The following is a 42,827-nucleotide window of genomic DNA, read 5'->3' as shown; positions in this document are numbered from 1 at the left end:
GTTATTATACTTTTTTAGATTAAAAATCTTTAACGGCTCTCTTATATTTTTCTGGATCACACCAAAAAGTATAACATTCTGCTATTAATCCATTCTCCCAAGATTTGTTTTTCTTTAAATCTTCCCAATTTTCATCAAATAGTTCTTCACAAAGTTTATAAAAGCCATCGCCTTGTTCTCTTTTTCCATTTTTATGAGTAATTAAACTGCTGAGTAGCGGTCTTCCTTTGCTATATTCGTAGACAGATATTTCTCCTAACCATTCCCCAATTAATTTTCTATGATAATCATTATTAAAGTTTAAACCTAATTCTAAATGTTCATTTAGTTGAGTATAAGTCCATGTAGTTCTCAATTTTGCAAGTTCAATGAGTTGTAATCTAATGCCTTTTACCATTATTTTTCTAGTTAATTTTTCTAAAATTCTATAAATGTAATAATTCGAATTTGCTATCGCTTCCGGTTTCCCGTAAAATTAATTTTAAAATAGTAATCAGGATATTCATTATAAAGTAACGTAACTTAAGGTCGAAATGCTAACCCTGCTGGAACCAGGTGAAAATGATAAATACTAATTGCGATGAATGTACCATTGACAATCGAGATCTTGAAGGACTTAAAGCATAAGGGATACAATATTCTGAAGTCCGACAATAGTGTGGATGATGTTATACAGCATTTTGTCCCTACAAAAGTAAACGACCTATGGGCGTTTATGAGTGAATTTAAGGAAGAGTCTGCTACAGTTGTTATCGAGCAGATCCTGGATGTGCCAGAGGAAGTGTTGGAAGGGAAATTCTTAAGGGTTTTCTAATTGATCTTTTAATTTTTAAAATCTATACAGATGAATTTAAAGCAAATACAGCAAGAATATGTCCTCAATTATCTTAAAGCTGTAAGAACAGGTAAAAGCGTTACAAATTAGTATCTAATGACTTGTCCTTAATTTTATTTTCAACATGCCTATCGATAACTAGATAAAGTATTGTTGCAAATATGCTTCCAAAAAGCAATGAGAACGCTACGTACCTAAAATTATTGTACCAAGGAACATCCCAAATATTACTAAAAGTTCCAACAATGATGATCGATATAGCCATTAAACATGATAATATAAGTATCTTTTTTAAGAGACTCAAAGGCGATTTATTATTTAAATAATAATCTTTTAATAATTGGAAGGGTAAAAAAATCACAATTATTGCAAATAAGTATTCATATATAAAGGTTTCAAAATAAACGTATTTCAGGAATATCCCAAGGGAATCAATTTTAAAGTCATAATATTTATATTTACCATAAATGATTGCATCAATAACAGCTGGTAACCAACCTATTTTAAATATTATTGGGGCTAACAACCCAACCAACATAGTTCCGACTATTTTTCTAAACATGATCAATATAACTTAATTACTTGCAATCAGTACTCAATGAGCTCAGAGGGGCTTTTCCATCAATTACAGCTTCAACTTGATCCCAATTTGGTCTGTAAATTTCTTGCTTACTAGCATCTGCAATAACAATAGGCCTCACGAAGGACTTGATAATCTTACACCAACGGAATTATCAAAAAATATTAGACATAAACAACAAATAAATCAATTAGTAACGTAAATTAGAAAAGTCCAATTCTAGCTGTAGAAAAAATGGGGTACTTAGATAACCATTTCACTTGAAAGAGTCTTTGTTTAAATAACACTGTAAATATGGAATTACCACAATTTATCAAAATATGTTTTATCGATTTTTTCAGAACTATCTAGAAAAGTACTTTTGTATCCCTTTTTTAACATCATGATATCTTTTTTTCCTAGTAGTCTTGAAAGTAATGCTATTGGAGTTAGAATAATGAAGAATACACTAATGAGAATGGCTTTCTGTACGATTTCGCCAATTATATGAGTAATTTTTAATAAAACTAAATGTATTATGGCAGTAAATTTACCAGATACTAAGCTTAGTAAAGATATTATTAGAGCAATCCACAACAATATGAAATGGTTGTTAAATAAAAAGATTAAAATTAACATTGCTATAACTACAATAACAGAATCTTTTTTGTTTCTAGTCATTGCTAATTAAAATATGGTGTAAATGAAAGGAGCTAATGCACTATTCCCACCTACAACTATAATCAATCCAATTATTAGTAATATAATGATCATTGGTAAAAGCCAGTATTTTTTTCTTTCCTTAATATAATCAAATAAGTCTTTTAAAAATTCCATAATATCAATCGAGTTTAAATTTTGAATTCATTTTATGCGAGCTGGTACGTTGTTTATCTCTAAAGTAAACATAATTTTGTATTACCAATATATCCATATCTGTAGTCATAAAACAGTTATATGCGTCCTCTGCAGAACATACGATTGGTTCACCACGTACATTAAAGCTAGTGTTTAATACAATTGGATATCCAGTATGCTTTTTAATATTTTGCAACAATTCCCAAAATTTCGGGTTTAATTTCTTCGATACAGTTTGGATCCGCGAACTGTAATCTACATGTGTAATTGCTGGAAATATACTGGTTCTTACTTTAAGTTTTTGATTAATTAATAATTCATGAAAGTTTTCAGGAAGCGGAACTCTGAATTCGGATCTAATTTTACTTGTGTAAAGCATGTATGGTGAGGGATCTTTCATTTCGAAAAAATCTTGTAACTCCTCTTGAATTATAGCAGGGGCAAAGGGTCTAAATTGTTCCCTCAATTTTATTTTTTGATTTATTAACTCTTGCATATTCGGATTTTTTGGATCCGCAAGTATACTTCTATTGCCTAATGCCCGTGGTCCAAACTCCATATTATCTTGAAACCAACCGACGACATTTCCTTCACTAATTAGCTCTGCTATTTTAGCAGATAGATCGTTGAAATCTTCATATCTAGTATATTCTGTTTTTAGTTTACGATTTAACTTCAGAATATCATCCTCACTTATTTTTGGTCCTAAATAAATATTTGAGTTTTCTGGAATCACTATTTTATTATTACAAAAATACATGTGGTAAACAGCCATAGCTGCACCTACTGAACCCCCACAATCCCCAGCGGCCGGTTGAATATAAATTTGATTAAAAAGACCAGATTGCTTGATTTTTGTATTGCAAACACAATTTAATGCTACTCCACCAGCTAAACAAAGATTTTCAGAATTTGTTAACCTTTTTGTCTCCTTAACCATTTTTAAAACAATCTCTTCCAAGACTTGTTGGACTGCACAAGCGAAATTACAATGATGTTGACTAATATCACTTTCAGGTTTTCGTCTCTCTATTCCAAAGAGATCTTTCCATTTATGTTCTCGGATCATTTTAAGGCCGGTAGCATAATGAAAATAGCTCTGATTCAACCATATTGAGCCATCTTCGTTTATAGAAAGCATCTCCTGTTTAATTTTTTCTATAAAAGCCTTTGTTTCTTTATCGTCTATATTTCCAAAAGGAGATAGACCCATTACTTTATACTCCCCCGAGTTTACAGTAAAACCTAGGAAATATGTAAATGCGCTGTATAATAAGCCTACAGAATGAGGAAATGGCATTTCTTTAACTACATTTATTATTCCTTCTTTAGCATGAAATATTGAAGCTGTTGTCCATTCTCCAACACCATCAATTGTTAAAATAGCAGCGTCTAAAAAAGGAGATGGGTAGTAAGCACTTGCAGCATGAGAAAGATGATGGCCTGAAAATAACAGTTTCAATTTTTTTTTATCGTAAGGTCCAATTTCTTGAAGACCTTTTTTTATTTTTTGCTTCAAGAATAGCTTTTCATGTAGCCAAATAGGTATAGCTTTAAGAAATGATGCAATTCCCATTGGTGCAAATGAATAATATGTCTGTAATAACCGTTCAAATTTTAGAAAAGGTTTTTCATAAAAAACGACTGCATCAATATCATCAATAGTCAGGTTTTCTTCGCTAAGACAAAATTTAATAGCATTAATAGGAAATGATGCAGAATTTTTAATTCGAGTAAAACGTTCTTCTTGAGCAGCTGCTCTAATTTTCCCATTTATTAATAAGCAAGCTGATGCATCATGATAAAAAGCTGAAATTCCTAAGATATACGACATGGCAATTAAAAATTAAAATATAAGAAGTGTTGCTGTCCTATATCCCCAAATAAAATGATAAATAATAAGCAAGTAATTAAGAATGCTGAGTCCAGTATCTTTTCTGTATTTGTAATTGGTATCAAATTCATTCGGTTGTATAAAAATTTAGAATTGACCAATAATACTATTAAAAGACAGGTAATTAAATAGAATAAATTTACGTTAGACGTGAAATACGAAGTTGAGGATGTTAGTGACCATTCGTCAGTTAAGAAAAAAATCTTTTTTAATATATTAGATAACTCTTCAAGATTACTAGTTCGAAATATTAACCATGTAAAGGGGATAGTTGCTAAGAAAAATAATCTCCTAAAATATTTATTTTTAGAGTTCCCTGAGTGTTTTTTTAAAATATCGTCAATGATAAACAATAACATATGGATTAGACCCCATATTATGAAGTTAAGAGATATTCCATGCCAAATTCCACTCAAGAGAAATGTAGCAAAAAGTGCAAACAAAAAGTTTAAATAACCTTTTCTGTTACCACCTAATGAGATATAAATATAATCTCTCATCCATTGAGATAAAGAAATGTGCCACCTATGCCAAAAATCTTTAATTGAGGACGCTAGATATGGATTTCTAAAATTAATCTTTATATCATATCCAAGGCATTTCCCTATACCGATTGCCATTAGTGAATATCCCCAAAAATCAAAATAAATTTGAATAGAATATAAGATTATCGAAGTATAAAGAAGTAATCCATCATGTTTATGCTGATTACTTAAAATAGGTTCAATAAGTAGTGCTAACTTATCAGCTACAATTAACTTACAAAAAAGACCAAATAATAATGTTTTAAATCCGATGGCAAGCGAAGTTATCTCAATAGGACTATTCTTATTAAATTGAGGTATAAGCTCGGATGCTCGATGTATTGGGCCAGCTAATGATTGTGGGAAAAAGCTAACAAATAGTGTTACGTCTTTCAAAGATACTCTTGAAGTATATTTATTGTTTTTTATATCAACTAGTAGAGCAATAGCTTGTAATGAATAGAAAGATATACCTATAGGAATAATATAGGAAGCTTGTTCAAATGTGTATGGAGTAAGGCGATTTATGTATTCCGGTAGATATGTATATTTGGATGATAAAAGTAAAAGTAGAATAACAAGAATAGCAAAATAGCAGATTTTGTTTTTGTCATAGTTCTTCATACTCATTGCGGCAAAGTAGGTGAAAAGTGATATCACAATAAGATAAATGAAACTTGATAAGCCTGCCCAGGCATAAAAACAACAACTGGCACAAACCATTATATATGACCTAAATTGATCTTTTGTAACCAATATGATCAGAGTAACAAAACAAAAAAATATCAAAAATGGTATAGAGGCAAAAGGCATGTTTCTAATTTAATGACATTTTAAAAATACCATTTCTCAATCCATAGGTGGCAGCATAGTTGATTGAATCGCCTGTAGGTGAGAAGTTTGGATCCCATTCATTTCCTTTTGAATCTGTTAATTGAGCTTTTTTTCCACTTTGTAAATCTAAGAGGAAAAGATCCCAATTGTCTTTTTTGCGAGCCGCATAGACCATTTTAGTTCCATCTCTAGAGATACATGGATCCCATTCGTCATAATCAGATTTTGTGAGATTTGTTATTGTTTTATTTTCAAAAGAGTATTGATAAATATCGAATTGATTGTTTTTATCCTTTGCAATATAATATAACTTCGTTTCATCAGGTGAAAAAATAGGGCGCCAATTTTCGAATTCATCTGATGTTATAATTGTTTTTTCGTTATTCAGTAAGTTTTGTACAACGATGTAAGGATTCGTATATTTTCCATCTAGATGATGCCATGCTGCATATGCGATTTTATCACCTCTATAGTTATAACTTGGTATTGCTCCGTAAGTCGATGGATCATCTGTCAGGTATTTCCTATTACTACCATCACTGTTCATGATGACCACTTTTGTATTGTTTAATGATTGATCACCTTCAGTAAAAACAACTTCTTCTCCATTAGGGGAAGGCCAAGGGTGTAATTCATCTGTCTTATTCCATGTAATCCTTCTATTTTCTTTTAGGTTACTATCTGATAGGAAAAGCTCCATATTTCCATCTCGCCAAGATTGAAAGAAAATGCTATGACCACTTGTTGTATACACCGGGTACCGATCGCCAACATTTAATTTACTTAATACTGTGCTGCGCACTTTCTGATTTTTATTATTAATATGTTTGGAAATACTAGTTGCTATTTGCTGATGCCCTGCTATATTGAGGTGTTCATCAAAATCAAAGAATAAAGGTATTTCCGAATTTTCAAAATCATCTAATAGATCGATATGTACAATTTTGTTTTCTTTAGAAAGCGTAGATAACCACTTATTTGGAAATTGCATATCAAGATCATCTATATCAATATCAAAATCACTTAAAACCTCGTTAAGATATTTATATGATACCTGTTCTTTAGTTGGAATTTGCAATATAACAAGCTCTGCACCATTTTCTTTGACTGCTTTTGCAAATTTATTCAAGTAAAGGCGAAAGTTTTCGAGGTCTTTTAATTTTTTATCCGATTGTTCTTTGTAAAAGATATTGAAGTCTCTGTTTGATTTTTGGTCTGGGTAAAAAGGTTCTGTCCATCTGCCCAAGGGCAATGCCGCGGGGTTAGCATACTTAAAATCATAAAGTATGAAACGTGCAAAATTAGAGTAATGCATGAGATAATCTGAGAATCCAGATGTCCTCTTTTCGACTTTCATAAAATCATTAAAATTGCATATTTGTAAGAATACTTTGTCGGCCTTAAGGTTTTTACCCTCATTGATATAGTAATAATATTCATCTATTATACCTAAGCCACTTATTCCAGCATTAACGATTATTTTATTGGAATAATCATTGAAGAGTTTACTTGTAAATAACTCTTCATACTCAACCTGAGCGCCCTGCGTATATGAGTCACCAATAAACAACCAATCACACAGTTCAACTCGAGTGTCCGGATCATCTTCTTCCCCAATTCTGAAGCCCTGCGCATTTGTCTTATATTTTACTAGAAATTCTTTGTCTTGAAATGTTTTGTTTAAATATGGTTTATTGAAATAATAATTTTGTTTTATACTGTATAAATCTTCGATAATATAATCAGAGAATTTATAACTAAAGATCACTTCTGCATGCAAGAAAAATGATAGCACAAACATAAAATTTAACCATATTGTCGATAATACGTTAAAGCGTTGACTTTCATTAATGAAAGCAGTAACAAGAATAGCTGATATAGAAATAGTTAAACTTACCCATATTGAGCTAGAAATTAGATAAATGATTATTGGATTAATCAGTAGTAATATACCTACTGTTAAAAATAATCTTTTATGGATTTTAATTTCTTTATTCTCTTTCATTTACTTAATTGCTTGAATCAACTGGCTATGTTTTTTTGATGTTGCAAAAACTCCACCGCACCTTTCTGTCTCAGAGCAGGATTCACATTCTTTTAAATAATTTTGCTTCCAATCTGATATCGACCTTTGTGCAAATTTCCAAAGGGAAGGTTTCAATAGACATAATTGTAAATTATAAATAGAAACATTCATCCCCATTGCATTGAGGTATAAAACTGCATCTTCCAGTTCGTCTGAATATTCGGTTGGCTCCATCCATAATAAATCTTTGTTTGCAATAGTATAACCAGTGTATTCCAATCCCATAAATGCTATATGTTCAACAAATGGAAAGTTCATGTAGATATATTTTGCTAATTTTGGAAGCCTTTTAAAAGATTCTTTATGCAGTACTATTCGCAATTCTATTCTATGGTTAAACTTTGCCATATTATGCAGCCCTAAAACTGTCTGGTTAAATGCATCTTTTGCTTGAACAATATAATCATGTTGTCTATAGTAATCCGAATACAGTGGAATACCGTATACCATACGCTCGTTGTTAATATTACTTAAAGCGTGAGGAATGTGCTTCCAGGCGAAACTCCTTCCATTTGTCAGAATATGAATATCAGTATTTGGTAACTCGTCTTTTATTTGGTCCAAAAGTGTAATAAACCTTTGACCTAATAAAGTTGGCTCTCCACCAGTAATTCCAAGTTCTATTGTATCCTTCGGAATTAATGGAATAAGTGATGTATTAATGTTGAAGAAGTGTGTAAGATCATCCACATTTTTAGGTGGTTGTGAACACATTAAGCAATTACTATTGCATCGATCAGTTATAAAAAGGGCATTATGATGAGAATTTTTCCTAAAAAGTGTATGAATACTACCATTTGTGTCAATATATATAATATCTCCTTCTTCTAGATATTCCAAAGTCGCTATACCAACTATCATGATTTTGTCTTGTATAGGAGGGACATTCTTAAATAGAAATACAGTTTGTCCAGATGGCGTATTTGCGACCAAATCCTTCCTCCAAGTCTGAGATATTATAGTAGCTACAGTTGGGGAGGTCAGATTTATAGGGATACCCCTTGTTTTAAGTTGAAACATAATATTGAACTAATTTTTAGGAGTATTATTAATCCAAGAATTGAAAATTTTAATGATATCGTTTCCCTCTCTGTCTATTAAGTCAAAAATATGTCGAATGATTTCCATATTCTTTGTACAGAAATCTGATGTGGGTCTGAATCCTTCTAAATCCCCTTGCGATGCGTAGTGAAATACTGGATCTGCTCCACAATAAGCTTGAAAACCGCAATCAGCACAACCTGCCAACGTTTCATTGGACCAGAATTTTGAAAAATATTGAGCTTTCTCACCATAGAAAAGAGAATGATAACTATCTTGAACATGGCCCAGCTTAAAAGTAAAATCTTGATTTTCTGCTAGCATTCTAGATTCATCAGTAGCATATACACTACCATCATAATTAAATACCACAACATTATTGATCATTCCTGCAGGAGATTGTAAATCCACATAATTAACAGGAAACGGAGTTAGAATTTTTTTTAGAACAACAGTTGTGTAATCTTCAACCATAAAATGTCCATTTTTATTTAGTTGAATAATATAGTCCAAACCTTTTTTATAAAAATCAAGATATCGCTGTGTCTGATAATGGTTTTTCTTTATATTTTTCAATGCAAATCCATAAGGACTTATGGGACGTAAAAATATATTACTAAAACCGTTTTCAATATAATTATCAATGATTTCAATAGGATAGTCTAAACTTAAAGTTGTTGTTGTCATCAGGGCAGATATTTTATCGTGTCCAAGCTTTTCTCTTGCTAGCTCAATACCCTGCATAACCATTTCATAACTTTTAGTTCCTGTCTTAGGTCTATTTGCATTGTGTAGAAATGCTGGTCCATCTAATGATGTAGATATTACAACATTGTGTTGTGCGCAAAACTCCAGTATTTCGTCCGAGAACACAGTCGCATTAGTACAAATAACAAATGTAATTTCTTTGTTGTGCACTTCGTTTAGGAGATTTGCGTATTGAATACCGTATTTTACTTTATCAAAAGCTAGTAAAGGTTCACCACCTTGAAATTCCATTGTGATTGAAGAAGACGGTGTTCTGAACATATGATCAATACCAGCTTTTAAATCTGCGATTGAAATATCAAAATCCTGTTTATTTTCAGAAACTCGTGATACTTGGCAATAATGGCAAGAGTGATTGCAGCGTAAGGATACCACAAATATATGTAACGCGGTGAACTCATCTAGAAAAGACTTTTTAGTTCGGTACCGCGTTGCTAAAATGTCGATTAAATCAGGAATTGGTTTTTCTGAAATAAAAAAATTAGCAATAAGATCAGCATAAATTTCTTCCTTGTCGTTAATTTGACGATTTGCAATTCTTGTTGACGTGCCTATTGGCACAATAAGAAAATCTCCAACTTCATTAACCAATACTTCCTTTTCATTATTGACCTGATGAAAGCGAAATGGAAGAAGGAAGTAAGTATTCGTTCCAGTATTATATCTATCGATCGATTTAAATTTCCGAAATTCTTTAATTGTTCCTACATCCATATCTTATTTTTTAAAATCAAATGGATTAAATCCAATAGGATCATCTAAAATTCCTGGAGGAGATTCGTCATATTCATCATCGTTTGCAAATGCCTTTGCAATTAATAAAGTCCTTATATCTTTAGTTTCAAGAGCTATTACCTCTCTAGTGTTGAAATCTATTAGATCTTTTTTTATCTTAGATATAAGACTGTTTTTATCCGTATCATCAGGAATATTTGACATCTTAATTATTAAATTATCGCCCACACTTTCGATATCGATATCAAACTTTCCAGAGTACCAGTAGAAACATTTATGTACAACAGATATACTATATAGAGTACTTTGGATCTTTAGTACGATTTTATTATTTTCATTAAATTCTACCTTCATTTTATTTATTTAGTAAGTGATATGCCGTTGATGCGTCACAGTTACCACTCCCAGTCAAATTGTTATCTTTTTGATATTTCTTAACCGTTGCTTCAATAGTTTCGTCGTATGTATATGTTCCATATACTTGATTTTGTCCATTTTCCAGTAGGAGATATCCTTTTTTTAATAAAATATTAATAAGTTCGGTCACATCGCTTCCAGACATATCACGTTTTAGATTTCGATCTCCGAGTTTTAAAGCAGTGGCGCTTAGACCTGCTATAGTTTTAGTCGGAGAATTTTTATTAGTAGACGATGAAGTTTGTTTTGAGCTACCAGAACCACTTGATGATCCGCTACTGCTAAAGCCCAATGGACGAGTTGTCGAAGAACCGCTGGTTGAGCTTGTAGAAGATGAACTGCGAGAACTTGAACTTCCAGAGCTCGTCGAGCCAGAAGAGCTACTGCTTGAAGCACCAGAATAGTGTGATCTATGTGATGAATGCGATCGATGACTCCGATGTGATATAAGTGACCAGCCAGAATTGTTATTTAATTTTAATAATAACTTTGGGCTTAGATCTTTCTCTTTAATTATAGAGAATTCATTTTCTTTATATATTGAGCCAGGTGTATCTATTACAGCTTCTGCTTGCACTGTACTATTTGCTGCTATACCTGCAAGAGAACTAAGAAATAGCTTTTTTAATACATCAGATAATTTATTTTTCATAGATTAGATGAATCTTATATGGGTTTTGATTAGTCAAACTGGACTAAGTTAATGAAAAACATATTATTTAAACAATTTACTTGAAATAAGATGTTTTTAATGATAGATGTAGATTAGTTTTTATTTGTAATTAAGCGTTAATTAGAAATTAATCCTTCAAATCAGCATGCATTTATTGATCATTTCTTTTCAAAATGTATAAAAATTGAAAATTTCTCATCCATCAAATCTGTTATATAATAAACTTTTAATTTCAATTCAGTTTTGATAAATTATTTCCACATTTTACTCAATTAAGTCTATCTACTCTCATTTATTACTTTTTTGCGAATATATCTATAGAATTTGGGAATATTTACGGGAAACCGTATTGCAAAGGAATATAATGCTACAAATCAATTAAAAAATAATAAAACTAAAATTTATAGTAAATAAAAGCTAATATATTTAGTTTTATTATTTATCTTTGAATATTGAATAAGGATGGACACGTTATAAGATAACCGGTTGCTCAACATTCTTGCGTGTTCATCCTGTTCAATATTGAATTAAAGCAGGGGAGGGTTCTGTGAGTTCACTTTATAGTAAAGAGACTTAGGATCGAAATGTCAACCCTGTTGGAAGAAGGTAAAAACGATAAATACTAATTGCGATGAATGTACCATTGACAATCGAGATCTTGGTGGACTTAAAGCATAAGGGATATAATATCCTGAAGTCTGACAATAGTGTGGATGATGTTATTCAGCATTTTGTCCCGACAAAAGTAAACGACCTATGGGCGTTTATGAGTGAATTTAAGGAAGAGTCTGCTACAGTTGTTATCGAGCAGATCCTAGATGTACCAGAGGAAGTATTAGAAGGGAAATTCTTAAGGGTTTTCTGATTGATCTATTAATTTTTAAAAAGCTGAGAGATGAATTTAAAGCAAATACACCAAGAATATATACTTAATCATCCTGAAGCAGTAAAAACTGCAAAAAGCAGATCAGAGCTAACTTTTAGACAGATTGCCGGTATCCGAGAGTCTGCCTTTAGCATCTCACAGTTGTTCACGTTAGCTGATGGAGAAGAGATTATTAGAGAAGGCTTTGCTCGATGGCCAGATATGATAGCAGGGGAGTTGGAACTACTCAAGAAGAGAATGGTCGATTAATGTGTCGAATAATATTTTCAAACTAAATGTAACATTTTGATTAATATGCAACTACTTATAGAGGTAAGTTAATTCATATTTATTTGCAACCTTTATCGAAATGTTACAATTTAAGGATTTTAAGAAGCATTATGGTAGCCATTTAGTTTTATCCATCCCAGATTTAATACTAGAGAATGAAGTTTACTGGCTACAAGGAGCTAACGGATCAGGAAAAAGTTCATTATTAAAATGTATCTCAGGATTATTGCCCTTTGATGGCGATATTTTATTTTCGGGAAATTCATTAAAAAAGCAATCTTCAAAATACCTTTCTAAAGTAAATTATGCACCCACGGAACCTGTTTTTCCAACATTTTTATCAGGAAGAAGTATGATTGATTTTTTCGTGAGTTGCAAAAAAGATACTCTTGGTAATTATCACGAGCTAATTCAAATATTTGATATGAAAGATTATTTGGAACTGCCCCTTGCTCAATATTCAAGCGGTATGTTAAAAAAGTTATCTATTGTATTGGCATTTATAGGGGCATCAAAATTAATAATATTAGACGAACCATTTATTACTCTGGATCCTTTATCTAGCAAAATACTAGAACAATGGATCTGTTATAGCCGAAACAAAGATTTTGGAATTATTTTCTCTTCGCATCAGGTCGAGATTCCATTTGAAGCGATATCATTAAGAATTGAGAATAAACAACTTCTCATTAATTGTTAGACTTATGTTTCGAGTATTGATAAATATATTTGTTACGGCTTATTTTAAAAAATATGCAAATACGTTTTTTATTCTTTTTGGACTATTAGTAAGCTATTTTTTGTTCATTCAGACAGCAGGTGATTTTTTTGAACATAACCAAGAGTATTGGTCTTTTTTAATTCCTCTTAAAGTTGTTGAAGATCCAATATTATTAACTTTATTTATTTTACTTAGTATCATCTATATTTATTCTTGTATTCGGTTTGTGCAGCAACAATTTATTGAACCTAATACTTATTTTTTACAGGTTAGCTTAAAAGGATTAAGTCGAGAGAGGGAATTTCGAAATTGGCTAATAATTTATAGTCTGCTCTTTTTGCCAATAATTTCATATGGACTTTTTGTTATTTTAATAGGTTATGTTTTAGGACATTCTACTTTAACCTATTTAGTTTTAATTGTTACAGTTCTGCCAGTACCTATTTCATCTTACTATAGTTTAAGGTTTCATTGTTTTAAAAAGGTCGAAAGCCAGTCTCCTTTTTATTCTCATAATAATCGGACGGCAGTCACTGTACTTGGAATGAAAGCAGTTTATCTTATGCAATTCAATAAATTACTAATTGGGCTAACCAAAGGAATAAGTCTGTTATTGATTTATTTATTCCTACATCAATTTGACATTCGAGCTTGGGATCTACGCACTGTTTATTTGGCTGCTTTATGTGTAGGAATGATACATACAGTACTCATTTATAAAGAGCTTATGTATGAATCAAATATATGAACTTTGTTTTAAATTTTCCTTACCGGTCTCTGGAAAGATATGGACAACGATTTTTCTATTTTTTCATCCTATCCCTTTTAGAGTTATTACTTGTATTCTATTTAACAAATGTTCAATATACAATAATGTTTGGTGTTTTTTTATTTGCTAATATGCTCTTTTTAAATAGTTTAGTTTTGCGTATTGGTAACAACTCAATGTTAGTGATTAAAACTTTGACACTATTTTTTTTCATAAGTGTGTTTTTGATTTTGTACAACTTTTTATGGGTGCTCACAGTCTTTATTTCTCTATTGTCGATTCTTGTATACTTTAAGAATTTTCAGTACATAAGGTATAAAGTATAGGTAACATTTTGTTTCAATATTTGAATAATTGATACTACCCACTAACATCCACTAACTTTATAATTTTCCCATCTTCAGAAAACTCAAATATTGATTTGCCTTGAAGTCGCAGTTCTTGGCCTTTCTTCATGCCGTTAGGAAGATCTTTGGTTAAATTAACTTCATAGCCGATTGTGATTTCAGAGATATTTCCATTACGAAGGAATACTGCTTGTTTTATGCTTTCGATTAGTGCAAATAGACCTTTTTGTCTTTTTAATTTTAGTAAACCTTAAGTAACTGTTGACAGTACATAGCTAAATTATCTATTTTTTAAATTAATTTTAGTAAATTCCATTAGTTATTGGTTTTTCAATCTTTCTCCATTTATTTAAGCGAGGTTGTGAAGCTAATGATTGGCGCGTTGAATGTCAGTACATTAACGCAATCATTAATACCAAGAATAAGATATTCTTTTAACTCATCCTCATGACAGGCCGATAAAAATTCATCGCGTGTTTTCTCAAAATCAAACCATCCATTTTCTAAAACCTCCCATAACCATCCTTTAGGTCTTTGATCATTCCAAAATTCCAGCAGATCACCTTCATCAAGCACTCTAAATCCAAGGATACGATCAAATTTGATAGTGGCTTTGTCTTCATCCATGTCAAATGATTTCACATCAATAAATAGCGTTGGAATATCATAACTTACCCTTACAACTTCTGGTACTTTGTGTTCAAATGGCAAGCCATCAACTTTAATAGAAACAGCATCTTTCATAATTCAATTTTTTCTGCTTTTTAGTTAGTTAATACCGACTTCTAATAGTTCTTTTCATATCAGCTACATATTTTCTTTAAGAAATTTTTTAAGCGATTCTGTCGTCATATTTGTACCGATAATTTGTCCAGTTGCATCCACTAGGAAATTAGATGGATATGCCGTTATTCCAAAATAGTCTGCACTATTCTTTTTAGAGTCTATCAGACTGATCCATGGTATTTGATATTTTTCAACTGCTTTCAACCATTTTTTTGGATCCTGATCTACTGAAATACCTACAATAGAGAATCCATTTGCTTTATGCGCACGAAATAGTTCCGCCAGCACAGGAAATTGCGCGATACATGGTCCACAGTTACTATACCAATAGTCTATTAATGTAAATTTATTTTTGTTAATTAGGGTATTAAGATCAGTAATTACATTATTTCTGTCTGTCAAAGAAAACTGTGGAAACTCATTTCCTATAGATCCCTGTTCAGCTTTCTTTAATTCTAAATCCAATATTCGCCCAATATTGCTATTTCTTAGGTTAGCGTCTAATCCGTTATATATTTCACGAAAAATTGGTCGATTACCAAATGGTAAAAGGTGGGCTATTTTATAAAGGGGAACATAAGAGCTTGGGTAGTCCTTGGCTAAAATACTCACAACTGTATCGGTATTATTATAACTTAAATTTAAAAGCGAATCTTTCATCTGCATATTACCTAACTGATGATCTCTAAGGTATTTATAGATGTCATAGTTATTAGCAAAAAGATTATTATAGGCTCCCATAGTGTTTTCTTCCAAATATTTATCTCGTCTTATTAATTGATACTTATTTTGAAAGAGCCTTGCTTGAACTATATTTACTCCAGGATGCAATACAACAGGATTGGTTCGATAATTGGAATCAATAACAAAACTCACGTATGCTGGATTTCGAATAACAGCATTAAATAGAATATCTTTACTATTTATTACTTCCTCAGGCAAGGAGTCAAGATAATATTGATTTCCCAGAACTTTTTCAATTTTAACACCGTGCTGTTTCCCATCAGTAAATAGTATACTTAAAGTAGTTTTTTCCTGACCAAAAGCGATACTCCCAATTGAAGACATTAAAATGCCAAGTATTATAATTAGTTTCATTGTAATATCTGTTTTCGTTGTTTATAATGTTAAATCCCACATTTAGTCTGATTACCACTCATGGTTTCGAAATCTAAATTTAAGTATGTCTGTGCGGATATTACGGATGTGCTGCAGGATAGTAGGAGTAATAGCGCTAGTTTTTGTAATGGTTGCATCTTTATTTGGTCGTAGTCTATAATATGGTAAGCACAAGATAGCTATTTTAGCAAAGTAATCTAAACTTTTAAAACCAATTTTTTTAGCAACATCTGTAATTATTCCGTCCCAAATAGTTTTCCATTAAAAGTATGGGTACAGCAAGAGCAAAAAGGTTTCATATCTTTTGCTTTTAGATTAGGATTAGATAATTGTAAAATATTGTTATTATCAACATATAGACCTGAAAAATAGGATGACTCTCCAATCCTTACAAAGTCTTGCTTTTCGTTTTCTTTTAAAGCTACTATTGCAAATATTGGTTCATCTTTATCTAACCTAGATTTTGCTTCACTAAAAACGTCGTTCCAATCAGATCCAACTTTGGATATTAAAAATCTGTAAAGTGGTGTGTAATCTAAACCGCGCTCTTTTTTAGCAGACATCTTTCCCTTTGCTTGCTCTAATATTTCTTTTTTGCTATTACGAGTGTCTTTATAATCTCCACCAAATTTATGATGAACATTAAATGTCTTAGTATTTACTTTTCTAAATAATTTGGATTTATCTTTGTTCATTTTCAGGATTTACAAATATCTTATACACGTCAAGCGGTTATTCCGCAAATTTCTTTATACTTTCGATTTCTTACGTTCATAAATAAATTATATTTGTTTACACCTTTAGGTAAAGATTGAGTTAGTTTTTATCAAATATTTTTAAACAGAACCTTTTCACTACTTCCAATCTGTCAAATGCCACTTTGCCAATTCCCAATTATCGTCAGGATCTATACGATAGTCAAACTGTCTAGGGGAGGAGTTGGCTGTAATAATCTCTTGCAGAAAGATATTTGCGATTTCAGGATCATAGACTCGCCAAATTAATTCTCGCGTTTTATTCCAGGTTATTCTTGCAAGAAATAAGGCATTAGGCTTTTCCTTATCCGGACCTTTTATTTCATTATCCAAATAATCGCCATAGTTGTCAATTACTTCCACTTCACTTCTTGAAGGCATTCCATTGTCGATTAAATCTTCTAGGTCTATCATAATTGATAAATGCCATGCGAAAACTATTTTTGGTTCAAATTCCCTTAATGCAGTGTTGACTACTGCTATTCCTGGTAAATCATCTTGTTCAAAATTAAGCAAGGAATAGAATTCATCTGGTATCAATACTTTATAATCTGTCATATATCTCACAATCTTAAAATTCTCTCAATGCTCATTACCTTTATAGATCCACATCGGTTCTGTATGGCCTGCACGCGAGAATCCCATTTTTTTTAGAATTCTGTCGCATCACCATCAGCAGTTAGCATCTGCATATGAAATGAACCATATTTTTCCTGCATCTTATCCATGATCATTTTACCGATCCCTTTACCTTGATAATCCGGATGTACGAGTAGGTGAGGATAATATACGACCAGATGGCCATCAGAAATAGCATTGCCTAAACCTACCAATCGTTCATTGTCCCACGCAGTGATCAACGAGTGAGAGTTACTTAGGGCATTACAAAGCTCCACAGGCTTATCAGCTGCACTCCATTCGTTAGCCTGGTATAAGTTAATTATTTCTTCAGGTTCAATTCCTCTACGTTCAGAAAGGGTGATGTCCATATCGGTGATTGCTGTATTATAAATTGTAATTGAAAAATTTGAATGAACTTTCTTTGAATCCTAGTTTTTCATATAAAAATTGTGCAGGATTATTACGAGCGGTGCTTAAGGAAACTCTTGCACAGTTGTTTTCTTTTGCAAATTCAATGACTTGATGTATTAAAAGTTTTGCTATGCCTTGATTTCTATAATTTTCAAGTACAAACAAATCATTCAAAATATACACCTTCTTAAGAGAGGCAGATGAAAAAGATGGAAACAGTTGCGTAAAGCCAACGATTTCATCATCTTTTTTAGCTGTAAATATTACAGATTCATTATTTTGCACTCTTTCCTTTAAGAAAGTAATGTTATCATCTCTGATACTTTCTACTTTATAAAATTTGAGATAAAGAGAGAAGATCACTTCTAAATCTTCAATATCATTAATATTAGCTTGATGGATTTTAATCATTATTATATTTTAACTCCATATTATTATTGACTATTTTATATAGTCTAGTTTTTTTATCTGGATGTCTTATCTCAATGCTTTCCATATCACCATTTGGATATACTAATATGCAGTGTGGTATTCCATTGACAAAGTACTTCTCCTTGATTTTTTTATTATCCTCATATGCTAATAAAGATCTCCATGCAATGTTATGTTCAGTAATCACCTTCTTAAAAGCCGGAATATTCTTTTGCTCGTCAATTGAGATATAGGTTATAATCAAATTTTGATCTAAATCATTGTGTATATCTTTTAACAAAGGAATCTCTTCTAAACATGGCGCACACCATGACGCTGTGAAAACGATTAAATTAAATTTTGACTGATCCTGTATTACTTCCTCATGTCCCTTTTGATCCAAAGTTGATAATGAAGAGTTCTCAAATTTTCTACTAATAAACGATTCAATCTTTTTAGCCCATTGTGTGTGTTTATGTTTTTCAGAAAATAGAGAGTAGAGGATTTTAATATCTTCTACTGACCTGTAATTATTGAGATTGGAAGCAAGACCTGAGATTAGATATCTCGAGTCGGGATAAGTTTTTACAAAGCTTTTATAAGATGTTAAATATTGCTCGTAAGATTTTTTTTCATTATAGTAGTTATTGAACCAACTGAAATAAGGATCTTTTGCACGGATTGTTATATCCGAATTATCATTTTGTAGCATTAAGTCAAAATCTTCACAGATAAGATCCCCCATAATGGATGTATCCTTGTTGTTGATCTTAGTTGAAATTATATCCCCTGTAAAAACTGTTTTTTCCTTATAACGTGCATGAATATAGTTAACTCTATCCTCTACACCAATGTTTGCGATAGGAATTATTCTTTTATTCTGGGAGGTAATAAAACGTATATTCGTTGTTGTATTATTAATTGGGTCATAGTCCCTTACTTTTAGGATCATGTTCTCAGAGTTGTTGACGATACTATCAGGGATTATAATTTCCCAAGTAAATGGACCTTTTTTCTTTCCTGGTAACTGAATATTCCGATTATCCGTATAATCAAATAAGTAAAGCGTATCAAAAGGTGCATTCTCCAAAGTGACTAGCAGCTTATAATCTTTTAATGTTTTTTGCTGTGCATTGATGTTAATTGAACACCCTATGGTTGTTATTATTAAGATAATCGTCTTAAAATACTTCATTCGTCAAAAGGAGGTTGGATTTTACTTGTAATCTAATCTTTCTCAAGTATACTGTTTTTATTTATTATCTGAATAATTGAGACGACTATATTTTGCTCTAGGGGTAACCTAAATAAATTTTGGGTAATTTCATGGTTCTACACGCACAATGATATCCTCATTTATAGAATTACTATTTTTTTTCAATACTAGAGTTTTAAATGGAAACTCATCTATATTGATTAAAATACCTGTTTTAATTAATTCTTCAAATAATTCGTTGTAATAATTTTCAGAGTTAATTATTGTATGAATAGATTTTAAAAATTCGCTAGTTTGTAAAAATTTGTATAAATAGAAATGATCAATTGCACCAAAATTTCCTTTTCTATTAATCTTCACATGCAAGTATTGCTTTGTTTTTTTATTTTCAAAATCACAGGCATCCCCATGGAAACAATACGTCCAACTGTTTTTTAGATTACCTTTCCACAGATTATTTTCTCTATTTATTAGCTTTTGAAATGATTGATCTGACTTTAAATCAAGATTAAATTCATGAGCTAAAATTTTTATCATTTCGTTTGCTTTGTTTTCAAAAGCTTGAATTACTTCAATAAGCAGGTCTAATTCTTTCATATAAATGTTCGAAAGGCTTTAGTTTTTAAAACTCTTTTATAATAATCTAATAGACCGTATTTTTGGTAACTATTTATTTGTTGTCAAGGTGTAATGAAAATGGGTTTACGAAGTATTATGTGGTAATATTGTTGTTAGTTTTTTCATAATCTTTTAAACGTTATAAATTTTTTCATCAACTCATCTGTTTCTTCGTCGGATTTAGGATCTTTCTTAAATGCCAAATTTAAAACCAAAGGTTGTCCGTTAATGGATCCAAATGCTATAATTCTAAATATTAATTCCATTTCGCCTTTGAGCTGATATTTTTTACCTGAAAATTGTTCACCATTTGAAGTGAAACTAATATTTGTTGCTTTTGAATATTTCAATTGTTTTTCGATTTGATTTAGAATTTGTTTTTCAACTCCCTGTTCTACCATTTTATTTGTCAGGTAAATCCATTGAGCTGAAAATGAATTGTTTTCTATTGAATACTCGTCTTTCGCAGTATAGTTTGTTGGAACATCAATTTGGATATTTGCATAATTTACTTTTTTAATTTCTGTGCTTTGCGCTACAAGGCTAGAAATTGCAATTATCAAAAAAGATACTAAAAGTATAGGTTTCTTCATTATTAATATTTTTTGTTCGACTTGAGAGTTTTGTTTAATTTATTTTTAAAAAAGATATATATAATAGCCAAAATCATATTGCTAATAATCAAATATAAGGTGATCTTCTAAGATAAGTGGGGTTAAAGATTTCATAGGACTTTGTGTTTATGAGAATACATGAGCAAATTTATGGTAAAGAACTGAAGCCAGTTTACGTTAGCAATATATGAGAAAATTGGATAAGAGGATCACTTACAGTTCGAGAAAAAAAACGGAGTAAATTGAAGGAATTCGCTTCCAGAGATGAAAGATTTTCAAACTGATCTTATCGATTCGTAATTATTTGTTTAGTTTTTCGATTTTCAATTTTTTCTTTCCATAGTCGCCTATTATTAACAACATATTTTTCAATCTTATCATCAGATGTTGTTATGGAAAGCCCATTAGGGATTAATCCAAGAGTATTATAAAATCCAATTTCTTTAATTTGCTCTAATAATATTGTTTGGCTATGATTTTGAGCATTAAAGTTGTGAGATTTAAACAGCACTTTGTCAGTAAGTAAATATAATTTTCCTCCCACAGCTTCTACATTAATAAAATGATTTGCCCCTCCAGAATGAATAATAGTTAATCCTTCTATATTTTCAATTTGAGTCTGACTTTTAACTGTTTTGGAATTGACAAACAAATAAATTCCAACTCCAAAAAGTATTCCCGAGAAGATTCCAGAAATTAATCCATAATCACTTCCAAACAATATACTAAAAAATAGTCCCATTACTACTCCAAAAAATATACCGGCTAATATTGAATTTTTAATTTCTGTCATTTTGTTTATTTGAGTTATTGGTGTTTGTAAAATTTTTCACGAAATAAAAGACAACAAAGCTTCTTAAAACTCTACCTATATTTGTATTTTGTAAAATTAAAACCTAATGTAATTATTTTTATGTGAATCAGGTATTTAAGATAGAAAATATTTGTGGATAGCGAAACAAATCTAAAATATGTGTTAAATACATTGTAAGAGAAATTGAAGTTTATGATGTAAAAATTTACCCACTAACATCCACCAACTTTATAATCTTTCCATCATCTGAAAACTCAAATATTGACCTGCCTTTAAGTCGTAGTTCCTGGCCTTTCTTCATACCATTTGGAAGATCCTTGGCTAATTTAGCTTCATAGTCGATTGTGATTTCTGAAATATTGTTGCGGTGTAGGATGGAGGTGACGGTCTGCTTACGGGACGCAAATAGATATAACACCGACATAGCCTGTACAAGAAAGGCATCTTTGCCTTTTAACGACATCGTTGTATTACCATCATGGATATTCTCAAACACAACATCCTCAGCCATATTCTTGCACATGTCTTTAGGTTTAAAAGCATTGTATGCATTGATGTAATGGACTATAATAGAAGTTTGAGGGTGAGACTTCCAATAATAGATAATACCATCAATAGTTTGCTTAGTTAAAATGCTTTTGGTAGATAATATTTTGATACATTTTTCTAGATCACTGATGGAAAATTCAAACTGAGATTCTGATATGAGCTTTTTCCAAATATCAATTGAGGACGTTGGTAAATCGAGGATACTTTCATCGATCCATTTTATCAGAAGATCAAGTAAATTTTTATTAGTTTTTCGGAACGATCCTTTTTGATTTATCTTCTTTGTCCAGATAATTCGAGTGCCTTTTCCGTTGTTATCGTATGTAATATGACTAAAACCTTTTTCTTCGTCAGTATTTATTTTCTGGCTGTGGAAGAGCTGGATATTGCCTTTCGGGCAATTATTCGAGAATAAATCAGAGAAATAACAATTTAGTAAATAGGGAAGCAGGTCAACCTGATCAGACTTGAACTTATTTTTATCGTTTGGATTGGCGATGTAGCTAAAGACGTAATTGTTGGCTTTTCCAAGTAAGAACGATAATTCTTCATCATCCATTCCTATTTGTCCTATTAGATCAATGACTTTGCATATAATATGATAATCCATATGAGACATAGTCACAATTGGACCGTCCTTCTTTCGTACCGATTCTCTTTTTACTATTTCAATCAATTTAGGATACCTTTCAAATTATTAATAAATACAAATCATAACCTCAGTCTGAATGGTGAGGTAATTAATATAATTTCGAATTTAATAAATAAAAATGATAGCTAAACTTCAGCTCTATGATTATGCTTTATTATTGGCCACAAATTTTTCCCAAACCTCTTTTACGACCTTTCTTTCTTCTACTTTATCACTTTTTAGATGAAAATGACCATATAAATTCTCTATACTTTCTAAAGCTTTAGGATGTGTATTTCTAGTATATACTGCTGAGATTACTCTTTTTGCAAAACGTGGATCTTTTAGGGTGTCAACAACTTTATCAACTTTCGTATGTGAATCACTGACGTCCCATTCATCAGAAGGAATAAAATCATGAATTTTACATTCGAGAGCATCTGCTATTGCAGCAAAATCAGCAGAATTATATTTATTTACAGTTTCGTTATTTTCAATATTTGTGACGTAATTTTCACCTTTATTGATGTCATAAGATAGTTGAATTGCTGACTTTCCTAACACCAGTCTTAAAAACTTTAGAGTATTTATTATATATAATGAAAGTCTGTTAATTTTTTCCATGATTGATATTACCATGGATTTTGGAATATTTAGAGTTTATATATCCACTTAAAAATTTGCAATAATCGAATATTGTTATTATGTTTGTTATGTAAATATATCTTAATGGTATCTTTATTAGTATTTTAAAGGCTATTGATGCTGGATCTTGTAATCGAAAACGTAGGAAATTTTCATTTGACACAAGTTCAGGAGATCAAAGCCCAATCTCTATCTTTGTATTTCCAAAGGAGAGATGGGCATTCTCTTGTTTTTGTTAAAAGGTTCTCCTACGACCCTCGATTGGAAATAAGGTTTGTCCCATCTCTTTTTTTGATGAACTTTCTTTATTATATACTTGATTCATTGCTCAAGCTTTTTTAAACCTTAAAAAAGAGAGTTATGAACAAAAAACAGAACACCAAAAACCTCATCAAGCCGGCAGATTAGATCTGTTGCGCAAAGTCACTATGCTGACTATCCATTCAAAATGCATTATTGTAGACCATATTATAACCAATAAACGAAGACGTAAAATTGCATTTTCTCAAACTTATTTTTTAACTATTGAAAGTTGAACAGCGGGCTTATTGCCAAATTTTTAGCTCCTGATTCACTTTCAGTATAAACCTTTAAAAAATGCAAAAAACTTGCAGCAGGGAGAGCTATGCGCTGTCCCCAGGGAAAGAACTGTCTTCGTTTTTGAACGAAAAACGTATCTCCTTTATTAAAAAACCAATTATGACAACATTTTTACCCGAATGTTTATTTAAAAAGTTCGATCCAGAATTTAGATATGTAACTACGCTGTCCGCATTGAAATATGTCAAAGGTGAACGGCCAGTACAGCGTTACTATTCGCTGTTGATCAGGCTTTCGGAACCTTCAGATTCCTTTAGTCTGGTTGTGCGCAATGAAGCTATCGATGTCCTGCGGATCTCGCTGATCAATATGAAGATCTATGAGATTTACCTTTTTGCCTTAGCGTTGCCAGCCGACTTTCCTGTCAGCCAGATAATGGTGCTAGGAGAGGACCGTGAACGGTTTATTCCCAATGATGAAAAGGAAAATATTCCGGGATATTGCTACGAACTGACGGTACCTGCGAAGACAGAACGGGAGGAATACCAACAACGGATACTGAACGATCTGAATAGGCACTTTAAGCTTGATGTAAGAATCGAGAAGCTAGCTGTCGTAAAAGACAGCCGTAAGGTCGTGAAGATGACGGGCGAGTCTGTTGAACTCATCTGGGCAGAACAGCTCACGATGATCATGAAAGCTAAACGCCGATCAGTAGTCGTACGAACCATGAATTAAAGTTCTCTAAAGGAACGTAACGAATATAGTTTCACTGTTTAGAAGCCCGGATGCTGCCGAGGGAAGAGAAAATGACTTTAGGAACAAGTCACCCTCGGTAGTTAAGGGGGACAGCAGGAGCTATATGCATTAGAAATTACAACAATGAAAATAGATAAAACATATAAAACCAAGGATTGGAGGGATCTCCAAAAGCTTGGTAAATATAAGGGAGAGCTATTGCTATTCAGTAAGCTATTACTGCTCTCTTTATTCATGATCTTTCATATGGTTAGTTTATATGCTCAGACACCCCGCAAGGACAGCGGGGTGAACGGGCAGGTAAAATATGAACTTGCAGGTAGAGTGATATCATCAATTGACGGTACTCCGATGCAGGGGGTATCTATCCGTATCGATAAAGAAAATCTACAGATTAAATCATCTTCGGAAGGAACATTTGAAATGTTGCTGAATAATAGAAAAGGTAAAATCATATTCTCCTATGTCGGCTTTAAAACTCAAGAAATCAATTATACCTCAGGGGTATCATTAATCGTGAAATTAATACCTGAGGATAATAAACTGCAAGAAGTGGAGGTGGTATCTACCGGGTATCAGAAAATACCAAAAGAGCGAGCTACGGGTTCATTTGAATTTGTCGATAATAAACTCTTCAATAGAAAAGTGTCGACAGACTTTGTGAGCAGGCTGGAGGATGTGGTGCCGGGTATTTTGGCATTGAAGAACAATACCAACCGGGGCAGTTTACTCAATATTAATATCCGCGGTATCAGTACCATGAATTCTGAAAGATGGCCTTTAATTGTGCTCGACGGTGTGCCTTATGATAGTCGAGGTGGCGATTATGGTAAAGGTACTTTTAATAACATCAACCCCAACGACATCGAAAGTGTCACAGTACTGAAAGATGCCGCAGCTTCTTCCATATGGGGAGCGCAGTCCGGGAATGGTGTAATTGTGATTACGACCAAACGGGGGAAGTTCAACAACCCGACTTCACTATCTTTTAATTCAAATATCAGCATCAAAGCCAAGCCTGATCTCCACTATTATCCACAGATGAAGTCTTCCGATTATATCGATCTGCAACAGTACTTATTCGATAAGGGGCGATACAATGGCCAGTTCAATCAGTGGTACTACAATCCGGAGCCTGCGCTGTGGCTAATGGAAAACAAACGGACAGGAAAAATATCGAACGATGAGTTTAACAAAGCAATCGGAGAGATGCGGGCTACGGATATGCGGGATGACTTTTTAAAGTACATCTACCGTAGATCGGTCAATCAGCAATATAACCTGCAGTTGCAGTCTGGTGGTGAAAAGATCAATACCATCTTCTCGGTTGGCTATGATAAGAATCTCAATGAAGTCGTGACTTCTTCCTATCAACGGCTGAACTTAAAGTCCAATACACAGTTGCGCCCAGTTAAAAATATGCTGGTGGATATTGGGATGATGTATACCGAATCTAAGACCAGAGAAAGTTTATTTCCGGTTCAATATAATCAAATAGGTAAGGGAGCTGGTATGTACCCGTATATGAATATGGCGGATGGAAATGGAAATCCCTTGGTTGTAGATATAGCAAGTTTTAATCCGGTCTATCAGGATACCGTTGCAGGTGGCCGTTTACTGGATTGGTCTTACCGGCCCTTGAAAGAACTTTATGATACCAAAGAAACGCAAAAAGTACAGGAGTTTTTTTCGAACATCAATACCAGCTATTCGTTTGATTTTGGTTTAAAACTAAACCTATTGTATGCTTATCAGAGATCGATTATTCCTATTGAACAGTGGCAGGGTATAGGATCCTATTTCCAGCGGGATGATATCAATGGGCTGGCGAGTTATACGGATGAAGCCGTGACCTGGAATCTACCTGTTGGCGATTTTTTAGGGATCAGCAATTGGAACAATATTGACCATCAGGGTCGTATGACAGCAGATTATACGAAGAAGTGGATCGATAAGCATGAGCTTTCTTTTCTATTGGGATCTGAAATCCGGATGAGTGATAAAAAACTGAATTATGCGCAGTATCATGGCTTTGATCCAGAAACCGGTGCTTTTAAGCCTGCAGCATATGGGGTGGAATTTCCTTTTATGAACGGCTCATTTGGGACTAAAACAATAGTTGACCGGTCGAGGTATGAGCACCTGCAGAATAATTTCATTTCCTATTTTGCAAATGCCGGTTATACTTATAACAGTCGCTATCTGTTGAGCGGAAGTTTTCGGAAAGATGCCTCCAATCTATTTGGAGTGAAAAGTAATGATCGGGGACAGCCTTTCTGGTCGGTGGGGGTTGCATGGATTGCATCCAATGAAGCCTTTTTAAAGGATAGTCCGTTCAGCTTTTTAAAATTGCGGGCCACTTATGGCTATAATGGTAATGTGAATAATATGGTTTCGGCTTATCCGATCATGTCCATAGAAAGTCAGGTTCACTTTATCAATAACCAACAGTTTGGAATGATCACAAGACCTCCAAATCCGAAATTGCGCTGGGAACGCGTAGGAATCAAGAACGTCGGGTTGGACTTTGCGATGACCAACAACTGGCTATCGGGTAGTATCGAATACTATGAAAAGAATGCGAAAGATCTGATTGCCTCAGACCGGATTGACCCCAGTACAGGTTTTTCAACTATGATGGTAAACAGTGCGAATCTAAAAACCAAGGGTTGGGATATCTCTTTAAATGCACTGCCTGTGCAGTCTAAAAATTGGGTATGGGGCAGTAATTTAGTGTTTAGTTATATACGCACCAAAGTCTTAAAAGCTTTTGTACAGAATGAAATCGGGCAGGATTATATAGCCGGTGGATTGGCAAGTAACCGGAATACACCTTTTGAGGGAATGGATCTCTTTGGTCTGCTTGCTTATAAATGGGCGGGCTTGGATCCGGAGACAGGTGAACCACGTGCCTACCTCAATGGTGAAATTTCGAAAGACTACAGTGCCATCACCAATTTGAAAGCGACCGATCTGGAATATATGGGATCGACAATTCCATTGTATACCGGAAGCTGGCGCAACAGTGTCCGCTATAAAGCTGTGGAGCTGTCCTGGAACATATCCTACCAGCTTGGACATAAATTTCTGCGCAATTCTTTTAGTAACAATAGCTTCCTGAATGATAATATCGGGCATAAAGACTATGCACTGCGTTGGCAAAAACCGGGTGATGAACAGACCACGGATGTTCCGGCATTTAGCTATCCAAATAACTCCAATGCCAGTAGGGTATATATGGGTTCTACGGCCTTGGTGGAAGATGGTGGCCAGATCAAGTTGCGAGATATCCAGTTGACGGTCAATTTGCCTTTTGCCTCTAATTTTAAACTTAAAAACTGCAAGATCTATGGCTATGTGCAAAATATCGGCACGATATGGCGCGCCAATAAATGGGGAATCGACAGCGAGTATGGACCAGCTATTCCCGATCCATTGATGTCTTCCCTTGGTTTTAGTTTTAACCTTTAATCTATTTATCATGAAAATACAGATTTTTTCGATCGGTATCGCGCTCGTATTGGTTTTCTCAAGCTGTTCCAATTTCTTAGAAGAAAAGCCCGATATCAAAATGGTCGTCCCTAAAAGCTTGGATGATGCTGAATTTTTGCTCAATGATTATACGACCATGAATACCGCCTATCCGGTATATGGAGAATGGAGCACTGATCAATATTATGTGAGTTCCGAAACTTTTGATGGCGTTATGAATCTGGATCAGCGGAATGCCCATACTTGGACAGATGAACCCTATAACGATGTGGTGCAGTGGCAGAGACCTTATAAAGTCGTTTACAATGCCAATCAGGCGATGGATATCATCAGCAAGCTAGGAGCGGAGAGCGCTTCTGAAAAAGCTAAAAATTTGATCGGTATGGCTCACTTCTTTCGTGCATTTGCATTTCAGCAAGTGGCAGAAGTATTTGCGCCTGCCTATCAACAGGAAACTGCTTCTGCAGAAATGGGCATTCCACTTCGGTTGGATCCAGGCATCGATGCCCCATCTACACGCGCTTCTTTAAAGCATAGCTATGAGCAGATTGTATCGGATTATAAAGTGGCCGCTGGCAGATTACCGATAAGCGAAACGATAAAAGGAAGACCTTTTCGTGCTTCGGCCTATGCAGGCTTGGCAAGAGCTTATTTGTACATAGGCGATTATCAGCAGGCTTATTATTACGCAGACTCCAGCTTGCAAACACATAACGAATTGATGGATTTCAATACCTTGAAAGCAACGGACAATCTGCCCATTCCGAAGTTCAATGTGGAAGTGCTTTTCGCTGCGGTAAGTGCCAATGCTGGCCCAATGAGTTTGTTTAACGGATTAGTTGATTCGATTCTTTATAAATCCTATGAAAACAATGACTTAAGGAAAGCTATCTATTTTGCTACAAATGTTTACCCTGAGAATTCTTATGGTTTCAAAGGGAATTATGATAAGGCCAATAATAATCTTTTTGTGGGACTGACCACGAGTGAAATGTATCTGGTCAAAGCAGAAGCGGCGGTGCGAATCGGCAAGATCAGTGAAGCTTTGCTTGCCATTAATACCCTGTTGCAGAAAAGACAGGACACGAACAATTATGTCCCGATTACAGAAACTAATCCGGACGTGCTATTGCCTTTTGTGCTTCAAGAAAGACAAAAAGAACTGCTGTTCCGCGGGCGCCGCTGGTCAGATCTTAAACGGTTGAACCTTGATGCCCGTTTTCAGAAAAATCTGACCAGAATAGTAAATGGAGTGACGTTTACACTTCCATTTAACAGCCGAAAGTATGCTTTCCGACTTCCTGAACCTGTAGTTTCTGTTGGGAAGCTGCCTCAAAATAATCGATAATCATTTATAAAAAAAAGCAAATATGAAACATTTAAAATTGATCGCACTTCAAATCTGTTTACTGATTACATTCAGTACTGCACATGCGCAGCCGAACCAAAAAGTAGATTTAAGCAAAGCCCTTAAAGTAGGAGATACCTTTACACCACTTTCAAGTGTGCAGTTGATGCGTGGTGAGGTGAAAAAGATAGACTGGAAGGCACTGGAGAATAAAGTTGTTATCTTGGATTTCTTTGATACCTTCTGTGGTACCTGTATACAAAGTATGCCTGAGCTACAGGAACTGCAACATAAATTAAAGGACAAGCTGCAGATTTTTAATGTTGCTTGGCAGGATAAAGCTACGCTGGACAAGTTCTACGCTACAAATGCATTTCTTAAAGAAAACAACGTTAATCTGTCGGTTATCTTCGCCGATAAGTATTTAAAGGAACGTTTTCCACATCAAAGTGCTCCACATGTTATTTTTCTGTTTAAAGGAAAAGTCCATGCGGTTACAGGGAACAGACTGGTCACAGAAGAAAATATCCTAAAGCTCTACAACACAGGTACGGTTTCTTTACCGCTGAAAGACGATTTTGGTAAAGGGGATCTGGCAGGACAAATTGATAATGCTAGTCAGAAAACTAGAGAGGGAGTCTGGATAACCGGTTATCAGGATGGTGTACCGGCAGAGTCCATGCGCATTAAAAAGGATAGTATCTCAGGTCTGATAAAAACGTCTTTTTATAATGTTTCGATTTTTGATGCTATTCAATTCACATGGGCAAAAATTAGAGGTACACAAGCTAAATATATTCCTAGAGCGGAAAGAAGAGTTTATAAAGTAAAGAATCCGGATCGATATGCGGATTTATCCAATATTGGAGATATGTGGTATTCAAAAAATGCGATCTGCTACGAACGCTTGGACAAAATAGAAAGAGCAGATTCAGCTCGTGCAAGAATTGTGCTGAATGATCTTCATATTTTTTTTGGTATCCGATCGTACAAGACTATGAAGGAAATAGACTGTCTTATTTTCAAACCCTGCCCTATAAAGCCCTATACTGGAAAAATGCTTGAGGGCGCAATGATTTATAGTGGAACGGATGTTTTGGCGACAATGACTGATTTAGGGGAGCAATTTCCGCCTGCATTAGATCTTGTAAAAAGCGATCAAAAAATCACTATAGGGGCGTATACAAATTTAGTGGAGTTTAATGAACAGCTGGCCGCTTATGGAATTGAAGCTGTTCTGGGCCGTGGTATGCAAGAGGTACTGGTTATTGAAGAGGTGAACTAATATTGGGATTAGATAGGGCTGTAATTTATTTATTACAGCCCTAATCTTTTATCACGTTTTTAACTTCACATGGGTACTATTTACCTTGTTTTCTAAACAATTGGCTATTTCTTCTTTTAATTCATCGGTAATTTGTGGATTGTTAGAGCCATCATTTTGCGCTTGTAACGCACACATTCTCTGTGGAAGTCCAGGACATGTTGGTTGTGTTGCAACTAACGTATAATGTGCCGGGCTTAACGGGTTAGTACCCGTAAAACTAAACCAATTCATAGTCTTAAATATTAGATTGTTAAATAATTAATTTGTTTTAATAATTAGGGTATGACTCCTCGTCATACCCTATTACTTATTTAGCGAACGCTATTGTTTACGGTACTTAAACCGTCTATCGCGCCTTCAACTTCACATTTGTGCCGTTCACCTGATTCTCAAGTGAATTAATGATTTCATTTTGTAATGCATCCGTAATTACTGGATTATTACTACCATCATTCATTGCCTGTAATGCACACATTCTTTGTGTTAGTCCAGGACATGTGGGTTGCGACGCCACTAATGTATAGTGGGAAGGCTGAGACGGGTTTGTACCCGTGAAAGAAAACCAAGCCATAATTGACAAGTTTTAAGTGAATTTTTATATGATATAAATATTTTGTATATTCATATCGGTTCAAATCGATCATCCTACGTGTTGAAGGATGGCCACGTAAAAGCTTCCATGCAACGGAGGCTTTTACTATTAAAGTGGACTTTTATTTCCTGCCCCGGCCACCGGGGAATGTCGCAAATTTGCGACGGTATCTTTTGATACCTGTTCTGTTCATCATGACATTATTTCAATTAAAAACCCAACGTAATTTTTTATTTTTCTAACCTTCTCACTTTCCAATCTATCTAACTCATTAACCTTCTCACTTTCTAAACCCCCATTTGAATCTATATCAAAGATAGGCTGTAAAATAAGGCAGGTGTTAGGTAGAATTCACTTCTTGATTGTGCACTTTTCATCTGGTAAGTTTTATTCTTTTGAATAACCGTCGAAGTAATGATAGACCTGGTAGGGATAGCCTACCGGAAATGCTTGGTAGCAATGCACATAGGCCAGTACGGCATAATTTATTTTATGTCGATTGAAAAGTGCGATAATGGCCTCAAAATCATACGGATCTAACCAGCTAGCTTGATACTTGCTCACGTACTGTTGAATGGTTTTTATGATCTCATGTTGCCGCAGACTTTTTTCGTAAAAAGGTAGCGCACTATATGCTAGATAGTGATCTTCGTGATAACAGATAGCAATGTGCTGCAGTTCATCGTCAATATGGTGCCAGATGTATTTTTCTGCCTGCAATATTTTAAAGATTAATCGGAGGCAATTGAACCGTTCCATTTCATCCCAGTCTATGGTGAAATCACTGAACAAAAAGTATTCAATATCGTCCTTCGGGATATGTCCCTGTTCCCCTGCAATTTCCAGTGCTATTTTTTCCACATCTACATAGGCGAGGTAATAATGGATGATGTCACTTTGATTAGTTTGCTGATATAACAGGTCACCTTCTTCACTGATATCACAGAGCAGTAGCAAAAAGATAAAAAATACTTCTTGCTCATCTTGGTCGATCCCGGGATATTGGAAAGAATGATACTCTTCATGGTTGAGCGCATATTTATTTATAAAAGTAACTTCATCCATGAGCTGCTTATTGACACAGCTACTTTGTTGTTTTCCGGCTAGTATATCTGTGAGATATTCACTATGGGCATGCTGCTGCTGCTCTTGGATCTGTTTGTGATACTTGGATTTTTTCCAGCCTTCGGGTGCCAGTGTATTCATCAATTGCGGCACTTCATTATACATCTTCTGGAGTATGGTTTTCATCCGATGGTCAGATAGATTTTTGAAAACATGTGCTATCATATGTCTTTGAATTACGATTTCTTAAACTGACCGATAGATTTACCCGTGAGCTTTTTAAAAAAGCGATTGAGTTCGCTATGTCCCGCAAAATTTAACTGCTCGGCCAAAGTAGCGATCTGTTGAGGATAATCTTCCAATTGTCTTATAATGCGTTCGAGGAGCAATTGGTTGCGATATGCGTGTAAACGGCAACCGTAATACTCCTGGTGCAAACGCGCTAACTGGTTGTGGTCTACTTGTAAGCTTCTAACAATATCTTTGATCAGTGCCTTTGCGCCAAACTTATTTACGGCAAGTTCCAGATAGGCACGTGCCTGATCTACTAATGCTATTGTTGTGTTTATTTTGGTCGTCTCGCTAATGATCTTGAGTCTCGACAAGGTGATGAGATAGATCTGATGGTGGACGAGTAGGTATTCGTTTTCCATATTCCTGGGATTGATCTGGCTGAAGAGGTTTAAAATTTCTGTACGTGTCAATGGACCGATTTTAAAATCGGAGCTTTGAAGAGGCACGGGATCAGCCGCCCGTTTGGCGTATACCAGTGGCATGACAAATTCAAAGTGACGCTCTAGATGCGGTCTGAAAAGTCCAGCATCCACCGTGATCCCGATAATGATGTGGTGGCCCATGGGCAGTTCGACTGTCAATTCAGTCTTAGGCAGATAAAGATAACTGGCACGTTCGTGCTGAAAATGAAGCGCGAGCTGTGCGTTAGGATCATGAAGTGTAATCGGTTGTGCCCCGGTACTCATTAAAGGATAACAGAGGTGCAGATCTGGCGCTAGAGAGGCGAGCGCTAGTGTCGTTGGAGTGTCGATCCAAAATTCGTAATAATAGATATAGGCATACCGTCCATCGAAGGTCTGCACTGCATAACGGTTGGTCGCATTTGCCCAGTAAGTGGTGTGGGCATAGCGTATGGGATAAGTAACCCTTAAATCCGAATGAGCTACCTCCTGGAAATCGGGTGGATGATTGAGAATAATGGTTTGTTTCATAATTCGGTTTTATCATGTGCTTCAGCAAATATGTTTTAGAGATGCAAAGGGTGAACTTGGGGCTGCGGCTTTTATGATAGTCGTATGTGGCTTTTTTGTTTCAAGTTCACCTCTATTGCATCTTTTTTTTCAATCTGGTAGATAAACACAGATGGGAGAGGAGACATCTGTATTTATTGTACCGATCTACTGAAGTAAAGATAATGGCAAGAAGGTCGGTTTGGATCTTAGATATTTGAGGTTTTCATCTACGATTTTCGAGAAAATGATCTTCGATTTTGATGATTTAATTCTTTAAAATCTAAGATTATGCTTTTTTTGAGTGCCGTAGCCATACTTGGAAATGATTTGCAGTAAGGAGGGGTCTTGCAAAAAGATTTCTAATTTACGATAGACAACTGCATCTTTACCTTGAGGATGCAGTTGTCTATAGAAACCTAAATTGTGCTGTAGTAAGAGGCGCTTATTCCTAAAAATGAACTTTTATCGCTTATACTGCAATGAAAATTTGCTTCTGGATATTCTTTTCCAAAAGTTGTTTTTCGGTCTTTTGCAGGCATTTTGAGAAGTCTCCCTCTGAACGATCTACGATTCAATACTGTCGCAATTAAATAATTTGAATGGTTTGCAAAAATAGGGTGCTCTTCCATGAGCTTGATGATATTCTCCCGGCTGATGAAAGCCGTCACGACATCGCTATCTGCTTTAAAATAACTGCCATCAACATCTTCAATATGAAGAATAAATTGTTTTTTTGAGATAAAGTCGATGACATCATTTTGGAGCGGGCCAGCGTCATCCCAGCGTTTGATGATGATGCCTTCCAGTACAATATGCAGATCCAATAGCTTAGCCTGAAGGTACCTACCTTTTTTAATGGATCTGATCTCAACAACAGCTAATATGCTTGACCATAAAGCAGGTGGCACAGGAGCGAGTTCATGCAATATTTCAAATAATAGGTTTTGATATTTTGTTCTTTCCATATTTAGACTATCCAATTGTTTACAGATATGAGAATGAAAAGGTGAGCACCATAATGCTTGTTTCTGGTATTTCTGGATCCGGAACGAAGCTTTGCGTCGAGTTGGCGGTCTTGCTATTTCCTTGTCCTTTTCTTTGTGCATCGTTTACCAATACTATATTTGCTCTGTTATCAATAGCAGTAATAAGCGAATTGGCAATAGATTGTTGTGCCTGTGGACCTAAAGATACGGCGTATTGAAATTGATCGGTACTGAGTTGAAATCGTTGCGGTAACCAATTGATAAAACCGGTTTGAATAAACTGTTTTTCGACATCTATAACAGTTTGAGTAGCTGCGTAAAGGGCAGTTCTCCAATCTGTAGCTCCTACCTGATTGAAGGGAAATTGATCTGTCATTATTGTTTAGATTTATGTTAAATATTACCTTCAAAGATATGCTTCGATTTAAAAAAACACCTGAAATAACGTATTGGAAAAATCGAATCGGCAGTTTATTTTATCGAACCGATAGTTTCTTGCATTTTAGGTGCTGTTTTGATAGCTTAATGCCTGTTTTTTTTCATCAATTATGTGATTCGCTTTTTAGTGGTTGCGAAATTGTTACTTTAAATGTCGAAATTTTTAAATATTTTTATATTTCTTTTTACTTATGGTTTGTTAACCGCTGGTCATAAGTAATCCAATTTGACAACTTAAACCAGTGCATGAATAGTTATATCAAAACATATTTTAAAATTATCAGTTGGCGTATTTTCGTTATCTGCATTGCCATTGCTATGGTCATGGCATCTTTGTTTCCATTCGATGATATGTCAATGAGTTATATTTTCAGTAAGCCAGTAATGAAGGTCATGCTTAAAACCTTTGTAATCGGTGGTTTGTTGCTGACGATCGTAAATGTTGTCGCATTCTATGTGTTTCGTTTACGGCTCTGGGAGACTAACGTATTACATGCCAGTTTTTATCATACTTTCTTTGGAGTCATTTTGCCTTTTATCTGTGGTGTGGGTTTAATAAGGTTTTTCTATGGTCCTGCTATATTTCAGCACGATCATGTAAACAGTGACTTAATGCTGATGCTCCTTTTATTGGTTCTGTGCAATGCATTTATGGTAATACGGATGTATGCTTTTTACCTTAATAAAAAAACCGTGCTGGTAAAAACTTTAAAGGATGAGCATAAAGATGGAGATGTACGTCAAAAAATGTTATTAGAAAAAGCTGATTTAAAACATAGGGAGGAGCTAGATGGATTAAAATCTAGTTTGGATAGTATCAATGCTGAATTGAAAATAAGTTTAGTTAATGCAGATAAACATGTGGCGCAAGCTGAATTGCGTGAACGACAGTTGACTGATGAGATTGATAGGCTGACAAAAGAAATCGTGCTCAAATGTACATCTGTAACACATGAACTTGATGAGCACCATATACAGCAGCTGTCGTATATTTTACTTAATGATATTGTTCCCTATGAATATGATCCGCTTAGTAGATATCAATTTGCCAATGAATTGAATGACAGGGTGATCAAAGAAGAGCATGTTGCTTTTATTTTTGGTGCAAATCGGGAAGGTGTGCTCTGTCAGGATATTTATCTATTGGATGGTGAAGTGTTCACTGTTTACGAAAGTTCTTTGGAAGAAATGAACAGGGTATTTCCAAGAATGGTCCGTATCTCGCGTAATCACCTTATTCCAGGTACATCGGTTGTTTCATACGAAGTCATGAGCTCTAAACTTGTTAAAGTAAAAGTTCGAGGTCAGGAAGAACCGATAGAAATGAAACATGAGTATATAAAAAAAGTGTTTTCCTGGATTATATTGCAGTATGTATGGAATCAATATAGGGAGAAACAGTCCTCTCCAGCTGTTTCAGTTTAAAGCATATTAGAGCAATAATTTTCTAATTTCTTCTTCCGGCAATCCGGTATAGTCTGCAAATAAACTGATGCTGACATAATGGTTTGATTTCAATCCGTAGCAATCGCGTATGGCCTGAAAGATTTTGTAGGTGTGTTTTTCTGTACGTCCCAATATAAGTGCTGCTTCTTTGGGGTAAATGCATAATCGAGATTTGTTTTTCATGTTATTCTGGTTTTTAGAGGGATGATCTGTTGATAATCAGATCATCTGGATTTGCTATTGATTGTCCTGACCGTAGACAAACATTCCCTATCAAACCACCTGTTAAGCAGGTATAAAGCAGTAATGGAGCACGGGTAAAGCCTATTTGGCTATGTACAGTATGCGCATAGGCTAAGAGCGTGGTAAGTGCGTACTAAGTGCGTGAAGCACACTGTTTTTACACTGTATCTACGCTCTATCTACGCTTTACATACGCTTATGCCACGCTTTATAGCTGTATAGCGTCCAAGTTTACAATGTACTTTAGTCCTTAAGCTTTGCAGATTAGGTTTAATTCCTCTCCAGAAAAATGATGTTATTGGTTATTCATTTACTAAGATAAGTTTTTTCTATATAATATAGTTTTATTCGCGTTTAGGTACATTTTCGTCAATTTATCGCGCCAATTCAGTATCATTATTCCGCATTTTTCCCCTTTTCTACGCTTTTGATCCCCGTCCTTTTGTACTGATGATCATCTTAGCATTGTCAAAACAATACTATTATGGCAAGAGTAGAAAGTTTAATCAAATTAAATGGAACGATCGGGGATCTTTCCTTTTACAAATCAAAAAGTGTGGGTTATCAGGCACGTATGAAGACCGGTGTATCGGGAGACCGTATTGCCAATGATCCAGCATTTGCACGTACCCGTGAAAACGGCAGTGAATTTGGCAGAGCACAGCAGGAGAGCAAAAAGCTACGTGATCTGTTGCGGGATGTGCTGTTCGAAAATTCGGACAACAGATTCAGTACCAGGTTGGCAAGCCGGATGTTAAAAGTCATCCAGATGGATCCGATAAGTGTCCGTGGGGAAAGGGTTCTTGTGCCACAAAACATGGTACTGCTGAATGGTCTTGAATGTAATCAGCGCGCCAGTTTAAAAAACATCACGTTAAAACCTTTGTCGGTAACCTTTGACAATTTTAGCGGTGAAGGTTTTTTATCCTGCGAGCAACTGATCCCGAATTTGCATATCGCCAAGTTGAGTGGGGCGACGCATGTGCAGTACACCCTGGTTCTGCAGGAATTCTCGGGAGATGAAGCCGATAAGCGTCCCGTAATCCAACGGTCCGCTTATATCAAACTTGGTGAAATGCAACCCATGGATCTGGATATTGCGGCTACACTTGCTCATGATCCTGATAAAAGTGTTCTGGTACTTGTGGGGACAGGATACTACCAGCTTGTGAACGGTGCTTATTATCCATTGGCAAATGGTCAGTATAATGCGCTGACTATTCATCAGGTCGTGATACCGTAATGTTGTCACTCATGCCGTGACTGGCAATTACTTTTTTTCGTTAAGGATTTGATTTTATTGGCACTCAAGATTCTCTTCGAGGTTTTCCTTGATGAAAAAAGTAATCAAAAGCCGACCGGAGGGAGACCATGGATGCAAAAAAAACAAACACGAATCCATAACTCAAGGCTGCATTCCTTTGTGCTATTTCACCTCGTAGAGGCTAAATGAATTTAAACTCGTTTCACTCAGACAGAAATTCATTTTTACGCCTCTCCATCGGTGAAATTACGCAGTCGGAACGCTAGGCCTTTGGTAAAGCCTTCGGCTTTCGGGATTATTTTTCGGGTGGTGGGTGGTTGTGTTATAGCAACGACCTGCTTCCTGAAATTTATTCACCAGGTGGAGCTGAAAATGAATAATAATTTTTAATAGATGATGTAATAACATGTCAACAAAACAAATCTTGCATCTCCAACGGATTTATGGAGAGCAGGGGACAAACGGTACCCTCACTTTTGAAGGTGAGGTCATCTGCCGTACTATCGAACTGCCCTGGCGCAATAACCTGCCGAGGCTTAGCTGCATCCCGGTGGGGAGTTATAAATTGGAAAAACGAAAGTATACCAGACATGGTGAGCAGATCGGAATTCCGGCTGTATTGGGACGCGAAGCGATATTGATCCATGCAGCCAACGATGCACGGAAAGAGTTATTGGGATGCATTGCTCCGGTTACAGCATTAACGGGGGAAGGTTGCGGTACGGAGAGTAAAAAGGCGCTTGCAAAATTGAAGTCTCTGGTTTATTCGCTTTGGGATATGGAGCAGGAAGTGTTTTTGCATATAAAGTAGTGACGGAGTTGTCGCTCGAGCCGCGATGGGCTTTTACTTTTTTTCGTTAATGATTTGATTTTTTTGGCACTCAAGATTCTCTTTGAGGTTTGTCTTGACACAAAAAGTAAACAAAAAAGTCAAGGCTGTATTCCTTAATGCTATTTCACCTTAAATAGGCTAAATGAATTTAAATGTTGTCACTTATGCCGTGACAGGCAATTACTTTTTTCCTTGATGAAAAAAGTAATCAAAAAAATCAAGGTTGCATTCCTTAATGCTATTTCACCTTAAATAGGCTAAATGAATTTAAACTCGTTTCACTCAGACAGGAATTCATTTTTAACGCCTCTTTTTCGGTGCAATTACGCAGTCGGAATACTAGACCTTTTAATTATTAAAAACATGAAAAAGATAATTCAAAAAATAAGTGCGGCGTTGCAAGTGGTCTTGCTGGCGCCGATTAAACTGCCGGGAAAGGCGTTAAATATTATTAAATACATTGCTCTGGGTCTTGGTGTGGTGGAGACCGTAATGGATGATAAAGACAAAAAAGGAGAGGAGGAGTCACCTCCACCAAAGCAGATCCTTCCTAATCAAGAAAAGGAGGTGCGGGATGAAATGGAATGATATCCGTATAGGAACTTTAGGGGGTACGCTCTGTTCGATATGGGTTAGCTTTTCTCTTGGTGATGTCGCGCATACCGCATTGATGGCGGTTGTCGGGACAGTCGTGAGTTATGTGACGAGCCGACTGTTGGGAAGGATAAGGAAAAGGTGATAAAAAAGGAGATTCTTTATAGAGTCTCCTTTTTATTTTAATTAATTTGGCATTTGCTTTTCCAACTTTAATATCTTTATCAGAACTTAAAACTTATTATTTCCATAAAGCCACTTGTTGGTTCAATGTAAATTTTGTTTTCCCCATATAATGTTTTTTCCATTGACTGTGTTGAATCAGATGTTATTATATTTCCTTTAAAAAATTGGATCAACCCGGTGATATCAAATGTATGATAAACCATAATTGGCCAACCTAAACCTTTTTCCAGCGAACGAAGCATGAGGCGGGATTTCTCCCGATTGCTTTCATGAACAGCTTCAAATGGTATAACGTAATCCAGTATTACCGCTTTCTGTCCATCTGCGATGGCTAATTTTTCAAGTAATGTACTGAACTTATCTCGGCTGATGTAATAAACAAATCCCTCCAGTAAGAATATCGTCGGGGTTGATGCATGATAGCCCATTTTTTTCAATTCAACCAAGAGAGCATCAATATCAGTAGCATCATGAGTAACCAGCTTTAATTTAACTGTATCTCCGATTAATTTGGTGTACATAGCACGTTTTTCGTCCATTGATTCCATATCTACTTCAAAAATAGTCTCAATTTGATCATCATATTGTTCTAGCAGATAAAGTGAAAGCGGATCAAGGCCAGCTCCTAAAATACAGACCTGGAATTTTGGGAATTGTTTAGCATAGTCTTCGAAAAGATGGCGGATATACCGCTTTCTCAATATTGCGATTGACTCCGAGTGTTCGAATACTTGTTTAAAACTTTTTACGAGAGATTCTCCTTCTGAAGTATCGATATTTTCTACATATGCCTGGCATGTTTTTCCGTCTCGATAAAGTTCACTGGCTAAACAAAGCACTAAACTGGCTGTCGGTGAAATTTTGAATTTACTTTTTAAGGGCTCGTTTATCATGATTAAAAAAAGGTTGTAGTTGAAGGTTTAAGTGTTTTCTATCGCTCTTTATTATCACAATAATACCAAATAAAATGAAATTGTAAATAATTATTTTACAATATTTTTACAAATATTATCTTGTAGTATTGATTACTGAGGGGTAAATCCTTAGTTCCATACTTTAAAGGGATCTGAACCTCTCATCCCAGCTCACTTTTTACTACCTTTATTTGTGAACTGTTTCTATTAGGTTGTTAACTATTTTAATTTACAAAGTTTGTTTAAATATTCGCTTCCTAAAGGAGAAAGTTCGTAACCTACATTACGGCTTATGGTCAAGCCTAAATTTTTCAATTTTCGGATATTCAGTTTTAACCATTCTTTTTCAAATCCTGTCAATTCTGCTATACCCTTGGCATGAAAATTTGGATTGTCGTTTATAGTAAATAGAACTTTGTTCGTCCAATGTTGCTTCTTACTATAATTGTCTAACCGTTCTAATTTCTTTTTTAAATCGGTAAATACCTTTTCTGATAGTTCCGTTTGTTCTCTCAACTTAACTCGTGGGTCTGCGGAATGATAGCTGACAGATATTTTAAAAATGGTTCCTGTACTATTATGCGTAAATGATTTTAGTAACTGTTGTTTATCTGTAAAACCGGCCTGTATTGCATGCTGTTCGGTTATATAATTTTTGCTTATGGTTTCAATTTTACCGATTTCAATCAAACCAACAGAGGTATGTAAAAGGCTTCCGCATTTTACAGAAACCTTTTGCCACTTACGAAATGCCAATGTGATTTTTCCCGATTTAATACCGTTCAGATGTACTTCCTTAAACAACATAATCAAATGATTTTTATAAACTCGTTCAAGACTAACGGTTTTCTACCAAGCAATTTTTCTAGTGTGTTGTCAACATAGGAAAACTCACCTATTTTAATACCATTTGCCATACTGACCAATAAATTGACTATTTCAAGAGGCATTCGGTAGCTAGTCAGTTCTTTTCTGAAGAATTCCTCTGAAATATCGCTATGTTGTACAGGTATGCCCTTTTCTGTAAAGATTAGCTTTGCCAATTCATCAAATGAATACGCTTTATTGCCTGTTATTTCATAGATTTGATTATCGTGTGTACTTTCTGTTAGTACTTTTACAATAGCTTCTGCAATATCCATTCTGGAGACAAAACTTATCTTTCCCTCGCCCGATGGGTAACGGATTTCGCCAGAATGCAACGCATCTCCAATAAGTTCGGGAATGGCTTCCATATACATACTGTTTCTTAAAAACGAATAAGGTATTTTTGTCCCTTTTATCAATTTTTCTGTTTCGTATGATGTTTTAGTCCCTTCAAATATCCTGTTGGCTTGGGTCTGTACCATACTTGTATAAACAATGTGTTTTACGTTGTTTTCTAGCAATGCGTTTACCACATTTTTTTCCTGCTGTTTAGCTGTTTTCAAGTCTACTCCGACAGTGGAGATATGCAAGGCCTTTTCAACACCTTTAAACGCTTGCAGAAGCGTTTCATAGTTGTTGTAATCTGCTTGCCTGACAATAATACCTTGTTTAATAAAATCATGTACCCTTTCTGGGTTTCTGACAATGGCAACAATGTTTGTAGGTGAGACTTGCTGCGATAAAAATTGAATAGTCGCTTTGCCTAAGTTTCCGCTTGCTCCTGTAATGGCTATCATAACTCTTTTTTTGAAGCAAAGTTATTAGGCTTTTCTTCGATAAAATTGGATAAAACCGACAGTATCTAAACCTTCCATTCCGGAAAATTCGAAACGATCTCATTGGCATGGAGCTTGAATTTCTTTGGACTTGTTCCTGCAAATTCTTTGAAATCCCTGATAAAATGTGATTGGTCAAAATAATCACTTTGATAAGCGATGTCGGTCAATTTTTCAAAGCGGTTTTGACGTATGATTTCTAAAGCAGATTGAAAGCGACCTATTTTGGAAAATAACTTGGGCGAGATGCCAATATACTGATTGAAATACCGTTCCAATGAACGCTCGGACATTTTAAGCTCATTTTGCACATCTTGCAAACTCATTCCTTTTTCCAGTTGCGCGATTGCAAAATCTAGTTTTTCACTATTGATATTTGTTCGTTGCAACTGCCGCAATAAGAATGTGGAGAGTAATGCTATCTTTTCATCAGTGCTTGCAGTA

Annotated in this window: 47 protein-coding genes (1 of these 47 cut by a window edge); 13 read left to right on the top strand and 34 right to left on the bottom strand. The window is 34.8% G+C overall.

The features are described from left to right. Window positions 1–19: 19 nt before the first annotated feature. A complete protein-coding gene (locus tag WH188_RS24305) occupies window positions 20–397 on the bottom strand; it encodes a hypothetical protein (RefSeq protein ID WP_339424787.1) in 378 nt (125 codons plus the stop codon). A 183-nt stretch (window positions 398–580) separates the two neighbouring features. Between WH188_RS24305 and WH188_RS24300 the strand changes: the two genes are divergently transcribed. Beyond that, the gene (locus tag WH188_RS24300) at window positions 581–814 is read left to right on the top strand and encodes a hypothetical protein (RefSeq protein WP_094772536.1); all 234 of its coding nucleotides are present in this window, start codon (window positions 581–583) and stop codon (window positions 812–814) included. A 100-nt stretch (window positions 815–914) separates the two neighbouring features. Here the strand turns inward: WH188_RS24300 and WH188_RS24295 are convergent, their stop codons facing one another. The 10 genes from WH188_RS24295 to WH188_RS24255 form a co-directional block, all read right to left on the bottom strand. Further along, window positions 915–1,397 (bottom strand): hypothetical protein, encoded by a 483-nt coding sequence (locus WH188_RS24295; protein WP_339424786.1) that lies wholly within the window; start codon window positions 1,395–1,397, stop codon window positions 915–917. Between the two features lie 318 nt (window positions 1,398–1,715). Beyond that, a complete protein-coding gene (locus WH188_RS24290; protein ID WP_339424785.1) occupies window positions 1,716–2,075 on the bottom strand; it encodes a hypothetical protein in 360 nt (119 codons plus the stop codon). 6 nt (window positions 2,076–2,081) lie between these two features. After that, entirely contained in the window at window positions 2,082–2,231 is a 150-nt protein-coding gene (locus WH188_RS26370; protein WP_221197814.1) for a DUF5989 family protein, read from the bottom strand. Between the two features lie 4 nt (window positions 2,232–2,235). Further along, window positions 2,236–4,086, bottom strand: coding sequence for a carbamoyltransferase family protein (locus tag WH188_RS24285; RefSeq protein ID WP_339424784.1), 1,851 nt, complete (start codon window positions 4,084–4,086; stop codon window positions 2,236–2,238). 5 nt (window positions 4,087–4,091) lie between these two features. Further along, the gene (locus tag WH188_RS24280) at window positions 4,092–5,294 is read right to left on the bottom strand and encodes an MBOAT family O-acyltransferase (RefSeq protein ID WP_339424783.1); all 1,203 of its coding nucleotides are present in this window, start codon (window positions 5,292–5,294) and stop codon (window positions 4,092–4,094) included. Window positions 5,295–5,487: 193 nt separating this feature from the next. Continuing rightward, window positions 5,488–7,509: a hypothetical protein gene (locus tag WH188_RS24275; protein WP_339424782.1), complete on the bottom strand. Its 2,022-nt coding sequence runs from the start codon at window positions 7,507–7,509 to the stop codon at window positions 5,488–5,490. After that, on the bottom strand, window positions 7,510–8,610 hold the full coding sequence (hxsC, locus tag WH188_RS24270) for a His-Xaa-Ser system radical SAM maturase HxsC (RefSeq protein ID WP_339424781.1): 1,101 nt from the start codon (window positions 8,608–8,610) through the stop codon (window positions 7,510–7,512). A gap of 9 nt (window positions 8,611–8,619) precedes the next feature. Beyond that, window positions 8,620–10,113, bottom strand: coding sequence for a His-Xaa-Ser system radical SAM maturase HxsB (hxsB, locus tag WH188_RS24265; protein WP_183913252.1), 1,494 nt, complete (start codon window positions 10,111–10,113; stop codon window positions 8,620–8,622). A gap of 3 nt (window positions 10,114–10,116) precedes the next feature. Beyond that, the gene (gene hxsD / locus WH188_RS24260) at window positions 10,117–10,488 is read right to left on the bottom strand and encodes a His-Xaa-Ser system protein HxsD (RefSeq protein WP_045753695.1); all 372 of its coding nucleotides are present in this window, start codon (window positions 10,486–10,488) and stop codon (window positions 10,117–10,119) included. A 1-nt stretch (window position 10,489) separates the two neighbouring features. Continuing rightward, window positions 10,490–11,203, bottom strand: a complete 714-nt coding sequence (locus tag WH188_RS24255) for a peptidoglycan-binding protein (RefSeq protein ID WP_045753696.1) — start codon at window positions 11,201–11,203, stop codon at window positions 10,490–10,492. A gap of 652 nt (window positions 11,204–11,855) precedes the next feature. On the opposite strand from WH188_RS24255, the gene WH188_RS24250 reads away from it, so the two are divergent. From WH188_RS24250 to WH188_RS24235, 4 genes are all read left to right on the top strand, one after another. Next, on the top strand, window positions 11,856–12,089 hold the full coding sequence (locus tag WH188_RS24250) for a hypothetical protein (protein WP_339424780.1): 234 nt from the start codon (window positions 11,856–11,858) through the stop codon (window positions 12,087–12,089). Window positions 12,090–12,119: 30 nt separating this feature from the next. Further along, the gene (locus tag WH188_RS24245; protein WP_094772537.1) at window positions 12,120–12,359 is read left to right on the top strand and encodes a hypothetical protein; all 240 of its coding nucleotides are present in this window, start codon (window positions 12,120–12,122) and stop codon (window positions 12,357–12,359) included. A gap of 100 nt (window positions 12,360–12,459) precedes the next feature. Continuing rightward, a complete protein-coding gene (locus WH188_RS24240) occupies window positions 12,460–13,080 on the top strand; it encodes an ABC transporter ATP-binding protein (protein ID WP_339424779.1) in 621 nt (206 codons plus the stop codon). A 4-nt stretch (window positions 13,081–13,084) separates the two neighbouring features. Further along, window positions 13,085–13,849, top strand: a complete 765-nt coding sequence (locus tag WH188_RS24235) for a hypothetical protein (RefSeq protein ID WP_339424778.1) — start codon at window positions 13,085–13,087, stop codon at window positions 13,847–13,849. A gap of 713 nt (window positions 13,850–14,562) precedes the next feature. Here WH188_RS24235 and WH188_RS24230 read toward each other — a convergent pair. The 12 genes from WH188_RS24230 to WH188_RS24175 all read right to left on the bottom strand — a co-directional run bounded on the left by WH188_RS24230 (window position 14,563) and on the right by WH188_RS24175 (window position 23,386). Then, complete coding sequence (locus WH188_RS24230; RefSeq protein ID WP_339424777.1) at window positions 14,563–14,961, bottom strand: hypothetical protein; 399 nt, start codon at window positions 14,959–14,961, stop codon at window positions 14,563–14,565. A gap of 63 nt (window positions 14,962–15,024) precedes the next feature. Further along, window positions 15,025–16,101 (bottom strand): TlpA family protein disulfide reductase, encoded by a 1,077-nt coding sequence (locus WH188_RS24225; RefSeq protein ID WP_339424776.1) that lies wholly within the window; start codon window positions 16,099–16,101, stop codon window positions 15,025–15,027. A gap of 257 nt (window positions 16,102–16,358) precedes the next feature. Beyond that, window positions 16,359–16,817, bottom strand: coding sequence for a hypothetical protein (locus WH188_RS24220; RefSeq protein WP_339424775.1), 459 nt, complete (start codon window positions 16,815–16,817; stop codon window positions 16,359–16,361). Between the two features lie 159 nt (window positions 16,818–16,976). Continuing rightward, window positions 16,977–17,435: a DUF695 domain-containing protein gene (locus WH188_RS24215; protein ID WP_339424774.1), complete on the bottom strand. Its 459-nt coding sequence runs from the start codon at window positions 17,433–17,435 to the stop codon at window positions 16,977–16,979. Window positions 17,436–17,527: 92 nt separating this feature from the next. Further along, window positions 17,528–17,866 carry a GNAT family N-acetyltransferase gene (locus WH188_RS24210; protein ID WP_339424773.1) on the bottom strand — a complete coding sequence of 113 codons (339 nt, stop codon included), beginning with the start codon at window positions 17,864–17,866 and terminating at the stop codon, window positions 17,528–17,530. Window positions 17,867–17,882: 16 nt separating this feature from the next. After that, window positions 17,883–18,320: a GNAT family N-acetyltransferase gene (locus WH188_RS24205; RefSeq protein ID WP_339424772.1), complete on the bottom strand. Its 438-nt coding sequence runs from the start codon at window positions 18,318–18,320 to the stop codon at window positions 17,883–17,885. After that, window positions 18,313–19,515: a TlpA family protein disulfide reductase gene (locus tag WH188_RS24200; protein WP_339424771.1), complete on the bottom strand. Its 1,203-nt coding sequence runs from the start codon at window positions 19,513–19,515 to the stop codon at window positions 18,313–18,315. The genes WH188_RS24205 and WH188_RS24200 overlap by 8 nt, the downstream gene beginning before the upstream one ends. A gap of 129 nt (window positions 19,516–19,644) precedes the next feature. Next, window positions 19,645–20,133, bottom strand: a complete 489-nt coding sequence (locus tag WH188_RS24195) for a DUF6896 domain-containing protein (protein ID WP_339424770.1) — start codon at window positions 20,131–20,133, stop codon at window positions 19,645–19,647. A 143-nt stretch (window positions 20,134–20,276) separates the two neighbouring features. Continuing rightward, on the bottom strand, window positions 20,277–20,747 hold the full coding sequence (locus tag WH188_RS24190; protein ID WP_339424769.1) for a hypothetical protein: 471 nt from the start codon (window positions 20,745–20,747) through the stop codon (window positions 20,277–20,279). 307 nt (window positions 20,748–21,054) lie between these two features. After that, entirely contained in the window at window positions 21,055–21,561 is a 507-nt protein-coding gene (locus WH188_RS24185) for a hypothetical protein (RefSeq protein ID WP_339424768.1), read from the bottom strand. Window positions 21,562–21,787: 226 nt separating this feature from the next. Beyond that, complete coding sequence (locus WH188_RS24180; protein WP_339424767.1) at window positions 21,788–22,807, bottom strand: nuclear transport factor 2 family protein; 1,020 nt, start codon at window positions 22,805–22,807, stop codon at window positions 21,788–21,790. 120 nt (window positions 22,808–22,927) lie between these two features. Beyond that, complete coding sequence (locus WH188_RS24175; protein ID WP_339424766.1) at window positions 22,928–23,386, bottom strand: hypothetical protein; 459 nt, start codon at window positions 23,384–23,386, stop codon at window positions 22,928–22,930. A 618-nt stretch (window positions 23,387–24,004) separates the two neighbouring features. Here WH188_RS24175 and WH188_RS24170 point away from each other — a divergent pair. The 4 genes from WH188_RS24170 (at window position 24,005) to WH188_RS24155 (ending at window position 30,831) form a co-directional block, all read left to right on the top strand. Continuing rightward, on the top strand, window positions 24,005–24,685 hold the full coding sequence (locus tag WH188_RS24170) for a hypothetical protein (protein ID WP_339424765.1): 681 nt from the start codon (window positions 24,005–24,007) through the stop codon (window positions 24,683–24,685). A 144-nt stretch (window positions 24,686–24,829) separates the two neighbouring features. Continuing rightward, a complete protein-coding gene (locus tag WH188_RS24165; RefSeq protein WP_339424764.1) occupies window positions 24,830–28,177 on the top strand; it encodes a SusC/RagA family TonB-linked outer membrane protein in 3,348 nt (1,115 codons plus the stop codon). A 10-nt stretch (window positions 28,178–28,187) separates the two neighbouring features. After that, the gene (locus WH188_RS24160; RefSeq protein ID WP_339424763.1) at window positions 28,188–29,546 is read left to right on the top strand and encodes a RagB/SusD family nutrient uptake outer membrane protein; all 1,359 of its coding nucleotides are present in this window, start codon (window positions 28,188–28,190) and stop codon (window positions 29,544–29,546) included. A 22-nt stretch (window positions 29,547–29,568) separates the two neighbouring features. Continuing rightward, complete coding sequence (locus tag WH188_RS24155) at window positions 29,569–30,831, top strand: TlpA family protein disulfide reductase (RefSeq protein ID WP_339424762.1); 1,263 nt, start codon at window positions 29,569–29,571, stop codon at window positions 30,829–30,831. A gap of 51 nt (window positions 30,832–30,882) precedes the next feature. Here the strand turns inward: WH188_RS24155 and WH188_RS24150 are convergent, their stop codons facing one another. From WH188_RS24150 to WH188_RS24125, 6 genes are all read right to left on the bottom strand, one after another. Further along, the gene (locus tag WH188_RS24150; protein ID WP_339424761.1) at window positions 30,883–31,104 is read right to left on the bottom strand and encodes a hypothetical protein; all 222 of its coding nucleotides are present in this window, start codon (window positions 31,102–31,104) and stop codon (window positions 30,883–30,885) included. Window positions 31,105–31,219: 115 nt separating this feature from the next. After that, window positions 31,220–31,348, bottom strand: a complete 129-nt coding sequence (locus WH188_RS24145; protein WP_339424760.1) for a hypothetical protein — start codon at window positions 31,346–31,348, stop codon at window positions 31,220–31,222. A gap of 504 nt (window positions 31,349–31,852) precedes the next feature. Beyond that, window positions 31,853–32,755 carry a hypothetical protein gene (locus WH188_RS24140; protein ID WP_339424759.1) on the bottom strand — a complete coding sequence of 301 codons (903 nt, stop codon included), beginning with the start codon at window positions 32,753–32,755 and terminating at the stop codon, window positions 31,853–31,855. 11 nt (window positions 32,756–32,766) lie between these two features. Beyond that, complete coding sequence (locus WH188_RS24135; protein WP_339424758.1) at window positions 32,767–33,387, bottom strand: helix-turn-helix domain-containing protein; 621 nt, start codon at window positions 33,385–33,387, stop codon at window positions 32,767–32,769. Between the two features lie 806 nt (window positions 33,388–34,193). Beyond that, window positions 34,194–34,742 carry a hypothetical protein gene (locus WH188_RS24130; RefSeq protein WP_132840540.1) on the bottom strand — a complete coding sequence of 183 codons (549 nt, stop codon included), beginning with the start codon at window positions 34,740–34,742 and terminating at the stop codon, window positions 34,194–34,196. A 19-nt stretch (window positions 34,743–34,761) separates the two neighbouring features. Then, the gene (locus WH188_RS24125) at window positions 34,762–35,139 is read right to left on the bottom strand and encodes a hypothetical protein (protein WP_132840539.1); all 378 of its coding nucleotides are present in this window, start codon (window positions 35,137–35,139) and stop codon (window positions 34,762–34,764) included. A gap of 308 nt (window positions 35,140–35,447) precedes the next feature. Between WH188_RS24125 and WH188_RS24120 the strand changes: the two genes are divergently transcribed. Further along, complete coding sequence (locus WH188_RS24120; protein WP_339424757.1) at window positions 35,448–36,626, top strand: hypothetical protein; 1,179 nt, start codon at window positions 35,448–35,450, stop codon at window positions 36,624–36,626. Window positions 36,627–36,632: 6 nt separating this feature from the next. On the opposite strand, the gene WH188_RS24115 is transcribed toward WH188_RS24120, so the two are convergent. After that, on the bottom strand, window positions 36,633–36,830 hold the full coding sequence (locus WH188_RS24115) for a hypothetical protein (protein ID WP_339424756.1): 198 nt from the start codon (window positions 36,828–36,830) through the stop codon (window positions 36,633–36,635). A gap of 544 nt (window positions 36,831–37,374) precedes the next feature. Here WH188_RS24115 and WH188_RS24110 point away from each other — a divergent pair. From WH188_RS24110 to WH188_RS24100, 3 genes are all read left to right on the top strand, one after another. Further along, on the top strand, window positions 37,375–38,133 hold the full coding sequence (locus WH188_RS24110) for a hypothetical protein (RefSeq protein WP_132767327.1): 759 nt from the start codon (window positions 37,375–37,377) through the stop codon (window positions 38,131–38,133). 427 nt (window positions 38,134–38,560) lie between these two features. Continuing rightward, window positions 38,561–38,965 (top strand): DUF5675 family protein, encoded by a 405-nt coding sequence (locus tag WH188_RS24105; protein ID WP_132767330.1) that lies wholly within the window; start codon window positions 38,561–38,563, stop codon window positions 38,963–38,965. A gap of 384 nt (window positions 38,966–39,349) precedes the next feature. Next, the gene (locus tag WH188_RS24100) at window positions 39,350–39,574 is read left to right on the top strand and encodes a hypothetical protein (protein WP_339424755.1); all 225 of its coding nucleotides are present in this window, start codon (window positions 39,350–39,352) and stop codon (window positions 39,572–39,574) included. 230 nt (window positions 39,575–39,804) lie between these two features. On the opposite strand, the gene WH188_RS24095 is transcribed toward WH188_RS24100, so the two are convergent. The 4 genes from WH188_RS24095 to WH188_RS24080 form a co-directional block, all read right to left on the bottom strand. Next, complete coding sequence (locus tag WH188_RS24095) at window positions 39,805–40,659, bottom strand: class I SAM-dependent methyltransferase (RefSeq protein ID WP_339424754.1); 855 nt, start codon at window positions 40,657–40,659, stop codon at window positions 39,805–39,807. 240 nt (window positions 40,660–40,899) lie between these two features. Further along, window positions 40,900–41,487 (bottom strand): ASCH domain-containing protein, encoded by a 588-nt coding sequence (locus WH188_RS24090; RefSeq protein ID WP_339424753.1) that lies wholly within the window; start codon window positions 41,485–41,487, stop codon window positions 40,900–40,902. Window positions 41,488–41,489: 2 nt separating this feature from the next. After that, a complete protein-coding gene (locus tag WH188_RS24085) occupies window positions 41,490–42,344 on the bottom strand; it encodes an SDR family oxidoreductase (RefSeq protein ID WP_339424752.1) in 855 nt (284 codons plus the stop codon). Window positions 42,345–42,409: 65 nt separating this feature from the next. Beyond that, window positions 42,410–42,827: the 3' portion of a helix-turn-helix domain-containing protein gene (locus tag WH188_RS24080; RefSeq protein ID WP_339424751.1), read on the bottom strand. The gene runs 377 nt beyond the window's last position; only the last 418 of its 795 coding nucleotides appear in the window; the start codon falls outside the window, past its right edge; its stop codon occupies window positions 42,410–42,412.

This window comes from Sphingobacterium sp. MYb388 (assembly GCF_037479535.1).
GTDB lineage: Bacteria > Bacteroidota > Bacteroidia > Sphingobacteriales > Sphingobacteriaceae > Sphingobacterium > Sphingobacterium anhuiense.
The sequence above is the reverse complement of the archived record's forward strand: the minus strand, read 5'-3'. Positions and strand labels throughout refer to the sequence as shown.

Excerpts from the sequence above, each read along its gene's own strand:
- WH188_RS24305 (WP_339424787.1), bottom strand. The coding sequence starts at position 397 with ATGGTAAAAGGCATTAGATTACAACTCATTGAACTTGCAAAATTGAGA.
- WH188_RS24300 (WP_094772536.1), top strand. The coding sequence starts at position 581 with ATGAATGTACCATTGACAATCGAGATCTTGAAGGACTTAAAGCATAAG.
- WH188_RS24295 (WP_339424786.1), bottom strand. The coding sequence starts at position 1,397 with ATGTTTAGAAAAATAGTCGGAACTATGTTGGTTGGGTTGTTAGCCCCA.
- WH188_RS24290 (WP_339424785.1), bottom strand. The coding sequence starts at position 2,075 with ATGACTAGAAACAAAAAAGATTCTGTTATTGTAGTTATAGCAATGTTA.
- WH188_RS26370 (WP_221197814.1), bottom strand. The coding sequence starts at position 2,231 with ATGGAATTTTTAAAAGACTTATTTGATTATATTAAGGAAAGAAAAAAA.
- WH188_RS24285 (WP_339424784.1), bottom strand. The coding sequence starts at position 4,086 with ATGTCGTATATCTTAGGAATTTCAGCTTTTTATCATGATGCATCAGCT.
- WH188_RS24280 (WP_339424783.1), bottom strand. The coding sequence starts at position 5,294 with ATGAAGAACTATGACAAAAACAAAATCTGCTATTTTGCTATTCTTGTT.
- WH188_RS24275 (WP_339424782.1), bottom strand. The coding sequence starts at position 7,509 with ATGAAAGAGAATAAAGAAATTAAAATCCATAAAAGATTATTTTTAACA.
- hxsC (WP_339424781.1), bottom strand. The coding sequence starts at position 8,610 with ATGTTTCAACTTAAAACAAGGGGTATCCCTATAAATCTGACCTCCCCA.
- hxsB (WP_183913252.1), bottom strand. The coding sequence starts at position 10,113 with ATGGATGTAGGAACAATTAAAGAATTTCGGAAATTTAAATCGATCGAT.
- hxsD (WP_045753695.1), bottom strand. The coding sequence starts at position 10,488 with ATGAAGGTAGAATTTAATGAAAATAATAAAATCGTACTAAAGATCCAA.
- WH188_RS24255 (WP_045753696.1), bottom strand. The coding sequence starts at position 11,203 with ATGAAAAATAAATTATCTGATGTATTAAAAAAGCTATTTCTTAGTTCT.
- WH188_RS24250 (WP_339424780.1), top strand. The coding sequence starts at position 11,856 with ATGAATGTACCATTGACAATCGAGATCTTGGTGGACTTAAAGCATAAG.
- WH188_RS24245 (WP_094772537.1), top strand. The coding sequence starts at position 12,120 with ATGAATTTAAAGCAAATACACCAAGAATATATACTTAATCATCCTGAA.
- WH188_RS24240 (WP_339424779.1), top strand. The coding sequence starts at position 12,460 with ATGTTACAATTTAAGGATTTTAAGAAGCATTATGGTAGCCATTTAGTT.
- WH188_RS24235 (WP_339424778.1), top strand. The coding sequence starts at position 13,085 with ATGTTTCGAGTATTGATAAATATATTTGTTACGGCTTATTTTAAAAAA.
- WH188_RS24230 (WP_339424777.1), bottom strand. The coding sequence starts at position 14,961 with ATGAAAGATGCTGTTTCTATTAAAGTTGATGGCTTGCCATTTGAACAC.
- WH188_RS24225 (WP_339424776.1), bottom strand. The coding sequence starts at position 16,101 with ATGAAACTAATTATAATACTTGGCATTTTAATGTCTTCAATTGGGAGT.
- WH188_RS24220 (WP_339424775.1), bottom strand. The coding sequence starts at position 16,817 with ATGAACAAAGATAAATCCAAATTATTTAGAAAAGTAAATACTAAGACA.
- WH188_RS24215 (WP_339424774.1), bottom strand. The coding sequence starts at position 17,435 with ATGACAGATTATAAAGTATTGATACCAGATGAATTCTATTCCTTGCTT.
- WH188_RS24210 (WP_339424773.1), bottom strand. The coding sequence starts at position 17,866 with ATGGACATCACCCTTTCTGAACGTAGAGGAATTGAACCTGAAGAAATA.
- WH188_RS24205 (WP_339424772.1), bottom strand. The coding sequence starts at position 18,320 with ATGATTAAAATCCATCAAGCTAATATTAATGATATTGAAGATTTAGAA.
- WH188_RS24200 (WP_339424771.1), bottom strand. The coding sequence starts at position 19,515 with ATGAAGTATTTTAAGACGATTATCTTAATAATAACAACCATAGGGTGT.
- WH188_RS24195 (WP_339424770.1), bottom strand. The coding sequence starts at position 20,133 with ATGAAAGAATTAGACCTGCTTATTGAAGTAATTCAAGCTTTTGAAAAC.
- WH188_RS24190 (WP_339424769.1), bottom strand. The coding sequence starts at position 20,747 with ATGAAGAAACCTATACTTTTAGTATCTTTTTTGATAATTGCAATTTCT.
- WH188_RS24185 (WP_339424768.1), bottom strand. The coding sequence starts at position 21,561 with ATGACAGAAATTAAAAATTCAATATTAGCCGGTATATTTTTTGGAGTA.
- WH188_RS24175 (WP_339424766.1), bottom strand. The coding sequence starts at position 23,386 with ATGGAAAAAATTAACAGACTTTCATTATATATAATAAATACTCTAAAG.
- WH188_RS24170 (WP_339424765.1), top strand. The coding sequence starts at position 24,005 with ATGCAAAAAACTTGCAGCAGGGAGAGCTATGCGCTGTCCCCAGGGAAA.
- WH188_RS24165 (WP_339424764.1), top strand. The coding sequence starts at position 24,830 with ATGAAAATAGATAAAACATATAAAACCAAGGATTGGAGGGATCTCCAA.
- WH188_RS24160 (WP_339424763.1), top strand. The coding sequence starts at position 28,188 with ATGAAAATACAGATTTTTTCGATCGGTATCGCGCTCGTATTGGTTTTC.
- WH188_RS24155 (WP_339424762.1), top strand. The coding sequence starts at position 29,569 with ATGAAACATTTAAAATTGATCGCACTTCAAATCTGTTTACTGATTACA.
- WH188_RS24150 (WP_339424761.1), bottom strand. The coding sequence starts at position 31,104 with ATGAATTGGTTTAGTTTTACGGGTACTAACCCGTTAAGCCCGGCACAT.
- WH188_RS24145 (WP_339424760.1), bottom strand. The coding sequence starts at position 31,348 with ATGTGTGCATTACAGGCAATGAATGATGGTAGTAATAATCCAGTAATT.
- WH188_RS24140 (WP_339424759.1), bottom strand. The coding sequence starts at position 32,755 with ATGATAGCACATGTTTTCAAAAATCTATCTGACCATCGGATGAAAACC.
- WH188_RS24135 (WP_339424758.1), bottom strand. The coding sequence starts at position 33,387 with ATGGGCCACCACATCATTATCGGGATCACGGTGGATGCTGGACTTTTC.
- WH188_RS24130 (WP_132840540.1), bottom strand. The coding sequence starts at position 34,742 with ATGGAAAGAACAAAATATCAAAACCTATTATTTGAAATATTGCATGAA.
- WH188_RS24125 (WP_132840539.1), bottom strand. The coding sequence starts at position 35,139 with ATGACAGATCAATTTCCCTTCAATCAGGTAGGAGCTACAGATTGGAGA.
- WH188_RS24120 (WP_339424757.1), top strand. The coding sequence starts at position 35,448 with ATGAATAGTTATATCAAAACATATTTTAAAATTATCAGTTGGCGTATT.
- WH188_RS24115 (WP_339424756.1), bottom strand. The coding sequence starts at position 36,830 with ATGAAAAACAAATCTCGATTATGCATTTACCCCAAAGAAGCAGCACTT.
- WH188_RS24110 (WP_132767327.1), top strand. The coding sequence starts at position 37,375 with ATGGCAAGAGTAGAAAGTTTAATCAAATTAAATGGAACGATCGGGGAT.
- WH188_RS24105 (WP_132767330.1), top strand. The coding sequence starts at position 38,561 with ATGTCAACAAAACAAATCTTGCATCTCCAACGGATTTATGGAGAGCAG.
- WH188_RS24100 (WP_339424755.1), top strand. The coding sequence starts at position 39,350 with ATGAAAAAGATAATTCAAAAAATAAGTGCGGCGTTGCAAGTGGTCTTG.
- WH188_RS24095 (WP_339424754.1), bottom strand. The coding sequence starts at position 40,659 with ATGATAAACGAGCCCTTAAAAAGTAAATTCAAAATTTCACCGACAGCC.
- WH188_RS24090 (WP_339424753.1), bottom strand. The coding sequence starts at position 41,487 with ATGTTGTTTAAGGAAGTACATCTGAACGGTATTAAATCGGGAAAAATC.
- WH188_RS24085 (WP_339424752.1), bottom strand. The coding sequence starts at position 42,344 with ATGATAGCCATTACAGGAGCAAGCGGAAACTTAGGCAAAGCGACTATT.